The sequence below is a fragment of the Bacillus cereus group sp. BfR-BA-01379 genome (assembly GCF_022663605.1).
Lineage (GTDB): Bacteria > Bacillota > Bacilli > Bacillales > Bacillaceae_G > Bacillus_A > Bacillus_A mobilis.
Genome location: NZ_JAKUFT010000006.1, coordinates 57672 through 107066 on the forward strand (window position 1 = coordinate 57672; position 49395 = coordinate 107066).

Here is a 49395-nt window from a genome sequence, read left to right on the forward strand (position 1 = left end):
TTATTTCTATGATGGTTGGAAGAAAAATTGATAACAATCAAAAACCAGAAATGAAAGAGAAAACGCGAGAAAAAGTGTTTGAGGTGAAAAATTTAAAGAGAGGGAACACGATAAAGGATGTAAGTTTTGAACTGTATAAGGGGGAAATCGTTGGCTTTGCTGGATTGATGGGAGCTGGAAGAACGGAAGTAGCCCGCGCCATATTTGGGGCAGACCCATTAGATTCAGGGGAGATTTTCATAAATGGAAACAGGCTGAGTATAAAAAGCCCGACGGATGCAGTACAACATGGAATTGGCTATTTGTCCGAAGATCGAAAACAGTTTGGGCTTCTAGTTGGGATGGATGTCAAAACAAATATTGCAATGGCATCCATGAAAGATTATGTAAAACCTCTTGGCTTGATGCATGGTTCTAAAATTGATCAACAGTCTGAGGAATTAATTAAAAGGTTAAAAATAAAAACGCCATCAGGCAATCAATTAGTGAAAAACCTTTCAGGAGGGAATCAACAAAAAGTAGTTATTGGCAAGTGGTTGACTAGAGATTCAGATATCTTAATCTTTGATGAGCCTACACGCGGAATTGATATCGGGGCAAAAGACGAAATTTATAAGTTACTACATGATTTAGCTGAGCAAGGAAAATCAATCATTATGATCTCCTCAGAACTTCCTGAAATTTTAAGAATAAGTCATCGTGTAATTGTCATGTGTGAAGGCAAGATAACAGGAGAATTGAAAAATGATGAAAAAGCATCGCAAGAAGCGATTATGACTCTTGCAACAAAACGCATTATGTAATGGATATTAACGGATGATAAAGGAGTGAGCAGGAATGGAAATACAAAAGGTAGTCGAACTTCCAGTTGAAGGGAAGATGAGGAAAGGGATAAATTCAAATGCTCTTCAGCAGCTGCTAGCATTTGCAAGTTTAATCGTACTTGTTTTCATTTTTTCAATTGCTTCAGCTAATTTTCTGCAATTTGATAACATTATAGGAATCTTTCTATCAACAGCTGTTACAGGCATCCTTGCTTTAGGGGCAACGATGATTATTGTTACAAGTGGAATTGATTTATCATGTGGAACCGTATTGACATTGTCTTCGGTTATGACGGGTGTTTTTGCTGTCAACTTAGGTTTACCAGTTTGGGTAGCTGTTATCGGAGGGATTTTAATAGGTGCGGTAGTAGGTTTGATTTCGGGAGCTGCGATTGCAAAACTGAAGATTCCACCATTTATTGCAACGTTAGCTATGATGATGATCGCGAAAGGATTGGCACTTGTTATTTCGAAAGCTACTCCAATTTATTTTACTTCTATACCGAGCTTTAACAAAATTGCGATGGGTTCTATTATCCCTGGTTTTGCTATTCCGAATGCAGTTTTCATCTTTTTTGGAATGGCCATTTTCGCAAGCTTAATTTTAAATAAAACGATAATCGGAAGATATACATTTGCACTAGGAAGTAACGAAGAAGCAACTCGTCTTTCTGGAGTGAATGTAGATAAGTGGAAAATGATTATCTACATGATTGCAGGTGTTTTTACTGGTGTTGCAGGGATTATAATGGCATCTCGTTTAAATTCTGCTCAGCCTGCTTTAGGAGCAGGATATGAATTAGAAGCAATTGCAGCAGTCGTTATCGGAGGAACTTCTTTAAGTGGTGGTAAAGGAACAATTCTTGGTACTGTAATTGGTGCATTGATTATGAGTGTGTTAACGAATGGTCTGCAAATCCTTTCAGTGCCTCAAGAATGGCAAACAGTAGTTGTTGGGACTGTTATCTTATTAGCAGTTTACGCAGATGTGTTGCGAAACAAAAAAGCAAAGAATTAACGGTGATACTGTTTTTAAATCAAACAATGTATAGGGGGAATTTTAGATGAAGAAAGTAAAAAAAGGCATCGTTTTATCGTCAATTCTCGCAATCTCAATGTTTATGGGAGCGTGTTCTTCAAACAATGCAAGCACGGGAAGTAAGGATAGTAGTGCTCCTCCAAAAGATGACGGTAAGCGTTATGTTGCGATCATTTCAAAAGGTTTCCAGCATCAGTTTTGGCAGGCAGTTAAAAAAGGGGCTGAGCAAGCAGCAGATGAATATAAGGTGAATATTACATTTGTAGGTCCTGAAACAGAAGCGCAGGTTGATAAACAAGTTGAGATGCTTCGTAGCACACTTGATAAAAAACCAGATGCGATTGGTTTTGCTGCATTAGACTCTAAGGCTGCTCTTCCTTTATTAGAACAAGCAAAAAACAAAAAAATTCCGGTTGTTGCATTTGACTCAGGTGTTGAAGGTGATATACCTGTAGCAACAGCTGCAACTGATAATAAAGCGGCAGCAGCTCTTGCAGCTGAGAAAATGGCTGGATTAATTGGTGACGAGGGGGAAGTAGCAGTAGTTGCTCATGATCAGACAAGTAAAACTGGTGTTGAACGCCGAGATGGCTTTGTAAATACAATCAAATCAAAGTATCCGAACATCAAAATTGTCGATATTCAATATGGTAGCGGTGATCAATTAAAATCAACTGACGCTGCTAAAGCAATTATGCAAGCGCACCCAAATGTAAAAGGTATTTTCGGTACAAATGAAGGTTCTGCAATTGGGGTAGTAAATGCTGTTAAAGAATTGAACAAAAAGAGTGTCGTAGTAGTTGGCTTTGATTCTGGAAAACTACAAATTGATGCAATTAAGAGCGGCGTAATGGCAGGCGCGATTACACAAAATCCAATTGGAATTGGTTATGAAACTGTGAAAGCTGCTGTTGAGAACCTAGATGGGAAACAAGTATCAAAAACAATCGACACTGGTTTCTATTGGTACGATAAAAAGAACATCGATGATCCAAAAATTAAGGAAGTTCTATATCAATAAAATATAAAACGAAACTAGCGGTGCAAATAAGATAGAAACTGAGGTGTATAACATTGGCGAGTGTAATCAATGATTTGAAATTATATGCAAATAAGATTGTCCAAACGGGTCTTGTAGTAGGGGCAGGTGGAAATTTAAGTATGAGAGATGGAAATATCATGTATATCTCTCCTAGCGGTTTTGATTTGCAAGAGATAGAAGACGATCAGTGGGTACGTGTCGATATTGAAACTGGTGAGATATTGGATGATTTAAAACCATCCTCTGAAATATTAATGCATTTGGAATGTTTTCGTAAGCGTCCTGATATAACAGCTGTTTTACATGCGCATCCAAGTTATTCGGTAGGGGTATCATGTACTGGCCATACGATTCCGAGTCTATTCCCAGATTTTCCGGCAATGATTCAAAGCGTTGCTTACCTTGATTATATGATACCGACTACAGAAGTTTTGGCTAACGCGGTATCGGGTGTAATTGAAGAAAATGATGTAGTAGTAATGAGAAATCACGGCGTTCTGACGGTTGGTAAAACAATGAAAGAAGCATATTTTCTTATGCAAATTCTAGAAGAAGCGGCAAAGGTATATACGATTGCATCGACAATAGGAGTGCCAAGAGTGCTTACAGAGGATGAATGTCACGAATTAAGAAATCTATCTTCCGAGAAATATAGATTACAACTATTAAAAGATGCGGAGTAGTTACATGTTTCTGAAGGGTGTGAATGAATGGAAAAAGTTTGGGCTTTTGATTTAGGTGCATCCAATGGGCGTTTAATGGTAAGTGGATTTGATGGGAAACGTCTTTATCTTGAAGAGGTTCATAGGTTCTCCAATCGTCCGGTTTACGCAACAGGCCATTACTATTGGGATGTGTTAAGGATATTTCAGGAGATGAAAAATGGAATTGGCAAAAGTATTAGAAATGGGCATAAATCGATTGAAAGTTTGTCCATCGATACGTGGGGAGTTGATTTCGGGCTTCTCTCTGAAACAGGTGAATTGCTTAGTAATCCGTATTCTTATAGAGATCCGCATACAAATGATAGCCTAAAGGAAATTATGGAAGTCATTCCGCGGGATGTTTTGTTCTCTCGATCGGGAGTTACACCAGCAGCAATTAATACGATTTGCCAGCTGTATACGATAAAAAAGAATAACCCAGATTTAATGGAAAAGGCAAAAACTCTTTTGTTAACACCAAACTTATTGAGTTATTTATTTTCCGGTATAAAGGCGAATGAATATACGATAAGTACAACGACATCGTTATTTCATATTCATGAGCGTAATTGGGATACTGCCCTTATGACCGAGCTTAGCCTTCCTACAGAAATCATGGCAAATATTGTGATGCCAGGAACGACTCTTGGTCCGACGCTTTCTTCGATTCACAACGAATTTGGTATACAGCCTGTTAAGGTTATTGCTGGAACGGGACATGATACTGCCTGTGCTCTTGCTGCATTGCCTATAAAGTCAGAAAATTCAGTATTCATGAGTTGTGGTACGTGGATTTTAATGGGCGTTCAAGTAAAGGATCCAGTTATTACTGAACAGGCATTGGAATGGGGCTTTACAAATGAAGGAACGGCAGATGGCGAGTTCCGGTTGCTCAAAAATATTATGGGATTATGGCTCATGCAAGAATGTAGAGCCGTTTGGGCAAAAGAAGGTACTATTTTTACTTACGAAGAAGAGGCAGAATTGATTCGACATACAAAACCGTTTGCACATTTCATAGATCCGGATGATCCTTCTTTCTTCAATCCAGAAAATATGCCGAAACAAATACGAGACTTCTGTATAAAGAGTGGGCAACAACCGCCTGAAACGGAAGGAAATTTCCTCCGTTGTATTTTGGAGAGTCTTTCACTGAAGTACAGGTGGGTCTTAGAGAAACTGGAAGCTTTAACTGGAAAATCAATAGAGGTTATCCATATGGGCGGCGGTGGCATTCAAAATGATTTATTTTGTCAATTTACCGCAAATGCGACAAACCGCCCTGTTATAGCGGGACCGGTTGAAGCGAGTGCGATTGGAAATGCATTAACTCAATGGATTGCGCTAGGGAAAATAAAAGATTTAAAGGAAGGTAGAGACATTGTTGAAAGTTCGTTTCCTGTTAAGCACTATCAACCTCAAAATCAATCAGAATGGCAGGAAGCATACGGCCGTTTTACCGAAATAATCGACCAAAATGTAATGAAAAAGGGGTTTTAAAATGAAAACTGTTCATAATAGATTTTACAACAAATTACCAAAAATCGGCATAAGACCAACTATTGATGGGAGAAGAAATGGTGTACGTGAATCTCTTGAAGATATGACGATGAATCTAGCAAAATCGGTAGCGAACTTATTAACTGAAAATTTGCGTCACTATAATGGGGAAGCAGTAGAATGTGTCATTGCTGATACATGTATCGGCGGCGTGGCTGAATCGGCTAAAGCGGCTGAAAAATTTGCAAGAGAGGGAGTCGGTGTTTCTATCACTGTTACACCATGCTGGTGCTATGGTTCTGAAACGATGGATATGAATCCCGATATTCCAAAAGCAGTATGGGGATTTAATGGAACAGAACGTCCCGGGGCAGTGTATCTTGCGGCTATCCTAGCTGCCCACAATCAAAAGGGCATTCCGGCTTTCGGCATATACGGGAAAGATGTGCAAGATTTAAGTGATACATCCATTCCTGAAGATGTGCAGGAAAAGTTACTCCAATTTGCAAAGTCTGGTCTTGTTGTTGCTACTTTAAAAGGGAAATCGTATCTTTCGATGGGATCTGTCTCTATGGGGATTGCCGGTAGTTCCGTCCAACCTGAATTTTTCCAAGATTATTTAGGAATGAGAAATGAATACATCGACATGTCTGAATTTGTAAGAAGGATAGATGAAGAGATTTATGATAAGGAAGAATATGCAATGGCTTTAAATTGGGTGAAGGAGTATTGTCCAGAAGGCCCAGATAATAATGCAGAAGAAATGCAACGATCAAGGGAGCAAAAGAATAAAGATTGGGAAACGAGCGTTAAAATGACGTTAATTGCAAGAGATCTTATGGTTGGAAATCCGAAACTAGAGGAACTTGGCTATGGTGAAGAAGCATTAGGACATAACGCCATTTCTGCAGGTTTCCAAGGTCAACGCCAATGGACGGACCATTTCCCGAATGGTGATTTTATGGAAACAATTTTAAATTCATCCTTTGATTGGAACGGAATTCGACCTCCATACATTATGGCTACTGAAAATGATAGTTTAAATGGGGTTACGATGTTATTTGGCCATTTATTAACAAATACGGCTCAAGTTTTTGCAGATGTAAGAACGTATTGGAGCCCGGAGGCGGTAGAACGCGTGACAGGGCATAAACCGGAAGGATTGGCGGCAAATGGATTTATTCATATGATTAACTCCGGTTCCGCTGCGCTTGATGGTACAGGACAACAAACGAAAGATGGAAAGCCTGCTATAAAACCGTTTTGGGAAATTACGGAGGAAGAAGCTCAAAATTGTCTAGCGGCGACTTCTTGGAGACCAGCTTCAACTGGCTATTTCCGCGGAGGTGGATTCTCAAGTGATTTCTTAACAAAGGGAAATATGCCTGTAACAGCAGCTCGTCTCAACCTTGTAAAAGGATTAGGTCCTGTTTTACAAATTGCAGAAGGTTACACAGTTGAAATACCGAAAGAGGTTCACAACGTATTGGATGAAAGAACCGATCCAACTTGGCCAACAACTTGGTTTGTACCAAATTTAACAGGAGAAGGTGCCTTTAAAGATGTTTACACTGTAATGAACAATTGGGGTGCTAACCACTGTGTAATTAGCTACGGACATATTGGCAATGATTTAATTACTCTTGCTTCCATGCTCCGAATTCCTGTAAATATGCATAACGTCAAAGAAGAGAACATATTCAGACCGAGTGCATGGGGTATGTTCGGAACAAAAGACCCAGAAGCAGCAGATTATCGCGCCTGCCAAAACTTTGGCCCATTATACCATTAATGATAAGATCCCCTGATTGCATATCGGGGGATTACTATAGAGCATATTTTTCTGAATTGGAATGAAATTGTACCAACTGTAGTGCTGAAAAGAATCGCAAGTAATAGGAAACTCTTGAACATACAAATACACATTATTTTCGTATCCAAAATAATAAAACAATAAAAAATAACGGGGGTAAAAATATGGTTAAAAGTTTATGGAACGAAACGAAGGCAACACAATTATCGCAAGGAGTAGACGAATTAGTGTATCGTTCGAATTTAATTGGAACTGACCGTGCAGTATGTAATTGGGGCGGCGGAAACACATCGGTAAAGACATTTGAAAAAGATTTTCGCGGTCATGATATAGAGGTCATGTGGGTGAAAGGAAGTGGATCTGATTTAGCGACTATGAAAGCACAAAACTTTACTGGTTTAAGAATGGAAGACATTCGTTTATTAATGGAGCGCGAAGAAATGCCAGACGAAGAAATGGTAGAGTACTTAGCACATTGTATGATTGACAGCAAGCATCCGCGTGCGTCTATCGAAACATTATTGCATGCTTTCTTACCTTTTAAACATGTAGATCATACACATCCAGATGCCATTATTAGTCTTTGCTGCGCACATAACGGAAGACAAATTGCTGAGGAGATTTACGGTAATCGTTTCGTTTGGGTTCCGTATGTGCGCCCTGGATTTACGTTATCTAAAATGATTGCAGAAGGCGTGAAAAATAATCCAAATGCTGAACTAGTGTTAATGGAAAAACACGGCCTAGTCGTTTGGGGAGATACGGCGAAGGAGAGTTATGAAAAAACGATTGCTGTTATTAATGAGGCAGAACAATATATCAATGAGCGAGTGAATGAAAGTACTGTATTTGGAGGTCAAAAATACGAAGCACTTTCAGTAGAAGAGCGTAGGAGAATTCTTGCAAAAGTAATGCCGATTATTCGCGGGGCAGTTAGCGATGAAAAGAAGATGCTATTATCCTATGATGATGCAGATGAAGTACTTCAATTTGTAAACAGCCACAATGCACGAGAGCTTTCGCAAGTTGGAGCGGCTTGTCCTGATCATTTAGTTCATACGAAGCGCAGTCCTCTTTATATCGATTGGGATCCGGAAACGAAAGACACGGACGGATTAATAGAGAAAATGAAAGCTGGTGTGGAAAGCTTTAAAGAAGAGTATAAAGCTTACTTTGAACGTAACAAATACGAAGGAGACAAAATGTTTGAATCTGCACCTCGTGTAATTTTAATTCCTGGTATCGGTATGGTGAATACCGGTAAAAATGTGGCGATGTCAAAAGTAAGTGGTGCGCTGTATCATAGGGCGATTTCAGTAATGAAAGGTTCCACAACACTTGGACGCTTCGTTTCTTTAAATGAAAATGAATCTTACAATGTGGAGTACTGGCCATTAGAGCTATATAAATTATCGTTAGCACCAGCTGAAGCAGAATTTTCTCGCAAAGTTGCCTTTATTACAGGTGGTGCTGGCGGAATTGGAAGTGAAACAGGACGCTGCCTCGTTTCAGAAGGCGCGCATGTAGTGCTTGCTGATTTGAACTTTGAAGGGGCAGAAAAAGTTGCGGCTGAAATTAACGAGAAGTATGGCGAAGATCGTGCGCTCGCGGTAAAAATGGATGTAACAAAAGAAGAAGAAGTGAAGGCGGCATTTGAGCAGGCAGCACTTGCTTACGGAGGCATTGATTGTATCGTGAACAATGCAGGACTTGCGACATCGAGCCCATTTGATGAAACAACGCTTCAGGAATGGAATTTAAATATGAATGTTCTTGGAACGGGATATTTTTTAGTAGCACGTGAAGCATTCAAGCAAATGAAACAGCAAGGAATTGGTGGGAACATGGTATTTGTCGGCTCAAAAAACTCGGTATATGCCGGGAAAAATGCTTCAGCATATAGCTCTGTAAAAGCACTTGAAACGCATTTAGCAAGATGTATTGCAGCTGAAGGCGGTGAGTATGGTATTCGTGTAAATTCAGTTCTTCCCGATGCGGTTCTGCAAGGATCAGCTATTTGGGGTTCAAAATGGCGTGAAGAACGTGCCGCAGCATATGGTATCGAGCCTGATCAATTAGAGGAGCATTACCGTAAACGTACAACATTATTGGTTAATATTTATTCGAAAGACATCGCTGAATCGATTGCTTTCTTTGCCTCTTCAAAGGCGGATAAAACAACGGGATGTATGATTACAGTTGATGGCGGCGTAACCGCAGCATTTACTAGATAATCATTTCGCGTATATAACAAGAAGTATAATAGGCAAATGTTTTTTGCCTATTATACTTCCATATAAAAGAATAGCGAATTTCATGGGGAGAATAGAATAAGTCAATGCGTAGAAGGGGACATTTTACATTCGCTTTTCAAAAGGGGATGGAAATTTGAAACTTAAAAACTTATTAACAGGGGGATTGCTTTTTGGTACTTTATTATTCTCTTTAGGAAGCACGGGAGAGTTTAGTAAGGTAGAGGCAACATCACCTATTACAATTGAAACTCCAAAACCAGAAGGAAAGAAATTAATGCTTTGGTACAATCAGCCAGCAAAAGATTGGGAAAAACAAGCATTGCCAATCGGTAATGGTTATATGGGCGGCATGGTCTTTGGCGGAGTCCAGCAAGAACGTATTCAGTTTAATGAAAAAACACTTTGGACTGGCGGACCGAGCAGTACGAGTGAGTATACTTTTGGGAATCGTGATGGGGCAGCGAGTCATTTAGGTAGTATTAGAGAAAAATTATCGAAAGGTGATAAATCAGGAGCAGAAAGGGAATCTTCACAATTTCTTACAGGTCTTCAAAAAGGGTTTGGTTCCTATCAAAATTTTGGAGACATATACTTAGATTTTAATATGCCAGATGCGACTTCATTTTCCAATTATCGCAGAGAATTAAATGTAAATGAGGGAATTGCTACTGTTTCTTATAACTATAAAGATGTTCAATACAATAGAGAATATTTCACAAGTTATCCTGATCGCGTTATGGTCATGCGTTTAACGGCTAGTGAAGCGAAAAAGATTTCATTAGATGTGAGACCAACGAGCGCACAAGGAGGGGAAGTAACGTCCGTAGATAATAAAATCACGATGAAAGGACAAATAACGAATAATGGAATGAAATACGAAGCAGCATTCAAAGTATTGAATGAGGGCGGTACGTTAACAGCAGAAAATGGAAAAATAAAAGTAGCAAATGCAGATACCTTAACAATTATTATGACTGCGGCAACTGATTATGAAAATAAATACCCTACTTATAAAGGGGAAGATCCACATGAAAAGGTTGAAAAAGTCATGTCTGCTATTTCGAAAAAGAGTTATGAGGTTTTAAAATATACACATATTAAAGACTACCTCTCTTTATTTAATCGTGTTTCTTTAAATTTAGGAGGGGAACAACCATCTGTTCCAACAAATGAACTACTAGCGTCTTACAGTAAAGAAAACAGTAAGTATTTAGAAGAACTATTCTTCCAATATGGAAGGTATTTGCTTATTTCTTCTTCAAGACCAGGAACGCTCCCTGCAAATTTACAAGGTGTATGGAATAATTCGAACACACCACCGTGGGAAAGTGACTATCATTTCAATATTAATTTGCAAATGAATTATTGGCCGGCAGAAGTGACAAATCTGTCTGAAACAGCTGTGCCATTAATGGATTATGTGGATTCATTAAGAGAACCAGGAAGAGTTTCAGCTGAAAAACATTTCGGTGTTAAGGGCGGCGGATGGACCGTTAATACGATGAATAATCCATTTGGATTTACTGCACCTGGTTGGGGATTAGGCTGGGGCTGGGCACCTAGTGCGAACGCCTTCATTGGTCAAAACGTTTGGGAACATTATAAATTTACAGATGATAAACAATACTTACAAGAAAAGATTTATCCGATTCTTAAAGAAGCAGCAGAGTTTCATAGTAAGTTTTTAGTGGAAGATCAAAATAAGAAGTTAGTTGTTTCTCCGTGTTGGTCTCCAGAGCTTGGTGGCATTTCTAATGGATGTGCCTTTGACCAACAGTTAGTATATGAGTTGTTTTCAAATGTAATTGAAGCGAGTGAAGTTTTACAGATTGATAATGTATTTCGTGATGAGTTGAAGGCGAAAAGGGATAAATTATTCCCACCAATTCAAATTGGTAGATACGGTCAAGTGCAAGAGTGGAAGGATGATATTGACGACCCTGGTGAAACGCACCGGCATATATCTCAGCTAGTGGCGCTATATCCTGGAAGTATGATTAATCACAAAACACCAAAATGGCTAGAGGCCGCTAAAGTTACTTTAAACCATCGTGGTGATGAAGGAACAGGCTGGAGTAAAGCGAATAAAATTAACTTATGGGCACGTTTATTAGATGGTGATCATGCTTATAAAATTTTGCAAGGGCAACTTACAGGAAGTACGCTCAGCAACTTATTTGATACGCATCCACCGTTTCAGATTGATGGAAACTTTGGCGCGACATCAGGAATTGCTGAAATGTTAATTCAAAGTCATACCGACTCCATTCAACTATTGCCTGCACTTCCGAAAGCTTGGAAGGACGGTTCTTACAAAGGACTAAGAGCACGCGGTGCATTTACGATTAATGCGGACTGGAAAAATGGTGTTCCTACAGTTGTTCAGGTGACTTCTGATCACGGAAATGATGTAAAGTTAAAAAGTCCGATGTTCAATACACCATTTACTGTGACAAGAGTCGGAACGAACACACCAGTGCAATATACGAAGGATGGCGATACGATTTCCTTTAAAACGGAGCAAGGTAAATCTTATAAAATTGAGTCTATGCTCAGTTTCGAGTTAGAATCTACGAACAATGTAACAGCAGGAAATACAGTGAAGGTAAAAGTTCATTTATCAAACTTTGGTACATTGAAATCTTCTTCTGGAGAAGTGGTTGTAAAGGCTCCTGAGAGCTGGAATGTGAAACCAATTCAAGTCGATTTTGAAGGTATGGAACCAGGAGGATCTAAAACAATTGAGGCGGATTTACCTGTTCCAATTGATATAGTTGCTAACAAGTACGCCATTGAAGCGGAAGTAAATACAGATAGTGGAAGGGTTAGTAAATCGAATCAAATAGAAGTAACTCCAGCAGTAAAGCTCATTTCGGCAAAGGTAGAACCAAATCCAATTATTGTTGAAGGTGGTTCTACTATATTAAAAGTAAAAGTTCAAAATGAAATAAAGGAAAAAGTAACTCCTGGCAAAGTTGAGCTTCAATTACCAGACGGCTGGAATGCACAGCCATCCACAACGGACTTTCAATTACCGGCAGGAGGAGAAGAAACATATTCGTTTGTTATCACTCCGCCAACTCAGTTTAAAGGAATGAAAGAAGTTGGTGTCTCCGTAAAATTGGGGAATTCGGTGGTGACTTCAACGAAAGTGCAAGTCGCTTCTGGTGGTATTTATCTTAGTGATATTCCATGGGTAAAAGCAACTGCCGGATGGGCAACAGTTCAAAAAGATAAAAGTACTGATGGAAACCCAATTTCATTACTCGGAACGACAGGCCCGATTACGTATAAAAAAGGAATCGGAACTCACGCGAAATCAGAAGTTACCTATGATATATCAAAGGCAACTTACAAACAATTTAATTCTTATGTAGGAATTGACCAAGAACCTGGCGGTAAAGGTGGTTCGGTCGTGTTTAAAGTACTACTTGATGGAGCGGAAGTATTTAATAGCGGCACAATGTACTATAATACCCCGGCCAAATTTGTTGATGTTGATCTTACAGGTAAGAAAGAATTAAAACTAGTAGTTGACGATGCAGGAAACGGTATTGGAAACGATCATGCCGACTGGGGCGATGCTTGGTTGAGTTATAGATAAATATAGGCTAACAATCTAAAAAAACGCTATTCTTTCTGTAGAATGATAGGAAAGAATAGCGTTTTTGTATGTGTATTTTTATATTAGATGTATTTAAATTAATTGTTAGAGGAATTCAAAACTTCTTATCTAAAATATTATATAAAGTTATATTTTCTGCCTACAGCTCGTAAATAACCGATAAAGTGATTTTTGACGATGAGGTGTTCAAAAAATGAAAATACAAATTGTATTGTTTGACGGTTTTGGAGAACTTGTCTCCTTTGCACCTTTTGAAGTACTGAAAAGAGCAATAGAAGAAGGGGCTCCATTTACGGTTGAATTCGTATCAAGTGAACCGAAAAAAGAAGTTACTACTTCGTTTGGAGTGACGATTACACTACATGATTTTTTACGAATGGATAATCGCCCAGATTTGTTAATTGTACCTGGTGGTGGTTGGAATCATAAAGCTGAACATGGAGCGCGAAAGCAAGCTGAACTTGGTACTTTAACTAAAATCATTAGAGAGATGCACAACGAAGGAACGATTGTTGCGGGAGTTTGTACTGGAGGTATGTTACTAGCTGCATCTGGTATAGTGAATGGTAAAAAGGCGACAATGCATCATTTGGCGCAGAGTGAAATGAGTGAATATGGAGCAGAGCTTCTTCCTTACAGAATTGTGGATCAAGGAAATGTTATTACTGCAAGAGGAGTTACTTCAGGAGTTGACTTAGGACTTTGGATTACGGAAAGGTTCGCAAGCCCTAAAATTGCAGCTGCTGTTGAATATAGAATGGAATACGAGCGGCGAGGGGTTGTTTGGAAGTGATTTGACCGTAATCATAGTTTTATAGATTTTAAAGAAAAAAGCCTACTCGTATGAGTGGGCTCTTTCTTTTATGTATTCATTTTCTATGTTTAATAATTTGGCTGAATATAATCTGATTTTATTTCCTTCATGACAGATTCCAAAATGAGGGAAGTTCAACATAATGGACATAAACGTTGCTTATACATGTAAAATAAGATGTCATAAAAATGAATAAAGACTGCAAATTTTCGTCCGCTTTGATTATGGAGAAATAGGGGGAACGACATGAAAGACAATACGCCTAAGAAAATTTTATTTATTCAATCAGGAATTCCTTTTTATTACCCAATGATTGAAGAAGCAATTTTGAATAGTTTACAAAAGGTAAACAGTAACACAATTATGGTGAACCCAGAACGAGCGATAGAAACCGCATTAAAAATGAAACCGGATTTTATTTTGGTACTTGGTGGTTTAAGCGAGGGAATTATTAGTGTCATGCCAGTACTAAAGAGTGCGGGTTTTACTACTGGACTTTGGCTGACAGATGATCCTTATTATATGGATGTAACACAACATCTTGTTCCATATTATGATTACATATTCACGCAAGATTTAAATTGCATCAAGTTTTATAGAGGGATAGGATGTAATAATGTGTTTCATCTTCCGTTAGCAGCTAATCATGAGGTGTTTAAACCTTCTCATAAAGAAGATACATATAAGTATGATCTTAGTTTTATAGGCACAGCATTTGAAAATAGACTTACTTTTGTTGATTCTATTTCAGAGTATTTAGCAGAAAAAAATATAAAAATTGTGGGGTTCGGTTGGGAGAAGTTAAAGAATTATGAAAGATTAAAGGATAAAATACAAGTCTTGCCACTTGCGAAGTATGAGGATGCATTGCAATATTACGTATCGACTAAAATCAATATAAATTTACACCGTTCACCTAATGATCAGGAATTGAATTGTAATGCTGCAAATATCCAAGCCTATTCAGTAAATAATAGGACTTTTGAAATTAATGCCGTAGGTTCTTTTCAACTAACTGATATACGACCAGATGTAGCAAAGCATTACATACCAGGTGTTGAAATAGAAACGTTTAATAGTGCACCAGAGTTTATACAAAAAGCAGAGTATTATTTGGAACATGTACAAGAAAGAAAACAAATAGCAAAAAATGGACTGGATAGAACTTTGAAACATCACACATATGATAGACGTATATTACAATTATTAAACCATATTCATTTCATAGGCGTGAAGATGTAGTCTAACCATTAACTGAAATGAAAAGCGTTTCGTGCTTTCAACTAGAGTTAACTCTCGTATTCTATAAAATCCTTTACGAAAAAGGATTTGGATAATTTTATTGAATCTATTTATACAGAAAAGATAATTTCATATTCAAACTAATTTATATCTAATAATTAGAGGAGATTAAAAATGAATCACTTTTTTGTAGAATTTGGTGAATATGAAGCAAGTGTTTGTGAATGGGGGGATAAAAGAAATCCTCAAATCATTTGTTTTCATGGTTTAGGAAGTACAAAATTAAGTTTTATCGAAATAGCGCAGCTTTTAAAGGATAACTATCATATTGTATCGTTTGATCTATCTGGACATGGAAAAACACCAAATTTTGAGAAGGATGAAGATTACGGTGCATCTCATTTAACAAAATGGGTAGTAGCATTACTTGAGCAGCTAGGAAAAGAAACATTTCATATAGTAGCACATTCATGGGGAGCAAGTGTTGCGCTTCACTATGCAGCAGAACGTCCAGAAAAAGTGAATAAAATGGTATTGTTAGATGGTGGTTATCATCATGGTAAAATGAACGCGGATTATTTTGCGAATCTATATAAAGATGCGAAAGAAGGAGAGTGTCCACCGCGATCATTAGAAGAAGAAATTACCCATTACGAAAAAGATTTTGATGAATACATTTTTGACAGTAAAGAAGCATTCATCCAGTCAGAAAAAATGGTTTATAGCAGGTGGTCACCATTAATAGAACGTGCGGTTTATGATTTAATGCGAGAAGAAGATAATAAAGTGAAATGGCATGCTACTGGCGATACTGCTAGAAGTGTAATTAAGTTTCAATATTCGGTGTATAAAACGTTGAAATCTAATAAAATTAAAAATGATATTTTATTATTGTATTGTGATCTTCCACATAATTATTTAGAAATAAGAGAATTGCAAATTGCGGAATTTAGGAAGCATATTGATATTACAACTAAGCTTTATACAGATACAGGGCATTTAATGCATTGGGATAGACCAGAAGAGATTGCTGAGGATGTTTTACATTGGTTCATATAAAGGAGGTCCGTTGTTCGAATTTGAGCAACGGATTTTCTTGATACGTTACCTGAACAAGAAACAAGTATCTCTAAACTAGAGGAAAGTAAAAAATAAAGAAAAGAGGTTGCAAAAAAGTAACTATTCAGCGACTTTTTGGGACAACCTCTTCTTTTTGTTGTAGATTTTCAAGAAAATTTAGAATAAAATAATAATAGTCACCTACCTATTATTCACTAATGAAAAGAGGCTAGCGAAATGCAACTGAAGTATGGAAAGCACATTAATATATTATCTATTGTTCTAACGTTGTTCTCTTTTTCTGTAATTGTAAGTTTCTCTACCTGGTTGAGTGGATATTCTATTCCCAACCTTTCTACAATGCTTAAGGTAACAATGTTGAGTGCATTTATTCTTGGGATTATAGGGTTTAGACAAGAGAAAAGCGCACTAGCGATTATAATTATGGGAATATGTGCCTTTGCTCTAGTCGTTCTATATACTTATGCGGTTATAAGTTTTCTTGAGCATTAAACACCATAAAAAAGAAACGAACAATATATGTTCGTTTCTTTTTTTGGGGATGATTATTATAAAATAGCCTTTTCTAATGATTGAGTGCTGAATCTAAGAATTAATTTTTGAATGTTATTTTCATGATCCTTTACAATGATATATGGAACGCCCTGTACGTTAAAGGATTCAAACTCTTCTTTTTCTAATATGGGGTATTAGGGGTACCACCCCATATTAGAAAAAACGATATTTTGATGCAAAATTATAGTGTAAGCAAGAGCATTAAAGTTCTATCGCCAATTCTTTTTTTGATATAATAGATGCGTGGCAGAAAATAGATAGAAAGATACTGCTAGTCATTTATACTTAAAAGGTTGGGAGATTGAACAGAGTTATGGGGAATGAAAAAGAAATTAGTTCCGCTAAATTAATATGGAAGATGACGCGCCCGCATACATTAACGGCGACGTTTTCTCCTGTAATTTTAGGAACAGTAGCATCACTTTATGTTGCCAAAATTGATTGGCTTTTATTTATTGCGATGATGGCTGCATGTTTAGCATTGCAAATAGCAACGAACTTATTTAATGAGTACTATGATTTCAAACGTGGATTAGATACCGCTGATTCTGTAGGTATCGGTGGTGGAATTGTCCGTCATGGATTGAAACCAAAAAATGTGTTAACAGTTGCGCTTTTATTGTATGTGGTAGCAGCAATTATTGGAGTTTATATTTGTATGAATAGTAGCTGGTGGTTAGTTGTTATTGGTTTAATCGGGATGGCGGTTGGCTATTTATATACAGGTGGTCCATTACCAATTGCGTACACTCCATTTGGAGAATTAGTTTCTGGATTGTTAATGGGGACATGTTTTGTACTTATTGCTTTCTTTATTCAAACGAATACGATAACGACTGAAAGTGTATTGATTTCTATTCCAATTGGAATTTTAGTCGGTGCAATCAACATGTCGAATAACATCCGAGATATCGAAGAAGATATTAAAGGTGGAAGAAAGACATTAGTAATTCTCCTTGGGAGAGAAAAAGCAATCGTAACACTAGCTGTAGCGTTTCTAATTGCTTACTTATGGATTGCCGTAATTGTATTGATGGGTTATATAAGCCCTTGGGCATTAGTTATGTTCCTAGGTTTGAGAAAGCCAATCTCTGCAATTCAAAGTTTCCAAAAAGGAGCAAAGGATCCCGGATATATGCGCATCGCAATGAAATCAACAGCGATGACAAATACGATTTTCGGCTTCTTATTATCAGCAGGGTTATTAATAAGTTACTTGTTCTAAATAACTTAACCCCAATTTCTCAATTTTAATATAGAGAAATTGGGGTTTTATTTTGAGTTTTTTTAAGTTATAAACTATTCTCATTTGAAATGCAAATACCAATAAATTGCAATTTCATCACTTGTCATATCCAAACCTTTATAAACAAGAAAATCAAATCCACCAATTACAAATCCGCATTTTTCATAGAACTTACATGCTGCGACATTATTATTTTGCGTTTCAAGCATAATACCGGGCATATTGTTTTCTTTTGCCCACTGCTTTGCTTGATCAACTAATCTTTTACCAACTCCGAGTGTACGATATTTTTTATCCACCGCTATATCTTCTATGTAAGCATAGTGATTCCAATTCTTTTTCAATACTATGAATCCAATGATTTGGTTATGTAACAGTGCTATGTAAATTACTTGATTCGGCTTATTTATATATTCATTGTACGCCAGTTCTTCATTATCATTTTGATTTTGTAAATAACTTTTTTCATAACTCGGAACGTCTTCTACTGTATATTCTATGCGTTTATTTACTTTTGAAAGAGAAAGAATTAACCGAGCATTCACTATAAAACTGTCATCAATCTCCGGGAAATTATCTAAATCATTTGTTTCTAACTCTCTAATTAAAAGGCTCATCGTGATACCTCCAAATCATATTATTTCTTCTGGTTCTTTATGTGATTCAAATTCATTCCAATTACAAAATTATAATAGAATTTCAATAGTAAGGCTATCTCTGCATTTTATCTTTATACTATCATGCTATTATCTTGATATAACTATGTTGTATGTGGTAGTGACGGAAATAGTGAAAGATTTCTAATTGGTTAACATATAAAATGAACTATTTCTTCCTAACAATAAAGTGAAACTTTAATCAGTGGGGGTTTTCTTCATCCCCACTGATTATCAGCCCTCACTAATCGGACTTTTATGGGCAGTTGATCCCCAGCTAAATTCTTTGCTTTCGCTGCATTTTGAGGTTGGGGTCGTACTGCCCATTAAAGCGGGATAAAATGAATCGTGGAGAAGATAAAGATGCAAAGAACAATATTAATTGTAGAAGATGAAGATATTTTACGTGAAATTATGAAGGATTACTTATTAAACGAAGGGTATAACGTCTTAGAGGCGATTGATGGGAAAGAAGCCTTATCTATATTTGAAGAGCATGAGGTGCATTTAATTATTTTAGATATTATGTTACCGGAATTAGATGGTTGGGCGGTCTGTCGGCGAATTCGGAAGAAATCTAATGTACCTATCATTATGCTAACGGCTCGGGTGGATGAGGATGATACTTTACTCGGATTTGAACTAGGAGCAGATGATTATATTACAAAACCATATAGCCCTCTTATTTTATTGGCAAGAGCAAAACGGTTAATGGAAAGCCGATATTCTGCCGCTGTTAATGTATCAACTGAAGATACATTAACGAGTAGCGGTATTCATGTACATTTCCCTTCTCGTACAGTAACTATAGATGGAGAAGACATAAATTTGACGCATACAGAATTTGAAATAGTAACGTATCTCATGCACAATCAAGGGATTGTAATTTCGAGAGAACAACTAATTACTAAAATTTGGGGTTATGAATTCGCTGGAGATGATCGCACTGTTAATAGTCATATTCGTAATTTGCGTCATAAATTAGGACAAAAAGCAGCTTGTATTGTAACTGTTGTACGAGTTGGTTATAAATTTGAGGGACAAGTATGAAAAAAGGAATTGTATTAAAGTTATTTATATTAACAACAGCATTATGCACACTTATTTTAGTAACTATTTTTATGGGACAAACGATATTTTTTAAGCAATACTACGCAAATCGAAAAGTGAATGATATTAAAACGAATATTCAATCCTTTGAAAAAGCATATGTAAAAGCTGGAGATGATGCGAAAGCAATTCAAGAATTGGAACAAAATTTCTATCAAAAGAATGCGACATGGATTACAACGTTAGATCGTGCAGGTAATATAAAATATGCAAATGATTTCTCTTTAGAAATTCGATTAGACCCTAACGAAAATAAGAGATTTTCTGAACGTTCCATTCATATACCGTTGTATAGTTTTATCAATTTAGAAGATATAGAAAGGATGAAATATAGTTTAGAACCAGGGAGTCATATTATTATCGATGGAGTACAGAAGGGGGATATAGTAGTCCCTGCGATGTTAACAATAAAAGAGAGGAATGTTGGGCTAGAAAATAAGCAACTGTCAGAAAGGTTGTATGGGCCAAAAGCTGTATCATCAAAAGAAAGTTCACAATTATATTTAGCAGGAAGCATTCAGAACGTGCAATTACCAGAGGGGACTGTAGGAACGAACTTTATATATGGAAATCGTGTGCTTATAGATAGAATAAAGCAATTTCAGGTTGATTTATTATTGAATCAAAAATCTAATGATGCTACTTCTACAGAAATAATGGATTACGAAGAAAATAATATTAAATATAAGCTATTAATCAAATCAACGAAAGCTGCAGAGGGTGAGACAAACTATATTTTTGCTATGACATCGTTGCAACCAGTTGATGAAGCAGTGCAAATGATAAAGGATTATTATGTATATTTAATTATCTTTGTATTGATTTTAATTGTGTTGATATCGTTCTATTACTCAAAAAAAATCGCCAAACCATTATTACAAATAAATAATACTACAAAAAAAATTGCTGGTTTAGATTTCTCTGAGACGATACCTATTACGACAAAGGATGAAATAGGTGATTTATCACAAAATATTAATACGCTTTCTAAAGCTTTGCATTCGTATATTCATCAATTGCAGCAAGATATAGAAAAAGAAAAGCAATTAGAAAATACACGTAAAGAATTTATCGCGGGTGTTTCACATGAGTTAAAAACACCTTTAAGTATAATGAAGAGCTGTATTTCAATTTTGGAGGATGGTGTTGCTAGTAATAAAAAGGAGTATTACTTTAAAGCAATGTCAAAAGAAGTAGATAAAATGGATATGCTCATTATTGATATGCTGGAGTTAGCAAAATTCGAATCTGGTACGTATAAAATGAAAATGGATGTTTTCCATATTGATGAGATGATTGATTATATATGTGAGCAATTAACCTCAGATATAACAGCTAAGCAATTACATGTGCATAAACAACTTTCTAAAATTGAAGTTGTTGCAAACCAGCATCGCATAGAACAAGTTATAACGAACTTTATTACGAATGCGATTCGTTACACACCAGAACAGAAGAATATTATTATTTCTACAATAGAAGAGAATGAACGTGTAAAAGTATGTGTAGAAAATAAAGGGGCTCATATCGAGCCAGAACACTTAGAAAAAATATGGGATCGTTTTTATCGAGGAGATACGTCTCGTCAACGCTCCAAAGGTGGAACAGGATTAGGCCTTGCTATTTCAAAGAATATATTAGAGTTGCATGGTGCGGAATATGGTGTTTCGAATACAGAAGATGGAGTATTATTTTATTTCTATTTAAATAAACACGTGTAGAATTTTTGTTCTACACGTTTTTGTCATTTTTAAATGAAATCGACATTATCTGCATTTTATCTTTATCAGCATTCATTACTATTTTCATTAGAAACGGAATGAAAAGTTGATAAGGAGATTGTTAAAATGAAAAAAAGAGCGATATTGCTTTTGTTTATTATATTAATAATGGGTACAGGCGTTAGTTTCATACATGCTAAAGGGTACAAAAACATATCAAAAGAGGATTTACGATTAAAAGGAAAAACTATTGTAATTGATCCGGGGCATGGTGGAGGAGATAGAGGGACGAAAGGAAAGAAATTTGGAACGATCGAAAAAGAGCTTAATTTAAAAGTAGCTCAAAATATAAAAAAAGAATTAGAAAAAAGAACGGATGCAAAAGTTATATTAACACGTGAAAAAGATACGAGTTTACTTCCAGAAACAAAACAAAAGGAAGAATTGCAAGCTCGTGTCAAAGTAGCGAAAGACCATGCGGCGGATCTTTATATTAGCATTCATCATGATGCTTTTGAGGATACAAATGTAAAAGGAATAACAACTCATTACGGATCTAATAAAAGGAAAGATAAAAAATTAGCTAAGATCGTACAAGGAGCTATTTTTGATCAAAATATAGACAGCCGAGATCGAGGCATTCATGGTAGTGATTTTCTTGTCTTACGAGAAAATCCTTCTCCGTCTATTTTAATTGAATTAGGATTTACATCTAATGCGAGTGATGAAAAAAGAATGAATTCAGAAGAGTTCCAAGCAAAATCGCAACAAGGTATTGTGGATGGCATTATTAATTATTTTATTATGTAATAAAATAAGCAAGTAGAAAAATACTATTCTTTCTAAATCTTAATTAGGAAGAGTAGTATTTTTTTTTGGTTGTATATTTATTTTCCAAATTTAACTGTATTAGTGAAACAAATTCTTTTTTTAGTAAACACAATACGCTATTCTTTAACTGATTTCGACGTTATCTGCATTTTATCTTTATCTCTCCCTATTAATCTATTTATTGTAAACACCGGTTGAAACGAATGATTCAGTCGAATAAAGGCTCAGCCTTATAAATAATGAAAATTAATAGGGAAAGGATCGAAAAATAATGAAAGAAACGCAAAGTAAGAAAAAAACAAGTGTAGTAACGAAGGCAATCATATCTCTAGGAGTTGTTTTAGCGACGACCTTTTTCACATTCTTCTTAATTGGAAATTGGAACTCTACTCCAGCGAAGGGAGTTGCTAATGAAAGTAGTAAACAAGTTAATACGCAACGAGAAGAAAAGAAAAAGGAAAAACCACCAGAAAAACAGAAAAGACCTGATGGAAAACCGGTAGGAAAGGTTGTTTATTTAACATTCGATGACGGTCCTAGCGAATTAACTGGGAAATTTTTAGATGTACTAAAAGAGCAAAATGTTGCCTCGACATTTTTTATGCAAGGTAGCAATTTACAAAATACAGGTTTTCAGGAAAATGTAAAAAGAGCGGTAAAAGAAGGGCATTATATTGGTGCTCATAGTATGACACATAATAGTGACAAGCTATACAAAAAAGGACAATTTGTACCAGAGATGAAAGAAACATTAGCTCTTATCCATAATATTACGGGTACAACTCCTAAACTAGTTCGTCCACCATATGGATCTGCACCAGGATTAAAGGGTGAGGAAATTCGTAATCAAATTGTAGAAGCAGCAATAAAAGTTTGGGATTGGACGATTGATACTCATGATTGGGAATTAAAAAATAATCCGAATCAGATTATAGAAAATGTGAAAAAACAAACAACAGAAGAGGTAGAAGTTGTTTTAATGCATGAAAAGGTGCAAACATTACAAGCTCTTCCTGAAATTATTAAATTTTATAAAGAGCAAGGGTATGAATTTGGGGTATATAATGATGAAGATCATTTTCGTTTAAACTTCCAGAAAGATCAACGTCTATAGTATAAACATAGTTATCTTAAAAGATGTTTGTATTACTAAAACAATAACTAAGACAAAGTCGATTTCCATGAAGTGTACCCCGATTGTTAAGCATATTCTAACAATCGGGGTATTTTTTATATTCAAATTCTCTTAGCGTATGAAATTCGCATTTTTCTACATAGCGAAATAGGACTTACACGCTCTAACCTCATTGTCCTCTGTACATGAAATAAATTTGGTTTGTAATATAATCTGAACTAAAATGAAGTCCATTTCTTATCCACCACATGATGATTCCTACCAATGAGGCAGTTTTGATCTCAATAGCGACATAATCTGCGGGTAACTCTGTATTACTATTATTCCTTCTCGTTTCTACTAATTTCTTTATTAATAGAAATAATTGTTCCTCAAAATGATTCATATTAAATAAAATAGATAAATAATTTCGATGAATATATAAATAATCAAGCAATTGTGTTAGCTGTTGTTTTTCTGATAAATTGCTTACGTGTATTAAAGCGGTAATTTTATTAGAAAGTTCGTTTAAAATTTCATTAGTGAGCTGCATGAGTAAATCCTGAATGTCTTGATAGTGTAAGTAAAATGTTGTCCGATTTAATCCAGCTTTGTTTGCGATTTTTTGGACTGTTAAATTTGAAATGGTGGATTCCTCTTGTAAAAGGGAATAGACAGCATTTTTAAACATTTCTCTTGAACGAAGTGTACGAGGATCCTCTTTTTTAGATGTAGACATTTTGAAACTCCTTTATAGATTTTTCTTTGACTTTCTCGACATAGCATATTTTCAATGTCGATTAATGAACATTTTCAACAAAATTGTTCATGGTCAGGAATATGTATCTTTGTTACTATGAATTTTATCGACACTGTGTCGATAATGCAACTATAGAAAAAGGGAGTTTAGAAATGGAGAAGGGAATAACAGAAAAAAATAAAAAAGTTTTATTACTTGTACTAATTGCTGGCTGTTTTTTATCAACATTAAACCAGACGTTACTAAATGTAGCAATGAGTAACTTAATGGAGGTATTTGATGTTACGGCTGCAACTGTACAATGGTTAGCAACAGGATTTATGCTCGTAAACGGTGTATTAGTGCCAATTACGGCATTTTTAATGAAACGTTTTACAACGAGACAATTATTTACTAGCTCAATGATTTTTTTATTTATCGGAACATTACTATGTGCCGGTGCCATCAATTTTGGCATGTTATTAACAGGAAGAATGATTCAAGCAATTGGGGCAGGAATTATTATGCCGCTCATGATGACAGTTATTTTATATTTATACCCTAGTGAAAAGCGCGGGAGTATTATGGGAACTATCGGCTTTGCCATAATTTTTGCGCCAGCCATCGCTCCAACATTATCTGGTTTTATCATTGAATATGTATCATGGAGATGGTTATTTATTGGATTAGCTCCATTTGTATTAATCGTCATTATTCTTGCACTGAAATATTTAATGAACGTTGCAGATACGACAAAAGCAAGTTTGGATATTGTAAGTGTCATTTTATCAACGATTGGTTTTGGGTGTATTTTATTTGGATTCAGTAGTGCGGGCAGCAAGGGATGGGATCATCCGATTGTTATTACAACAATTATTACTGGGATAATTGTTACAGCACTATTTTACTTACGTCAAATAAAATCTAAGGATCCACTATTAAATTTATCCGTATTTAAGTATAAAATTTTTACTCTTACATCAGTGATTAACGTACTCATCACGATGATTATGTATGCTGATTTAATTCTTTTACCGATATACTTACAAAATGGAAGAGGCTTTACCGCATTTGAATCAGGTTTACTTCTATTACCTGGGGCTATCATTAATGCATTCTTATCACCTATTACAGGTAAAATGTATGATAAATACGGGGCAAAACCACTCTTCATTACAGGATTAGTATTAATCATTATTTCGATGTGGGGTGCAATTGATTTAACTGAATCCACAACGTATATGTATGTAATGGTGCGTACTATTATTTTACGGATTGGATTAAGTTTCATTTCGATGCCTTTAAATACAGCAGGATTAAATGCTTTACCTAGAGAATTAGGTTCACATGGTTCTGCGGTAAATAATACGATTCGTCAATTAGCAGGTGCTATTGGAACAGCAGTTGTTATTACTGTATATACGACTCAAGCAACTTCACATGCTTCGGAGTTATCTTTGGAAAAAGGAAACATTACAGCTATTCAACTAGCGAAATTATCTTCTGTTTTCGGCTCAAATGATGCGTACCTATTTATGTTATTTTTATCTTTCGTAGCATTAATTTTTGCGTGTTTCATGCCTAAAAAAGTGGGGAATCCAAAATTTGAAAGTGAAGCACATAATTAGAATAAATAATAGAATTGTTTAGAAAGTATATATGGAAAGAAAAAGAAAGTGACCTATATATAGGTCACTTTCTTTTTCTTTCTAATTGTTTATGAACTTAACTTTATTTTGTAGAGAAATCAAAGGGGAAATGAAACATTACACCTACAGCAATTAAAAGATTGACTATGTATGTAGAGCTCTTATTATTTATCCTATCCTCATTTTTTGAATAACAATAACAGATTATTCGACAACCGTATTAATAATCAGTAAAGTATAGAATATACACATCTTAGGGAGGGCATATATGTGAAGAAGTGGATGAAGATTGTTCTGTACTCTTTACTAGGTATTTTACTTATGGGAAGTATTGCTTTTTTGACTTGGTCTCAGTTTACTTATAAACCAACGAAAGAGGCTTTGTCGTTAGTGGATGATAAAAAAGATGAAGATAATATAATTTTTGGACAGAAAGATGCTAAAGTAGGAGTTATTTTTTATCAAGGAGCTAAAGTAGAAGCTGAGGCTTATAGCTACTTAGGGGAAGCTCTTGCAAAAGATGGGCATTTTGTAGTAATGCCTAAGTTGCCATTAAATTTAGCGATACTTGGAATCAATGCGGTAGACAGTGTAATGGAACAGTATCCTGAAGTTCAAAACTGGTATGTTGCGGGGCATTCCATGGGCGGAGCTATGATTTCTAAGTATGCCTTTCAACATGAAGACAAGGTAAGGGGGATCATTTTCTTAGGTTCATATCCTGCAGATGATTTCTCTACGAAATCGATGCCGATGTTATCAATTTATGGGGAAGTAGATGCTTTAGCAACTGTAGAAAAAATAGAGAATAATAAAAAGTTAATGTCAAAAAATACAACTATGCACATGATCAAAGGCGGAAACCATGCTCATTTTGGCATGTACGGTGAGCAAAAAGGTGATAATGCAAGCTTAATTACGCCAAAAGCACAGCAAGATGAAACAGTGAAAGTAATTGAAGAATGGTTATTAAAACAATGATAATGAATGTAATAAATCGATTGAAAAATAAGCTGATTTAATCAGCTTATTTTTTATTTACTATATTCAATTGTCCTCTTATTTTCTCCGGAATATCCTTTTCAGAAATAACCTCGTACGAGTAAACATATCTTCCTTTTACATGAATTTTTAAGTAAGTTTTTCGTATGAAATCATTTGGAGTGTTAGTTCCTACTGCATATTTTTCTTTATCTCCTGATTCATCAATACCCTTTAGCGAGTATATTGCTCTTCCTTCATTATGGTAATCAGGAACGCCATATCCCTTCGCGACAGCATATACATTTTTTTCTTCAGCAAGAGGATTAAACCTGTCCAAATCCCCGCGCAATAGGAAAGGTAGTAAGTATATAAGGAGTCCTATTCCTAATATGCAAAGTAAAAGTTTCTTCATGATTGTTTCTCCTTTTGTCTATTTACATTTTTCAGTATAGAAAAAAGTTCTTATGAATATAGAGGGAAATTCTTTAAGTTTTTCTTAATAAAGTTTAACTGTGCGAAAAAAGACCAAAATCAAAATATTGCTGGGGCAATTGTAATGGGAGGGCCAGCTCGTATGATCCAAGATGTTATTTTAGATCAATTTGAGTACCTTTTGTCTATTGGAGAAATGAACATAGATGAATATACATTCTACAAAGCGCAATTTGAACTGTTAAATGATCCTAATTTCTCTGGTCAGAATCCACCAAAAGATTTTCACTTAGGATCAGCAGTCTTTTGGGATTCTATCCGGAAAATTAAAGCAGCAGAAATGTTAATAGAACAAAAGAAACCGCTTTAATATTTAAAAACATGAATAATCTATTGTATAAAGTTTTTTGAAAATTTAGGTTTAACATCTTTAAAATAGGTGTATTACATATTACATAACAACTAAATAAGAAAATAAAAAATCTAAAGGAGGAAAAATACAATGCATAAGAATGAAAGAAAACCGGTGGTTCATGAATATGAAAATGAACAGGAAGTAGTTATGAAAGTAAAAGAGCTAGAATTGCAAGGGATTCGCCAAGATGACATTTACGTCTTAACACATGAAAAACATTTAACAAAAAAGATTGCGGATGATACAAACATAAATACGATTGGAGTAAAAGAACAAGGATTGGGTACAAGTATTATCAACTTTTTCTCCAAAAAAGGGGACGAGCTCCGAAATCAAATGGAGGAAATGGGGTTGTCGAAGGAGGAAGCTAATTTATATGAAGAAAAACTAGATCAAGGGAGAATTTTACTTCTAGTAACAGCTGAAATACCAACGGCGAGTGATAGGCAGCCACAAAACTATCATTCTCTCTAATAGATTGCAACATCGGATAAATAGATAAGTTAATTATTTTAGGTTGTAGTATGGAAGAAAATAAAAGTAGAGAAGGGTGAGAAAAATGAAACATACAATATTTAAATATGCTGTGATTGGGATTACGACCGGAGTCATGGTCTCCCTGTTAAAAAAAGAAAATCGGAAAGCTATACAAACAACAGGAAAAAGCGTAAAAGACAAACTACAAGAAGGAAACATAAAGGAAACATTAGAGAAGGTAACCGAGACAAGTAAACAATTCTCTGTAACTGCAGCTAATGTTGCAAAACAAACATTACCGCAACTGCTTACAGCCACACCAGTTGTCATTTCTACCATTAAAGACTTAACAGAAAACGAAAATAGCAAAAAGAAAAAAGATGAAAAGAAATATATGAAAGAAGGGAAAGAAGAGAGTGCTTAGATTTAATTCTAAAAAGAGAAAGTGAGGAAAAAAGTATGAAATCTCTGTATGCAATTGATGTAGGAATGGGTTTTACTAAGCGGGCATATCGACAGGATGTAGATTCTGAGGTGACGATTAAGAGTGAAGCTTCCACACTAGCCCCTGTACCTAATCATGCTGAAAGTGAAGATTTAACAAAGGTAAGTTTTATAGACTTAGACTTTGCATACTACATGGGAAATGAAGCACATCAATCTGACGCTTCATTTCTTCCTCCATTTGACGAAGAAATAGAAAATTATTATGAAAGCGAACAGTTTAAACAACAAATATTTGGTTGCATTGCAAAGGATTATAAAGAAAATGTCGTGTTACCTTTAGTTGTTACCGGGCTTCCCGTTACTTGTTTTGGTAGTCAGCATGAGCAATTACAACGTGCACTAAAAAAAGAAACTTCCGTACAAATTGATGGGAAATTTATTAATATTACGGTGGAAAATGTTTTGATTCTTCAGCAACCGGTCGCTTTACATGCCTATTTCTTAAAAGAGGGAATCATTCAGGAACAAGATCGTATCTTAATTATTGATGGTGGATTTCGTACATTAGAAATGACAGATATGAAACAGAATGTCATTTTAAATCATTATGAGACGGAACTAGGATGTAGCAAGCCTTTGAAAAATATTAAGAATATCCTGCAGAATCATGGGGGGAAAAGTGATAACTTGCATATTAACGACATGCCAAAAGTATTAGAAAAAGGATATGGAGGTCGAGAAGAAAATCATCAGACAAGTCAGGTTAATACTTTGATTCAAAAAGAGTTGGATACACACTTCCAAGACGTTATGCGTGTATTACAAGAACAATTTAAGTTAGACCAGTATGACACTATTATTTGGACAGGAGGAATAGTAGATATCCACAAAAAACGAATTGAAAAAATGCAAGGTGAAATTTCTTCTTTCCGTATGGTAGACGCTTCGAAAGAGGCTGCACTTCATGGATACTATATGATTGGAAGTCAAGTATTTGACGACATCACCAATCAATCTGCATACGAATCCAAATTATAATAACGACCAAAATGGAGTTCGTTGAATAGACGTGCCAAAGTATGTGGTTCTTTTCCACATATAAATAAGAAAAGATAAAAAGTGCTTGTATAGAGGAAATGTTTAAAATTGAGAATAAAAATAGCTAATATATAGGGGGTCTTCCTTGTAATAGAATAAGACCTCCTATGCCATTTAGCTTGTAATTTAGATGATCTAAAATTTTTTCCTCCAAGACATGAATACCTACATACAAATTTCATATTATGGATATTATTCGATCAAACATAAAACTATTCAGAAAGGAAGAATAATATGGAATGCATAAAAATGCCGAAATGGAATTGGTATCATGTGAAAACTAGTGAGCTTGAAAAACTTTCTTCTATAATCCCTCGTGATGTAACATCCTATTTCTCTCAATTTGTAAAGAAAATTAGTTCTCCTTGTGAAAATGGATTATATGTTTATACATCATCACCAAGTCAAACTTGTGTATATGGTTCTTTTTTATATGATCAAGATAAAAAGGACGCCAAAATTCAAAAATTTCTTCATTATTTCGTAGCTCATGGAATACTGATAACAGTCCAGGAAAAAGAGGAAGAGGATTTTCAAAAATTAATACATAATTTCCCTATGGGTATAAAAAATTGTAATAGTTCCGCTGAAGGATTATGTGCTATCTTATCCATATTTATATCTCACTATTTACGAAAGGTTGACTATTTTGAAAACAATTTCAGAAATGTATTATGGGATTTTTATCATCATAATAACATAGCAGTTTTAGAAAAAATTTATCATATTCGTCATGAATTATTTATGAACACACATGTGTTTCGCTTAATACAAGAAGTGTTACAAGGCCTGAAAGAAGCTTGGTTAGAAAACCTAACAAACACCCTTTGTTATAAACAAACACACGTAAAATTAGAGCGTGGATTACAACTCGTTAAAGAGTACCAAGAAGAATTAGACACGATGATTCATTTACAAGAAGTTGTTTCTTCTCATCGTGGGAATGAAATTATGAAAGCTCTTACTGTATTAACTGCTGTGAGTACGCCTTTGACAGCCTTAGGAGCATTGTGGGGGATGAATTTTAAATATATGCCTGAACTAGAATGGAAATATAGCTATTTAATCGCTCTCTTATTTATTATTTTCACAACAGGGAGTATGTATTTGTATATGCGATTAAAGGGATGGACAGGTGATTTATTACGAGTAAAGAAAAAGAAATCTTTTTTTAAATCTAATTAATCTTATTTTAAAAATATATGATAGATATTAACATAAATATGGTTAGTAATATTTATGAAAGATTAGAGCTCTTCTTTTTGTAGGAGGGCTCTAATCTTTTTTTAAACTATATCATATACATAGGCAGACGCATCATCTGCAATTTGTCCCGATTCAATTTAGAATATGACAAAAGAGAACTTGCGTTAGAAGACAAGCTCTCTTTAAAAGAAATAACGTAATTGAGATACTTATATAGTAACAATTGTTTTCTTTTAATTCCATATGTCTTATGTTGAGAAATAAATTATAAGTGGCTTGATAACGCTAAAACGGATTATTGACATAATATTACGACGATAATATAATGAATCTCGAATTCGAGATAACTTGTAAAGGATTGGGAATTGTGAGCATGATTAAAGATGAAAGCTTATCTTTAAAGTTACTCGTTATATTATCAAGGGCAGTACAGTCAATCATTAAATGTATTGAAAAGGTTACAAAAATTTATGGACTTAATCCAACTGAATTTGCAGTGCTTGAGCTATACTATGTAGTAAAAGTGATCAGCCTATACAAAAACTTAGAGAGAAGTAGTATTACGTATGCGTCAAATATTTCAGAAGGTATTGAATTGATGGATACTATTTTTCCTCAGCATAAAGAGGGGATTCAGCAAATATTTGATAGTTTGGACTATAGGGAGAAAAAATGATAATTAAACAGTTGAAAAAGTTAGGATGTTACACACAGAAATTGTAAGTTTTTAGAGGTTATTTCTGTTTAGTAATATCCTAATTAAATATAAATTAAATAAATAGGAGGAAAAATTAATAAGTGGTAGTAAATGTATTGTAATACAAAATTAATAAATCATATAATTTCAAGTGGTATAGCGAGAAATGAGATTGTTATATTAACGTATACATATTGTCCTTTTCATTATAAATCTTTCATAAAGCGGAGAGTGGGTATCAAGAATGGAATTACGTCATTTAGAGTATTTTATTCAAGTTTGTAATAATAATAGTTTTACTAAAGCTGCGGAAGTTCTAGGTATTTCACAGCCGACTTTAAGTCAACAAATCCGTGTGTTAGAAGGTGAACTTGATACACTTTTGTTTCATCGAGTTGGAAGAGGTATCAAAATGACAGAAGCGGGTAAGCTGCTATTTGATAAAGGAAAATTTATCATGCAACAATTTGATGACGTTTATAATGAAATTTTTGAATTAAAGGGTGTAAAAAGAGGTGTAATTACTATAGGAGGTTTATTAGAGGATCTCACCTATTTAACACCTTATATTATGAAGTTTCAACAACATTATCCCAACATCGTAGTAAAAATTATAGAATCCGAAGTTGCTGTAAATCAAATCGTTGATAAAAATATTGATATAGGGATCACGCGTAGTGCTCAAATTCCAGACACATTAACAAGCACCCTTTTGTATAGCGAAGAGCTCGTCCTTGTCATTCCAAAAAATCATCCTTTGAATGAAACATCATCGGTTTCTTTTCGAGAATTAGTAGGGCTGAGTAGAATAATGGTTTCATGTAGTTGTCGTGAATCTATTAAAATATATTGTGAGAGTTTAGGGTTATCTTTATCTGAAGCAAATATAGAAACAAAATCTTCTATTTCTTTATTGAGCCTTGTACACAATGGACACGGTGTTGCTATAATACCTCTTTCACTAGTTGACTTTGTTAATAATGATACTTTGAGCATAGTTCGTATTATTGATCCAACACCAAGTCAAGATATTAATCTGATTCATTTTGATGATAAATTTTTAAGTTTTGCAGCACGGATCTTTATGCAGAAGTTACATAATCCTGAAAAGGTATTAGTATAATAGAAATAATAATGATTATAGTGTGAGAATTAAAAATGATACATAACTCTTGGGATAAGACCTAAATTACAGTCAAAGGGCAAGTAGATTTATCCCACTTTAATGGGCAGTAAGACTCCTACCTCAAAATTCAGCGAAAGCAAAGAATTTAGGTGGGGGATCAACTGCCCATAAAAGTCCGATTGGTTCAACTAATAATCAGTGGGGGATGAAGAAAACCCCCACTGATTAAAGTTTCACTTTATATGTGGGGTATAGTCACTTCAAACCGGAATACCATTGACTTTTACTTAAGGGAAAAAGGGCAGACTTTGCAAGGAGAGAAGGCTGTGAAAAACAAGTCAAGTTAATCAATTAACTCTTCGGTCTTATCGCATAGTAATAGATTCCATTAGGGATATACTGCTATTTCTTTCTAAGTATCCTTATTGCACAAAGAAAACCACCGGCATTATACCGGTGGTTTTGACTTAGAAAGCAAAGCAAGTACAACCAATACCCCATTTAGTTCCATCTTTTCCTATTACGGTATGAGTGTGTTGATGGAGAGGGTTACTGCAACTATGTAACTTGTGATCATGGCTGTCATGAGAAAGTATAGTGTGGGCTAGGTTAGCACCCCCATAACCATAAACTCCTGTCGGTGACCAATCAGGTGATGCTGGCGGCAATTCAGGTGATAAATTTTTAAATTCATCATTTCCATAAACAACCTGCCCACCCATAATGGTGAGTAATGATTCAAGGTTCTTGATTTCTTCTTCTGGTACAGTAAAGTAGTCAGCAGACAATACAGCAAGATCAGCAAACTGACCTACTGCAAGGGTTCCTTTTTTACCTTCATCACCAGAGAACCACGCACTTCCTTTTGAATATAATTCCAGGGCTACTTTTCTATCAAGTTTATTTTTTTCATCGTATATCGAAAGTCCACCAATGGTTTTTCCGGCAACCATCCAGTAAAGAGCGACCCAAGGGTTATAGCTGGAAACCCTAGTTGCATCACTACCAGCGCCAACAGGTATACCTAGGTCTAACATACGATAAATTGGCGGAGTATGCTTTGCAGCTTCCTTTCCGTATAAATCAACAAAGTATTCACCTTGAAAAGCCATGCGGTCTTGGATGGCAATACCGCCATTTAAAGCCTTAACACGTTCCATACTACGGTCTGAGATTGTTTCTGCATGGTCAAACCACCATCGTAGACCATTAAAAGGAATTTCTTTGTTGACTTCCTCAAATACATTTAAGAATCGTGTGATTGACTCGTCATAAGTTGCATGTAAACGGAATGGCCAACGGTTTTCCACCAATAGAGAAATTACTCTCTTTAAGTCAGCTTCCATCATCGTAGCTAGTTCAGGCCGTGGCATTTGAAATTTTTCGAAATCGGCTGCCGAGAACACTAACATTTCTCCGGCACCATTCATTTTATACTTATCAGTTCCTTGACCTGGAGAAACAATTTTGGCCCATGAAGCAAAGTCTTCATATTCATGATTAGGATTTTGTGTAAATAGATTATAAGCAATACGCAAAGTTAATTGTTCCTTCTCGGCTAAATGCTCAACAACTTTGTAGTCATCAGGGTAATTTTGGAATCCGCCACCTGCGTCAATAGCACTTGTAATACCTAATCTATTTAATTCGCGCATAAAATGGCGAGTTGAATTAATCTGGTCGTCAAAATTAAGTATTGGTGCTTTACCCAAACTTGAATAAAGAATAGAAGCGTTAGGATTCGCAATTAAAAGGCCTGTTGGATTACCTCGTTTATCTCGCTCAATTAAGCAGCCTGGAGGGTCTGGGGTATCTTTTGTGTATCCCAGTGCACGCAGCCCAGCACGATTTACAAGTGCTCTATCGTAAAGATGTAGCACAAAGACAGGTGTGTCTTCAGAAACAGCATTAATCTCTTCCAAAGTCGGCAACCGTCTCTCTTTAAATTGAAATTCAGACCAACCTCCAACTACTCTTACCCACTGAGGAGCAGGTGTACGCCTTGCCTGTTCTTTGAGCATTTCGAGAGCTATGGCAAGTGAAGGCACGCCTTCCCATCGTAATTCCATATTATAATGAAGACCGCCACGAATAACGTGTATATGAGAGTCATTCAGACCTGGAATAGCTCTCTTTCTTTTAAGGTCTATTTTTTTTGTTTTTTCTGTGGCACTATTAAGAAGCTCATCTCCACCTACTGCAGTTATTAACCCATCAGTTATGGCGATAGCAGATACCTCAGGTTGAGAGGGATCAAGGGTAGTAATTTTTCCGTTATATAAGATCATATCCGGCAAATTCATATTCACACCTCGTCTACTTCCTATTATTTTGTAACCATGGATGAAATAATTTACCGAAAATCGGCATAACTAGCCATGATAGCAAGGACACTATACATACAGAAACAAAAAAAGCGGACATAATAGGATTCATATGTTTTATGATAGGTCCTATCAATTTAGGAACTAACATGCTAAGAGGCCATACACCCAGAAGGGTAACGATAGACATTTTCCATTTTGGCGGTGGAATTGGCGTTTTCGGAGTAACAAACCAATAAGCCAAACTACTTTCAGTTTTGTAACTTGGATTAGTAACTTTAAATTGTTCTGCCTTTTTTAACAAATCTCGGCGAACATCTGATTCTTGCCAAGCACGTAGATGCTCATACGTATCAAAGCGAAAAATAACAGTATACTCTCTGGATTCGTTATTTGGGACTATTAGATTTACACCTAAATGCCCTGGGAATTTAGTAGCGGCAGCTTCGATTTCATGTCTCCATGTTTCAAACTGTTTTTCTTTACCTTGTTGAATTTTCCATGTAACAATCGTTGTTACTGGATCGGCAGCATCCATCGTGTTCCTTGTATGAGTCTCTTCGACAGCTACTCCTTCGTGTTTCATATTTTCCTGCTTGGAAGCGCGCCATGCACCATAGTATATGCGTATTCTACACCTTGACCATAAGCACCAGTGTGTTCCTTTACAATCTCCATTACAGCATCATAAGTGTCTTTGTGTGCCCAGTCACGTTGGTATTCAAGTAAAACTTGAATTGCTGTCACTGGAATTGCACCAGCTTGTTCTACACGACGCATAGCAGCGTTATGTGCTGTCAAACTAGTACCACCTGAAGCATCATCAACTGCATACACCTCATAGCCAGCTTTAATTGCTTCAAGCACAGGGAATGCAAGGCAAACTTCAGTCCAAAGTGCTGCAAATATTAATTTCTTTCTACCTGTTGCTTTAACTGCTTCAACAAATTTTGGATCTTCCCAAGAGTTCATTGAACTGCGTTCTATAATTTCATGGTTTGGGAATATGTCAAGAATTTGTGGCCAAAAATAACCAGAAAAGCTGCGTGTCTCAACTGTAGTAAGAATAGTAGGTACGTTAAAAGTTTTTGCAGATTTAGCAAGCAACATAACGTTATTAATCAATGTTTGTCTATCAATACTTGCAACTCCAAAAGTCATTTGAGGTTGAAAATCAATCAAAATTAAGGCACTGTTCTCCGGATTTAATAATTCTAAATTACTCATAATAAAACGCTCCTTTTTTTATTATTTTCAAAAATTTAATTTAAGCTGTAATCATAAAAATAAAAGCTTTGCTATATTTTTTAATTTAAAATTTAGTGCTGATTTAATCAGCACTAAATCTATACTATCTACTTTAAAAAAGTAATTTAAAGCTATTTCTTTGGAATACATTTATGCATTTTGTTTACTAAGATCGCGCTGAGCTCCTAAATAGCTTCCAATTATATTTTGATAACCTGGAAGATTACTAGCAAGTAAATTGCCAAAACCTTCGACATCGTTGCGCCAATCGCGTTGTAATTCGCAAGCTATGCTAAACCAATTCATAAGTTGTACGCCATTATGTGCCATACGCGTATTGGCAGCATCTGCAACTTGTTTGCTGAAAGTTCCTGAAGCATCAGTAACAGCAAATACTTCATATCCAGCTTTTATAGCAGAAAGTGCCGGGAAAGCAACACAAACGTCCGTAACTACGCCCGCGATGATAAGTTGTTTTTTTCCAGTTTCTTCGATTGCTTTTACAAAATCATCATTATCCCATGCGTTAATTTGTCCAGGTCGAGCTATTTTTTGTGCGTGAGGAAAGAGATCAACCAATTCTTGCATTAAAGGTCCATTAGGTCCGTTTTCAAAGCTAGTTGTTAAAATAACTGGTAAATCAAAAAACTTAGCAGTGTGGGCAAGAGCTAAAACATTGTTTTTGAATTCATCAACACCATAGTCACGTACTAGTCCGGACATAAGACCAGTTTGATGGTCTACTAAAAGAACGACAGCATCATCTTTGTTAATACGAGAATAGAGATCAGTCATTATGTATTCCTCCTAAAAATTAAGTAATCGAAGAAATTTTAAACAGTAGAATATCATCCTAAATTTCTTCGTTTGTTACGATTAGTTTGTAACTAAACTGACCGTTCATATGAGATATAGCAGCATTCGCGGAACATGAAGCGCTATACAAATTTATAGTATTTGAAAACCAATTGGTTAATCAATTCTAAATTATCTATAATTTGTATAGGTCGTAACTATAGTTGTTTTCACTATAAAATGGATTGATTTTACCTATACATTCTATAGATAGAACGATATTGATAGTCACCTATTTTTGTTATTAGAATTGAATTGGAGGAATTTTCAGCGAATACTTCATGATGAAAAAGGTAGGAGATGGGGAATGGTTCCATAAACAGAAAATGAAACCATTGGAACAATAGAGTTTCATGCACAGAGTTCACAATATAAATGGGCATAAATAGGTTATGAGATTCATCGGGAGTATTAAAGAAAAGGATACATATTAAAGGAGGTAGGAGAATGGCAAAAATTACTGTAGGAACCGAAAATCAAGCACCAATTGAGATATATTATGAGGATCATGGTATAGGGAAACCGATTGTACTCATTCATGGTTGGCCGTTAAGCGGTCGATCTTGGGAATACCAAGTTCCCGCTCTTGTTGAGGCTGGATACAGAGTTATAACATATGATCGTCGAGGTTTTGGAAAATCATCTCAGCCGTGGGAAGGGTATGAATATGATACCTTTACTTCTGATTTACACCAACTATTAGAACAGTTAGAGCTTCAAAATGTCACACTCGTTGGTTTTTCTATGGGTGGAGGCGAGGTAGCCCGGTATATTGGGAAATATGGAACCAATAGAATAGAGAAGGCTGTATTTGCAGGAGCTGTACCACCATTCCTTTATAAGTCAGCAGATCATCCTGAGGGTGTATTAGATAATGTAGCAATTCAAGGATTTGAAAATGGAGTAAAAAATGATCGCCTAGCATTCCTTGATGAGTTTACGAAAGGATTTTTTGCTGCTGGAGATCGAACTGACTTAGTTAGTGAACCATTTCGACTTTACAATAGGGATATAGCTGCGGGTGCATCACCTAAAGGAACGCTAGATTGTATCGCTGCTTTCAGCAAAACAGACTTCAGAGGCGATTTAGCCAAGATTAATATACCTACCCTTGTTATTCATGGTGATTCAGATGCAACTGTACCATTTGAATATAGTGGGAAATTAACACACGAAGCAATTCCTAATTCTAAAGTAACGTTAATAAAAGGTGGTCCACATGGACTAAATGCAACGCATGCCAAAGAATTTAATGAAGCGCTCCTATCATTTTTAAAGGACTGATTACAACTATATAATTGTTAATTGATCAGTATAAACAAGTTAAAATAAAGCTTTATAAAAGATGCTCTTGGATAAATCCAGGAGCATCTTTTTAAATAGTGATATTGAGATGTTAGGTTGATAAATCTCCATTAGTTTCGAATTGAATATTCTTCTTAATAGCTAAAATGTAAGGTTTAGATTTTTTAGGTCTCTTAGATGTATTTGTTTATTATTATATTAATATAAAGAAAATAATTTGAATTACCCTCAAAACAAAGATTTTTTGTCAGAAAAAAATAAAACATTATTAATTTTTATAATTAGTCGAATTTTTATAGAAATAATTCTCTTAATATATTAAAATAACATTGTATTATGTCAGATTTTAATTAGGGGAGAGAAATTTTATGTTGAAAAAAATCATTCCAGTTGCTTTAGCATTAAGTACAGTTACTTTTACTAGTCTATTTGCTGCGCCTTCAATCCAAGCAAGTACAGAACCAAACCGCTACATAGATGTACAAATGCTCGGTATTAACGATTTTCATGGCCAACTAGACACTGTAAAAAAAATTAACAATAAAGATGCAGGAGGAATTGAGTACTTAGGGGCTTATTTACGTGATCGTGAAAAACAAAATCCAAATACATTAAAGGTACATGCTGGCGATGTTGTTGGAGCAAGTACTCCTGTTTCAGCATTATTACAAGACGAACCTACGATTGAATTTCTAAATGATTTGAAATTCGATGTTGGGACTATAGGAAATCATGAATTTGATGAAGGTGTTGCGGAAATGAACCGCCTTATTTATGGTGGATACCATGAGAAAACAGGGAATTTTAAAGGAGCAAAATTCCCATATGTTGCCGCAAATTTCTATAATAAATCCACCGGTCGTTTATTTTTACCACCATTCACGATAAAAAAGGTACAAGGAGTTCCTGTTGGATTTATCGGAGTCGTAACAACGGATGTTCCTAACCTTGTTATGCCTACTATGCTAAAGAATGTAGAAATTACAGATGAAGTTGAAGCTATTAACAAATCCGTAAAGCAATTAAAAAAACTAGGCGTTAAATCTATCGTTGTTCTTGCGCATAACGGGGGTACAACAGATGGGAACGGTGTAACAAATGGTGATATCGTCCGATTAGCAAATGAGACTGATCCAGAAGTTGATGTTATTTTTGGTGGGCATAGCCACACTTATGTAAATGGAACTGTTAATAATAAACTTGTCGTACAAGCAAATTCTTATGGTATGGCTTTTGCTGATGTTGATGTAAAGATTGATCGTAAGACACAAGATATTGTTGAGAAAAAAGCAGAAATTGTTACAACTTACCATGAAGGCATGGAGCCTGATAAAAAAATAAAGAAGAAGATGGAGAAATATCAAGCAAAAATCGCACCTCTTGTTAATGAAGTTGTAGGTAAGTCTATTGCTCCGCTAGATCGCAAACTAAATACGGCTGGTGAATCTACTCTTGGAAATTTAGTTGCTGATGCTCAGCGCGCAACAATGCAATCTCAAATTGCACTTATGAATCCTGGTGGTATTCGTAATGACTTAGATGCTGGTGATATTACATGGGGAGAGATATATGGTATTCAACCATTCGGAAATCAATTAATAAAAGTAAATTTAACAGGCCAAGACATTCGTGATATTTTAAATCAACAATGGCAAAAAGACATAACAAGAATGCTTCAAATTTCAGGGATCCAATACACTTGGGATGCGAACAAGCCTAATGGAGAAAAAGTAACAAGTATTCGCTTAACAGATGGAGAAGAAATTATTCCTTCTCAAACTTACAGCGTAGTTGCGAACGCATTTCTAGCTTCAGGTGGAGATGGATTTGTATCCTTTAAAAACGGTAAAGATGCTGAAACAGGACCAACTGATTTTGAAGCATTAGTAGATTATATAAAAAAATCAAAAGAACCAATTCAGTCTGTTATTGATGGAAGAATTCAAAAAATAAATTAGTTTTTTATTAATCTCAAAAACAAATAGATTACCTGCGCACTATACTTTTTCGTGTGGGGGTAATCTATTTTTTGTGGGTTTGAAATAAAGTCTTACTGTGGCCAATGGGTATACCGTCTAGATGCAGAGTGCAGAAAACAATGAAGTAAACAAAAGCTGATATCTTGAACGTACATGGAGTTTTTTTCGGACACAAAGTGAAATAATTTTATTATGTTCCCACATATGGCAAATGTAATGTGTAAATATATCCAAAACACCAATCATTGCGCCTCATTATTCGCAATAGGATAGCTACTTAAGGTCAAAAAAGAATGGGCTAACTTTTGTGCAAAATGTAATGGAGGCTCTACCGATTGGATATGAATATACATAATTAAGGGATCCATGTACAGCCAGTGATTATGTAAAGCACTTACAATAATTCCTTGTTGTACAATGGATTTCATAAATGCAGGAATTTCTTCTTGTAGAATAGCGATTTCGCCTAAATTTAATGCATTACCATTTGGATCTAACGATTCAAAACTTACTCCGACAGGCACTACAGAAGTACTCGGTTTTCCTTGAACAAGCACCCTAAAATCGCGGTGAAAAGACATCGAACAACCACCTTGAGTTCTTTTACCTTTCCCTTTAAGTATTGTAGCAAATTGTTCACAAAGGAAATTAAAATTTTGCATAAATTCAATTCCTTTCTTGTACAAAATTATGTAATTAGAGATTCGATTGAGGAGATACAGATAAAGTGAAACTTTAATCAGTGGGGGTTTTGTTCATCCCCCACTGATTATTAGTTGAACCAATCGGGCTTTTACGGGCAGTTGATCCCCCACCTAACTTCTTTGCTTCCGCTAAATTTTGAGGTGGGGGTTTTACTGCCCGTTAATGCGGGATAAACAATCTTCCTTCAACATTCAAAAAACAGGCTGTGATTTTAATGTATCCGATGTTTATTTTCAAAGAAATACACGCGATATTACTTGGATATTCAGAATTTCATTGAAGATGATTCATGTATCCGAGTTAATAAATTTATAAAGTATGCAATTATACGCTTTTAGTTTATGTAGGCTAGATAAATATGTGTCTAAATTTGAATGATAAAACTAGAAAAACAACGTTGAGAAAATAACCAATAATAATTTATTTTCTATAAACAAGCACTGCTAATTAGTACTCTTTTTCGAAATAAGTCTTTCTTATATAAGTATATTGCTACTATGAAAATATCTATTTAAATACAGGATTTAGTTTGAATACTAAAAAAACGGGTTCTAAAATACTGCACCTATTCACGAAGAATCTAGTTGTTTCTTCTTGTATCTATTTACATTTTAAGTATAGAAAACAGTTCTTATGAATATAGAGGGAAATTCTTTAAGTTTTTCTTAATAAGGTTTTAATAACGGTTATTTTAACCAAAATTTTCATGAAAATACCTTTAAAAAGAACGTTAGTTCGTATACAATAAGAACAAACGTTTCTTTGGGGGTGATAACCTTGTATGATTATTCTCTTTTACCGAATCGGATTATTTTATGTGTAGATCTTCGTAGCTTTTATGCAAGCGTGTCATGTATTAAAAAAGGACTCGATCCACGATATACAAAATTGGCTGTCGTAGGAGATGTAAATCGTAGTGGGTCGATCATATTAGCAGCAACACCGCCATTAAAAGCGTTAGGAATAAAGAAGATGGCACGGTTGTACGAAATACCGAAGCGGCCAGATATTATTATTGTGAATCCAATTATGCATACGTATATGAAGTGTTCAACTTACATAACAGGTTTAGCTTTACAGTATGTTGCACCGGAAGACTTCCATCAATATAGTATTGATGAGTTTTTTATGGATATGACCGCAAGTATTCATTTGTTTGCGAGTAATCCGAGCGAGTTTGCATTAAAATTCAAGCGAGAAATATATGAACGTACACGGATTGAAAGTACGATTGGTATTGGACCAAATTTATTATTGAGTAAAGTAGCGATGGATGTGGAAGCGAAAAAGAATAACGATGGAATAGCGCAGTGGACGTATGACGATATACCCGAGAAGTTATGGAGTATTAGACCACTCAGTAAATTTTGGGGTATATCGTATAAAACGGAAATGAAATTAAATCGAAAAGGTATACATACGATTGGGGATTTAGCACAATACCCGTTGAAGTATTTAAAACAATCATTTGGTGTAATAGGAGAAGAATTACACTTGCATAGTAACGGGATTGATTTCAGCAGAATAGCAGAGAAATATGTTCCAGCGACAACATCTATAGCGAAAAGCCAAATATTATTTCGTGATTATTCAATAGAAGAGTTCATCGTTATTTTACTAGAGCATGTAGAAGAAGTTTGTTACAGATTGAGAAGAGAAAAGAAATATGCACAAACGATTCATTTTTCAGTTGGAAAGGAATACGGAGGAAGAATAAAAAAAGCACATACGTTAAATAGAGCAACGAATTTAACGATGGACATTTACAACGTTTGTAGCTATTTTTTACACGAGAAGCATACAGGAGAGCCGATTCGATCGATCAGTCTTTCCTTAACAAATTTAATACATGAAGGAGAAGAGCAAATTTCGCTTTTCGATAACATTATTCAAAGAGAAAAAGAAATGAGATTAACGAGGGTTATGGACGAAATTCGAACACGATTTGGTAAGAACAGTATTCTACGTGGAATTTCCTACACAAGCGTCGCAACAACAAGATATAGAAACACATTATTAGGAGGGCACAAATCGTGAAGAATGCTAATATGCCAAAAAGAAGAGGAATGGTCAAGTGGCAACCGTTTGCTAGTATGCCAGAGCAGTTCGTCTGTATTAAAGAAATGATACAAGAGCAAACAAAAATCCCGAGTCCAATCTTAACGCAAGATGCAAAAGAAAGGATTGAAAATAAGCTGTTAATTTCATATTTAGGTGAAGAAGAGGTTTTACTTACATATTATAAAAATGGCTATCTATATAAAAATTACATAACAGTAGCTGATATAAATCCATTAAATAAGACGATTACTTGTACGGATGCTTTTCATAATCAAAGGATATTAAAGTTTGTTGATGTAATAGAGGTTGATTAAAGTATGTCTCTAGACAACAGGCTCATCTTTAAGCTTATTGCCTAGAACGATTTGTTCATCTACCAATCGTTTTGGTGGGGAAATATGGAATGTTATGCATTTGTATGTTCTTAGAGAAAGGTTAATAATCTTATTTTTAACGAATGTACCGAAATGAATTTTTTCCTTAAGCGTGTGAAAAGCGATAGCCCCACTGAGCATTATTTAAGCTGCATAGTATTTAGCTACTTATTATTTTGAGTTTAGGTGTATATCTTTTAAGAGGATATACCAAGTTCTTTTATTTAGATAATTACTTGAAACTTGAATGGGAAGAACATGATCAAGCCCCCATTCTAATTCGTTTATTTCATTTTCAAGTCCTGTTGGATAGAGTAAAAGGATCTTAAAATTATTTTTAACAATATTTGATAAAACTGTTTGTAATTCTAGCGCTTCAATCAAGTTTCCGCCCCATCTAACAAATAAAATGGACTGTGAATTATGAATTATTTTGTAAAGGTTATCAATTCTTCGATCTAATTTTTGTTTAAAATCATGGTATGTGGTGAACCAATCTTCATTTGGAATAACAGGGAAATCATGATAAGATGTTACGTTATATTTTGTGTCTTTTATAATATGAGAAAAAACAGGTTGTATCACACCATCATTAAACACAACATTTTGATCCGGCATTGCGTGCATGTTTTTTAAATCCATAAAGTCTATAAAGTTATTTTTCAATAATTCATTGATAGAAGAAAGATCCGGTGATTCAAACCAATCTAGAGGACCTGAATATTTCCGCAATCTATATTTTTTTAGATGAATAGCAGTATAACAATTTTCCCCTAAACTAATAACATCATCATACATTCCTTGAAGCTTTTTCATTTCCAATACAATCATCCTTTTTTAGAAAAATTAGAAGGTGTATATAAATTCTAAAAAGCGTTATTATGACACAGAACATGCTTTTGAAAAATAGGAGAACTGATTCATTATAAATAATATATGTATGTATAAAAACTCCTGTGAAAAGGCTCACAGGAGGATAAAATAAAGCATATTTCGGGTTATTTACCATTTGTTGAGGTAAGAATTGTATGTGATAATGAATGACGTTTCTATAATAAAAGGGATAAACAGAAATACATTGAAGTGAGTTGTGAGCAAATTATAATTTAAAATTGAGCGAAAATAAGAAGCCCCAGTTGCAGAATGAAGCAACTGGGGCATTTTTTAATCTCTTCCTAACTTAATTATATCATGTAAATCAAGTTCGAAATAGACTGTTTATTCGTATTTACTCCTGCTACAATCAAGAACACATGCATAGTAAGGAGAGATGTTACATGAGTTCTTTCGTTCTCGATTTTCAGGAAATAGAAAAAACGCAGCTTTCGCTCGTCGGTGGAAAAGGTTTGAATTTAGGGGAGTTAACAAACATTCAAGGGATACAAGTACCTGAAGGTTTTTGTGTTACAACGATAGGATATGAAAAGGCTATCGAGCAAAATGAAGAGCTTCAAACTTTGTTGCAGCAGCTAACAAAGTTAAAAATGGAAGAGCGAGCTCAAATTGGTGAAACGAGTAAGAAGATTAGAGAAGTTATTATGGCGGTAGAAATCCCTTCTGATGTAGTGGAAGGGGTAACTCATTATCTCTCACGTTTTGGAAATGAACATGCGTATGCCGTGCGCTCTAGTGCTACGGCTGAAGATTTACCGTATGCTTCGTTTGCTGGTCAACAAGATACGTATTTAAATATTATCGGAGAAGAAGCGATTTTACAGCATGTAAGAAAGTGCTGGGCATCTTTATTTACAGAGCGAGCAGTTACGTACCGCATGCAAAATGGTTTTGAACATAATCAAGTTTCTATATGTGTTGTCGTTCAAAAAATGGTTTTTCCTGAGGCTTCGGGCATTTTATTTACGGCTGATCCGATTACTTCTAACCGAAAGGTGTTATCAATCGATGCCAGTTTTGGACTTGGTGAGGCATTAGTATCCGGATTGGTCTCTGCCGATAATTATAAAGTAAAAGAAGGCGAAATTACCGAAACGATGATAGCGACTAAAAAAATAGCTATTTATGCTTTAAAAGAGGGCGGAACAGAGACGAAACAGATTGATCCGGCTCAACAAAAACTTCAAACATTGTCTGAACAACAAATTTTACAACTAGCAAGTATCGGAAGACAGATTGAAGCTTGTTTTGGTTGTCCGCAAGATATTGAATGGTGTTTAGCCCATAATACATTTTATATTGTCCAAAGTCGCCCCATTACGACTTTATATCCAATTCCTGAAGAAAATGATGGGGGAAATCATGTGTATATATCAGTTGGCCATCAACAAATGATGACCGATGCGATGAAACCGCTTGGGTTATCTTTTTTCCTGTTAACGACTAATGCTCCTATGCGTAAAGCGGGGGGAAGGCTGTTTGTGGATGCTACACAAAGATTAGCTTCACCTGCTAGCAGAGATTTCTTAATAAACACTTTAGGGAAATCTGATCCGCTCATACAAGATGCATTAACGACTGTAGTTGAGCGAGATGACTTTATTACATTGTTACCAGAGGATGAAAAAGGGAAGAGTGCTGGCAAAAGTGTGCCACCTGCAAATTCGCAACCAGAAATCGAAAATGATCCAGCAATCGTTGCGAATTTAATAAAGAATAGTGAAGCATCAATCGAAAAGTTAATACGAAACATGCAAATGAAATCAGGGAAGGATGTACTTGATTTCATTTTGGAAGACATCCAGCAATTAAAGAAAGTATTATTTAATCCGCAAAGTATAGCTGTCATTATGGCTGGTATGAATGCTTCAACATGGATCAATGAAAAGATGGAGCAATGGCTAGGCGAAAAGAATGCAGCAGATACGCTTTCTCAGTCTGTACAAAATAATATTACGTCTGAAATGGGTTTAGCATTAATGGATGTTGCTGATGTGATTCGGCCGTATCCAGAAGTTATTGCGTATTTACAACATGTAGAAGATGATAGCTTTTTAGATGAATTAGTTCAGTTTGAAGGCGGAGAAAAAGCTCGAAATGCCATCTCTGCTTTTCTAGATAAATACGGAATGAGATGCAGCGGAGAAATTGACATTACGAAAACGCGCTGGAGTGAAAAGCCAACTACTATTATCCCGATGATTTTAAATAATATAAGAGATTTTGAAGTTGGCGCGAGTAAGCGGAAGTTTGAAGAAGGACTGCAAGAAGCTTTGAAAAAAGAAGAAGAGTTAGTAGATCGATTACAACATTTGCCGGATGGTAAACAAAAAGTAGAAGAAACGAAGCGAATGATTCTCAACGTCCGTAATTGTATCGGTTATCGTGAATATCCAAAATACGGCATGATTAATCGTTATTTCATATATAAGCAGGCATTATTGAAAGAAGCTGAGCAACTCGTGCAGAGCGGTGTCATTCGTGAGGTCGATGATATATACTATTTAACTTTTGAAGAACTTCACGAAGTTGTTCGCACGAATAAACTAGATTACGAGTTTATCCAAAAACAAAAAAATGATTACAAATTATATGAAAAACTAACGCCTCCTCGTATAATGACATCTGATGGAGAAATCATTACAGGAAAATATAAACGAGAAAACATCCCGGCTGATGCGATTGTAGGTTTGCCTGTTTCATCCGGAATTATAGAAGGAAGAGCGCGCGTTATTTTAAACATGGAAGATGCGAATTTAGAAGAGGGAGATATATTAGTTACTGCTTTTACTGACCCGGGCTGGACACCGTTATTTGTGTCTATAAAAGGGTTAGTTACCGAAGTTGGTGGACTTATGACGCACGGGGCAGTAATTGCACGTGAATATGGATTACCAGCAGTTGTCGGTGTGGAGAATGCTACGAAACTAATAAAAGATGGGCAACGAATTCGGGTACATGGAACAGAAGGGTATATTGAATTGTTGTAGTTGCGAGTTGCGCTTTAGATAAATAAAGAGATCAGTCACTAATTATAGTGATTGATCTCTTTATTTTTTTAGCCAGCTATTACCACCTGGAATATTGATGAATCAGAATGTATACCAATTCGAACGAAAGAATATTTTCAAAAATATTACAAATTCAGACAACATATTGAAAGTTATCTGAATTTTCATTATTATATAAACGTTATAACGTATTTAATATTGGGGAGGAATAGGGATGAAGAAAAAACCTTTTAAGGTGCTGTCTACGCTTGCGGCGACAGCTGTGCTTAGTTGCGCATTTGGATTTAGTAGTCAATCTGTTTATGCGGCAACGCCGTCTCATACAGGAACTGTAAGTCCAATTGATGAAAATTTAATTCAAGAGGATCGTTTAGCAGATGCGCTCAAGAAACGCGGTGTAATTAGTGAATCTACGTCGAAAGAAGAAACATTAAAAGCTGTTGAAAAATACGTAGAGAAGAAAAAAGGTGAAAATGCTGGAAAAGAACCAGCGGCAGGGGATAGTGTCTCAAGAGAAGCTTTTGACTTTTTGAAAAAAGTTAAAGATGCCAAAGCAGATGCGAAAGAAAAAGTTGATCAACCTACTGCTGGTCCAGTGGTAGGTGAAGCGCCGGTTAAAGGGGGATTAAACGGAAAAGTTCCAACTACTTCAGCGAAGCAAAAACAATATAATGGTGATGTTCGTAAAGATAAAGTTCTAGTATTGTTAGTAGAGTTTGCTGATTTTAAACATAACAATATTGATCAAGTACCAGGTTATATGTATTCAAATGATTTTAATCCAGAACATTATCAAAAAATGTTATTTGGTAATGAGCCGTTTACACTCTTTGATGGATCAAAGGTCCCAACATTTAAACAATATTATGAAGAGCAATCTGGTGGTAGTTATACAGTCGATGGAACAGTAACAAAGTGGCTGACAGTACCAGGTAATGCGGCGGAGTATGGCGCAGATGCAGGAGATGGTGGTCATGATAATAAAGGACCAAAAGGACCACGTGATTTTGTAAAAGAGGCATTACATGCAGCTGTAGAAAGTGGAATCGATTTATCTGAATTTGACCAATACGATCAATATGACAATAATGGTGATGGCAATAAAAATGAACCCGATGGTCTGATTGATCATTTAATGGTTATTCACGCGGGAGTTGGACAAGATGGAGGCGGCGGTAGACTAGGTGATGACGCAATTTGGTCACATCGCTGGAACCTTGGAACACCATATCCAATTGAAGGAACAACAGCAAAGGTTGATAACTGGGGCGGTAAAATGGCAGCATACGACTACACAATTGAGCCAGAAGACGGAGCGGTTGGTGTATTCGCACATGAATTCGGTCATGATTTAGGCCTTCCAGATGAATATGATACGAAGTACTCAGGAGCAGGTGAGCCGATTAACTCTTGGTCAGTTATGAGCGGCGGCAGTTGGGCTGGTAAAATTGCAGGTACAACGCCACCGAGTTTCTCTCCGCAAAACAAAGAGTATTTTCAAAAGAACATGGGCGGGAACTGGGCAAATATTGTAGAGGTTGACTATGATAAATTAAATCGCGGTATCGGTTTGGCGACGTACTTAGATCAAAGTGTAACGAAATCAGCTCGTCCTGGCTTGATTCGCGTTAACTTACCTGATAAAGATGTAAAAGGTATTCAGCCTGCATTCGGTAAGAAATATTATTATAGTACAAAAGGCGATAATCTTCATACAACATTAGAAACGCCAGTGTTTGATTTAACAAATGCAACACAGGTGAAATTTGATTACAAAACATTGTATGAAATTGAAACGGAGTATGACTTCCTTGAAGTACATGCAGTGACAGAAGATGGTAAGAAAACGTTAGTGGATCGCATTGGTGAAAAGAATGTGAAAAATGGTCTAGATACAACGGATGGTAAATGGGTAGATAAGTCATATGACTTAAGCAAATTTAAAGGTCAAAAAATAAAACTAGCATTCGAGTACATTACAGATGGTGGTTTAGCACCGAACGGTTTTACGCTTGATAACGCTACATTAACAGTAGATGGAAATGTGGTGTTCTCTGATGATGCGGAAGGCGAAGCAAAATTAAAATTAAATGGTTTCGTTGTATCAAACGGTTTTGATAAGAAGAAACATAACTATTACTTAGAGTGGAGAAACTATGCTGGTGCGGATCAAGCGTTGAAATATAGTAGTGGTGTAC

39 protein-coding genes and 2 pseudogenes (1 of these 41 cut by a window edge) are annotated in these 49395 nt (G+C 35.5%); 32 read left to right on the top strand and 9 right to left on the bottom strand.

What is annotated here, in order from left to right:
• The 13 genes from MR113_RS03995 to menA form a co-directional block, all read left to right on the top strand.
• On the top strand, nt 1-803 hold the 3' portion of the coding sequence (locus MR113_RS03995; protein WP_242251311.1) for a sugar ABC transporter ATP-binding protein. The gene continues 703 nt to the left of window position 1, outside the view; 803 of the gene's 1506 nt are visible here — the last part of the coding sequence; its start codon lies off the left edge, out of view; the stop codon is at nt 801-803.
• 34 nt (nt 804-837) lie between these two features.
• The gene (locus MR113_RS04000) at nt 838-1842 is read left to right on the top strand and encodes an ABC transporter permease (RefSeq protein WP_242251313.1); all 1005 of its coding nucleotides are present in this window, start codon (nt 838-840) and stop codon (nt 1840-1842) included.
• Between the two features lie 46 nt (nt 1843-1888).
• Nucleotides 1889-2884: an ABC transporter substrate-binding protein gene (locus tag MR113_RS04005; protein WP_242251316.1), complete on the top strand. Its 996-nt coding sequence runs from the start codon at nt 1889-1891 to the stop codon at nt 2882-2884.
• Between the two features lie 53 nt (nt 2885-2937).
• Nucleotides 2938-3588, top strand: coding sequence for a class II aldolase/adducin family protein (locus tag MR113_RS04010; RefSeq protein WP_242251326.1), 651 nt, complete (start codon nt 2938-2940; stop codon nt 3586-3588).
• Between the two features lie 27 nt (nt 3589-3615).
• Nucleotides 3616-5109: a rhamnulokinase gene (locus tag MR113_RS04015; protein WP_242251328.1), complete on the top strand. Its 1494-nt coding sequence runs from the start codon at nt 3616-3618 to the stop codon at nt 5107-5109.
• Nucleotide 5110: 1 nt separating this feature from the next.
• Nucleotides 5111-6901, top strand: a complete 1791-nt coding sequence (locus MR113_RS04020) for an L-fucose isomerase (protein WP_242251330.1) — start codon at nt 5111-5113, stop codon at nt 6899-6901.
• 185 nt (nt 6902-7086) lie between these two features.
• Entirely contained in the window at nt 7087-9156 is a 2070-nt protein-coding gene (locus MR113_RS04025) for a bifunctional aldolase/short-chain dehydrogenase (protein WP_242251332.1), read from the top strand.
• Between the two features lie 154 nt (nt 9157-9310).
• The gene (locus MR113_RS04030) at nt 9311-12781 is read left to right on the top strand and encodes a glycosyl hydrolase family 95 catalytic domain-containing protein (RefSeq protein WP_242251335.1); all 3471 of its coding nucleotides are present in this window, start codon (nt 9311-9313) and stop codon (nt 12779-12781) included.
• Nucleotides 12782-12995: 214 nt separating this feature from the next.
• Entirely contained in the window at nt 12996-13595 is a 600-nt protein-coding gene (locus MR113_RS04035; protein WP_242251337.1) for a DJ-1/PfpI family protein, read from the top strand.
• Between the two features lie 267 nt (nt 13596-13862).
• Nucleotides 13863-14858, top strand: a complete 996-nt coding sequence (locus MR113_RS04040; RefSeq protein ID WP_242251339.1) for a CgeB family protein — start codon at nt 13863-13865, stop codon at nt 14856-14858.
• Nucleotides 14859-15032: 174 nt separating this feature from the next.
• Nucleotides 15033-15917, top strand: coding sequence for an alpha/beta fold hydrolase (locus MR113_RS04045; RefSeq protein WP_242251341.1), 885 nt, complete (start codon nt 15033-15035; stop codon nt 15915-15917).
• 237 nt (nt 15918-16154) lie between these two features.
• Entirely contained in the window at nt 16155-16430 is a 276-nt protein-coding gene (locus MR113_RS04050) for a hypothetical protein (protein ID WP_001176332.1), read from the top strand.
• Between the two features lie 376 nt (nt 16431-16806).
• Complete coding sequence (gene menA / locus MR113_RS04055) at nt 16807-17718, top strand: 1,4-dihydroxy-2-naphthoate polyprenyltransferase (protein WP_242251343.1); 912 nt, start codon at nt 16807-16809, stop codon at nt 17716-17718.
• An 80-nt stretch (nt 17719-17798) separates the two neighbouring features.
• On the opposite strand, the gene satA is transcribed toward menA, so the two are convergent.
• Nucleotides 17799-18356, bottom strand: coding sequence for a streptothricin N-acetyltransferase SatA (satA, locus tag MR113_RS04060; RefSeq protein ID WP_242251354.1), 558 nt, complete (start codon nt 18354-18356; stop codon nt 17799-17801).
• Between the two features lie 402 nt (nt 18357-18758).
• Here satA and MR113_RS04065 point away from each other — a divergent pair, with 402 nt between their 5' ends.
• The 4 genes from MR113_RS04065 to MR113_RS04080 all read left to right on the top strand — a co-directional run bounded on the left by MR113_RS04065 (nt 18759) and on the right by MR113_RS04080 (nt 23171).
• A complete protein-coding gene (locus tag MR113_RS04065; RefSeq protein ID WP_242251356.1) occupies nt 18759-19445 on the top strand; it encodes a response regulator transcription factor in 687 nt (228 codons plus the stop codon).
• Nucleotides 19442-21226, top strand: coding sequence for a sensor histidine kinase (locus MR113_RS04070; protein WP_242251360.1), 1785 nt, complete (start codon nt 19442-19444; stop codon nt 21224-21226). Before MR113_RS04065 ends, MR113_RS04070 begins: the two co-directional genes overlap by 4 nt.
• Nucleotides 21227-21352: 126 nt before the next feature.
• Nucleotides 21353-22036 carry an N-acetylmuramoyl-L-alanine amidase family protein gene (locus MR113_RS04075; RefSeq protein WP_242251362.1) on the top strand — a complete coding sequence of 228 codons (684 nt, stop codon included), beginning with the start codon at nt 21353-21355 and terminating at the stop codon, nt 22034-22036.
• A 292-nt stretch (nt 22037-22328) separates the two neighbouring features.
• Complete coding sequence (locus tag MR113_RS04080; protein WP_097818649.1) at nt 22329-23171, top strand: polysaccharide deacetylase family protein; 843 nt, start codon at nt 22329-22331, stop codon at nt 23169-23171.
• Nucleotides 23172-23361: 190 nt separating this feature from the next.
• On the opposite strand, the gene MR113_RS04085 is transcribed toward MR113_RS04080, so the two are convergent.
• Nucleotides 23362-23910 (bottom strand): TetR/AcrR family transcriptional regulator, encoded by a 549-nt coding sequence (locus tag MR113_RS04085; protein ID WP_098324310.1) that lies wholly within the window; start codon nt 23908-23910, stop codon nt 23362-23364.
• Between the two features lie 173 nt (nt 23911-24083).
• Between MR113_RS04085 and MR113_RS04090 the strand changes: the two genes are divergently transcribed.
• Both MR113_RS04090 and MR113_RS04095 read left to right on the top strand, forming a co-directional pair.
• On the top strand, nt 24084-25538 hold the full coding sequence (locus tag MR113_RS04090) for a DHA2 family efflux MFS transporter permease subunit (RefSeq protein WP_242251372.1): 1455 nt from the start codon (nt 24084-24086) through the stop codon (nt 25536-25538).
• Between the two features lie 291 nt (nt 25539-25829).
• Complete coding sequence (locus tag MR113_RS04095) at nt 25830-26540, top strand: alpha/beta hydrolase (protein WP_242251374.1); 711 nt, start codon at nt 25830-25832, stop codon at nt 26538-26540.
• 46 nt (nt 26541-26586) lie between these two features.
• Here MR113_RS04095 and MR113_RS04100 read toward each other — a convergent pair whose 3' ends face one another.
• Nucleotides 26587-26955, bottom strand: a complete 369-nt coding sequence (locus MR113_RS04100; protein WP_242251376.1) for a YxeA family protein — start codon at nt 26953-26955, stop codon at nt 26587-26589.
• A gap of 105 nt (nt 26956-27060) precedes the next feature.
• On the opposite strand from MR113_RS04100, the pseudogene MR113_RS04105 reads away from it, so the two are divergent.
• From MR113_RS04105 to MR113_RS04135, 7 genes and pseudogenes are all read left to right on the top strand, one after another.
• Nucleotides 27061-27342: pseudogene (locus MR113_RS04105) on the top strand (alpha/beta hydrolase); the annotation flags it as partial.
• A 135-nt stretch (nt 27343-27477) separates the two neighbouring features.
• Entirely contained in the window at nt 27478-27864 is a 387-nt protein-coding gene (locus MR113_RS04110; protein ID WP_144656610.1) for a YflT domain-containing protein, read from the top strand.
• Nucleotides 27865-27949: 85 nt separating this feature from the next.
• Nucleotides 27950-28291: a peptidase U61 gene (locus tag MR113_RS04115; RefSeq protein WP_144656612.1), complete on the top strand. Its 342-nt coding sequence runs from the start codon at nt 27950-27952 to the stop codon at nt 28289-28291.
• A gap of 35 nt (nt 28292-28326) precedes the next feature.
• Nucleotides 28327-29352, top strand: a complete 1026-nt coding sequence (locus tag MR113_RS04120; RefSeq protein WP_242251379.1) for a ParM/StbA family protein — start codon at nt 28327-28329, stop codon at nt 29350-29352.
• Between the two features lie 294 nt (nt 29353-29646).
• Nucleotides 29647-30597 (top strand): magnesium transporter CorA family protein, encoded by a 951-nt coding sequence (locus tag MR113_RS04125; protein WP_242251381.1) that lies wholly within the window; start codon nt 29647-29649, stop codon nt 30595-30597.
• Nucleotides 30598-30985: 388 nt separating this feature from the next.
• Nucleotides 30986-31341 (top strand): annotated as a pseudogene (locus MR113_RS04130) (MarR family transcriptional regulator).
• A 218-nt stretch (nt 31342-31559) separates the two neighbouring features.
• A complete protein-coding gene (locus tag MR113_RS04135) occupies nt 31560-32438 on the top strand; it encodes a LysR family transcriptional regulator (RefSeq protein ID WP_242251383.1) in 879 nt (292 codons plus the stop codon).
• Between the two features lie 470 nt (nt 32439-32908).
• On the opposite strand, the gene MR113_RS04140 is transcribed toward MR113_RS04135, so the two are convergent.
• The 4 genes from MR113_RS04140 to ycaC form a co-directional block, all read right to left on the bottom strand.
• On the bottom strand, nt 32909-34744 hold the full coding sequence (locus MR113_RS04140) for an amidohydrolase (protein ID WP_242251385.1): 1836 nt from the start codon (nt 34742-34744) through the stop codon (nt 32909-32911).
• Nucleotides 34745-34757: 13 nt separating this feature from the next.
• A complete protein-coding gene (locus MR113_RS04145) occupies nt 34758-35351 on the bottom strand; it encodes an antibiotic biosynthesis monooxygenase (protein ID WP_242251386.1) in 594 nt (197 codons plus the stop codon).
• The gene (locus tag MR113_RS04150; protein ID WP_000067162.1) at nt 35348-35992 is read right to left on the bottom strand and encodes a hydrolase; all 645 of its coding nucleotides are present in this window, start codon (nt 35990-35992) and stop codon (nt 35348-35350) included. The genes MR113_RS04145 and MR113_RS04150 overlap by 4 nt, the downstream gene beginning before the upstream one ends.
• Nucleotides 35993-36163: 171 nt before the next feature.
• Entirely contained in the window at nt 36164-36808 is a 645-nt protein-coding gene (ycaC, locus tag MR113_RS04155; protein WP_242251388.1) for an isochorismate family cysteine hydrolase YcaC, read from the bottom strand.
• A gap of 507 nt (nt 36809-37315) precedes the next feature.
• Between ycaC and MR113_RS04160 the strand changes: the two genes are divergently transcribed.
• Nucleotides 37316-38152: an alpha/beta fold hydrolase gene (locus MR113_RS04160; protein WP_242251390.1), complete on the top strand. Its 837-nt coding sequence runs from the start codon at nt 37316-37318 to the stop codon at nt 38150-38152.
• A 389-nt stretch (nt 38153-38541) separates the two neighbouring features.
• Nucleotides 38542-40131 (top strand): bifunctional metallophosphatase/5'-nucleotidase, encoded by a 1590-nt coding sequence (locus MR113_RS04165; RefSeq protein WP_242251401.1) that lies wholly within the window; start codon nt 38542-38544, stop codon nt 40129-40131.
• Between the two features lie 263 nt (nt 40132-40394).
• Here the strand turns inward: MR113_RS04165 and MR113_RS04170 are convergent, their stop codons facing one another.
• A complete protein-coding gene (locus tag MR113_RS04170; protein ID WP_242251403.1) occupies nt 40395-40814 on the bottom strand; it encodes a DUF1259 domain-containing protein in 420 nt (139 codons plus the stop codon).
• Nucleotides 40815-41634: 820 nt separating this feature from the next.
• Between MR113_RS04170 and MR113_RS04175 the strand changes: the two genes are divergently transcribed.
• Nucleotides 41635-42894 carry a Y-family DNA polymerase gene (locus tag MR113_RS04175; RefSeq protein ID WP_242251405.1) on the top strand — a complete coding sequence of 420 codons (1260 nt, stop codon included), beginning with the start codon at nt 41635-41637 and terminating at the stop codon, nt 42892-42894.
• Nucleotides 42891-43232: a YolD-like family protein gene (locus MR113_RS04180; protein WP_242251407.1), complete on the top strand. Its 342-nt coding sequence runs from the start codon at nt 42891-42893 to the stop codon at nt 43230-43232. The genes MR113_RS04175 and MR113_RS04180 overlap by 4 nt, the downstream gene beginning before the upstream one ends.
• A gap of 231 nt (nt 43233-43463) precedes the next feature.
• On the opposite strand, the gene MR113_RS04185 is transcribed toward MR113_RS04180, so the two are convergent.
• Entirely contained in the window at nt 43464-44123 is a 660-nt protein-coding gene (locus MR113_RS04185; RefSeq protein ID WP_097843675.1) for a DUF1796 family putative cysteine peptidase, read from the bottom strand.
• Between the two features lie 446 nt (nt 44124-44569).
• Between MR113_RS04185 and ppsA the strand changes: the two genes are divergently transcribed.
• Nucleotides 44570-47176 (top strand): phosphoenolpyruvate synthase, encoded by a 2607-nt coding sequence (gene ppsA / locus MR113_RS04190; protein ID WP_242251409.1) that lies wholly within the window; start codon nt 44570-44572, stop codon nt 47174-47176.
• Between the two features lie 235 nt (nt 47177-47411).
• The coding region (locus MR113_RS04195; RefSeq protein ID WP_242251412.1) for an immune inhibitor A domain-containing protein at nt 47412-49395 on the top strand (1984 nt) is incomplete at its 3' end.

What these genes read in the sequence shown, in the direction of transcription:
- MR113_RS04000 (WP_242251313.1), top strand. Translation starts at nt 838, where the DNA reads ATGGAAATACAAAAGGTAGTCGAACTTCCAGTTGAAGGGAAGATGAGG.
- MR113_RS04005 (WP_242251316.1), top strand. Translation starts at nt 1,889, where the DNA reads ATGAAGAAAGTAAAAAAAGGCATCGTTTTATCGTCAATTCTCGCAATC.
- MR113_RS04015 (WP_242251328.1), top strand. Translation starts at nt 3,616, where the DNA reads ATGGAAAAAGTTTGGGCTTTTGATTTAGGTGCATCCAATGGGCGTTTA.
- MR113_RS04020 (WP_242251330.1), top strand. Translation starts at nt 5,111, where the DNA reads ATGAAAACTGTTCATAATAGATTTTACAACAAATTACCAAAAATCGGC.
- MR113_RS04025 (WP_242251332.1), top strand. Translation starts at nt 7,087, where the DNA reads ATGGTTAAAAGTTTATGGAACGAAACGAAGGCAACACAATTATCGCAA.
- MR113_RS04035 (WP_242251337.1), top strand. Translation starts at nt 12,996, where the DNA reads ATGAAAATACAAATTGTATTGTTTGACGGTTTTGGAGAACTTGTCTCC.
- MR113_RS04040 (WP_242251339.1), top strand. Translation starts at nt 13,863, where the DNA reads ATGAAAGACAATACGCCTAAGAAAATTTTATTTATTCAATCAGGAATT.
- MR113_RS04045 (WP_242251341.1), top strand. Translation starts at nt 15,033, where the DNA reads ATGAATCACTTTTTTGTAGAATTTGGTGAATATGAAGCAAGTGTTTGT.
- MR113_RS04050 (WP_001176332.1), top strand. Translation starts at nt 16,155, where the DNA reads ATGCAACTGAAGTATGGAAAGCACATTAATATATTATCTATTGTTCTA.
- menA (WP_242251343.1), top strand. Translation starts at nt 16,807, where the DNA reads ATGGGGAATGAAAAAGAAATTAGTTCCGCTAAATTAATATGGAAGATG.
- satA (WP_242251354.1), bottom strand. Translation starts at nt 18,356, where the DNA reads ATGAGCCTTTTAATTAGAGAGTTAGAAACAAATGATTTAGATAATTTC.
- MR113_RS04065 (WP_242251356.1), top strand. Translation starts at nt 18,759, where the DNA reads ATGCAAAGAACAATATTAATTGTAGAAGATGAAGATATTTTACGTGAA.
- MR113_RS04070 (WP_242251360.1), top strand. Translation starts at nt 19,442, where the DNA reads ATGAAAAAAGGAATTGTATTAAAGTTATTTATATTAACAACAGCATTA.
- MR113_RS04075 (WP_242251362.1), top strand. Translation starts at nt 21,353, where the DNA reads ATGAAAAAAAGAGCGATATTGCTTTTGTTTATTATATTAATAATGGGT.
- MR113_RS04080 (WP_097818649.1), top strand. Translation starts at nt 22,329, where the DNA reads ATGAAAGAAACGCAAAGTAAGAAAAAAACAAGTGTAGTAACGAAGGCA.
- MR113_RS04085 (WP_098324310.1), bottom strand. Translation starts at nt 23,910, where the DNA reads ATGTCTACATCTAAAAAAGAGGATCCTCGTACACTTCGTTCAAGAGAA.
- MR113_RS04090 (WP_242251372.1), top strand. Translation starts at nt 24,084, where the DNA reads ATGGAGAAGGGAATAACAGAAAAAAATAAAAAAGTTTTATTACTTGTA.
- MR113_RS04100 (WP_242251376.1), bottom strand. Translation starts at nt 26,955, where the DNA reads ATGAAGAAACTTTTACTTTGCATATTAGGAATAGGACTCCTTATATAC.
- MR113_RS04110 (WP_144656610.1), top strand. Translation starts at nt 27,478, where the DNA reads ATGCATAAGAATGAAAGAAAACCGGTGGTTCATGAATATGAAAATGAA.
- MR113_RS04115 (WP_144656612.1), top strand. Translation starts at nt 27,950, where the DNA reads ATGAAACATACAATATTTAAATATGCTGTGATTGGGATTACGACCGGA.
- MR113_RS04120 (WP_242251379.1), top strand. Translation starts at nt 28,327, where the DNA reads ATGAAATCTCTGTATGCAATTGATGTAGGAATGGGTTTTACTAAGCGG.
- MR113_RS04125 (WP_242251381.1), top strand. Translation starts at nt 29,647, where the DNA reads ATGGAATGCATAAAAATGCCGAAATGGAATTGGTATCATGTGAAAACT.
- MR113_RS04135 (WP_242251383.1), top strand. Translation starts at nt 31,560, where the DNA reads ATGGAATTACGTCATTTAGAGTATTTTATTCAAGTTTGTAATAATAAT.
- MR113_RS04140 (WP_242251385.1), bottom strand. Translation starts at nt 34,744, where the DNA reads ATGAATTTGCCGGATATGATCTTATATAACGGAAAAATTACTACCCTT.
- MR113_RS04145 (WP_242251386.1), bottom strand. Translation starts at nt 35,351, where the DNA reads ATGAAACACGAAGGAGTAGCTGTCGAAGAGACTCATACAAGGAACACG.
- MR113_RS04150 (WP_000067162.1), bottom strand. Translation starts at nt 35,992, where the DNA reads ATGAGTAATTTAGAATTATTAAATCCGGAGAACAGTGCCTTAATTTTG.
- ycaC (WP_242251388.1), bottom strand. Translation starts at nt 36,808, where the DNA reads ATGACTGATCTCTATTCTCGTATTAACAAAGATGATGCTGTCGTTCTT.
- MR113_RS04160 (WP_242251390.1), top strand. Translation starts at nt 37,316, where the DNA reads ATGGCAAAAATTACTGTAGGAACCGAAAATCAAGCACCAATTGAGATA.
- MR113_RS04165 (WP_242251401.1), top strand. Translation starts at nt 38,542, where the DNA reads ATGTTGAAAAAAATCATTCCAGTTGCTTTAGCATTAAGTACAGTTACT.
- MR113_RS04170 (WP_242251403.1), bottom strand. Translation starts at nt 40,814, where the DNA reads ATGCAAAATTTTAATTTCCTTTGTGAACAATTTGCTACAATACTTAAA.
- MR113_RS04185 (WP_097843675.1), bottom strand. Translation starts at nt 44,123, where the DNA reads ATGATTGTATTGGAAATGAAAAAGCTTCAAGGAATGTATGATGATGTT.
- ppsA (WP_242251409.1), top strand. Translation starts at nt 44,570, where the DNA reads ATGAGTTCTTTCGTTCTCGATTTTCAGGAAATAGAAAAAACGCAGCTT.